Below are 56,708 nucleotides of genomic sequence, written 5' to 3' on the forward strand. Positions count from 1 at the left end.
TGCCACGGACATAGACATGCGGGCCGGTGCCTTCGTCGACCGGCGTCAGATAGAAGAAGAATTTCAGCATCCGCCAGTCATCGAGATCGAAATGATACTTGCCGAGCGAGGCACGGTTCTTGTCGGCGTCGGAAGCCTGGCTGGTCGGGAAGCTCCACCAGACGCGTGTGGTGATCAATTTCGCCTGAGCGCCCAGATAATGCGCGGCGATGTCGAGCAGCAGCGGATCGTTCTGGATGGCGACCGCTGCCTTGCAGCCGAGGATGTGTTCGAAAAAGTGGCCGCTGAGCAAGGGGCGGCCGAAACGCTTCTCGGCCTCGGCATGGTCCTCAGCCATGAATTCGAGACGGCGATCGAAATTGCCGAAACAAGGCGTGTAGCGGGCGAAGGCGGCGATCTCCTCATGGATGGAAGTCGGCAGGACGAGCCCGCAAAACAGCCCGTCCGACCGCAGCGCCTCGACAACGTCCTGGCGATCGACGCCGGCAAACATGGTGTCGTGGGCTTTTTGCGACACGCGAACCGGCTTAGCCCCACGCCAGTGCATCCGGCGGGCCGGCATGGTGCGGGCGAGCACGAACATCGGCAGCCATGCCGGGTTTTCGCGAATGTCCGACAGATAGGTCGGAATGCGCACGGCGATGCGGCGCAGCACGCCGCCGTTTCGCGCGATGGCCTCGAGACTGGTGGCGCCGGATTTGTCAGGGCTCGAAAGGGTCATGAAGGTCCTCAGCTATGAATGCAATATGATATCGACGAAGCATCTCTTTTCACTGCCTCGCCGCTGGTCCAAGCCCGATTCCCGCAACGGAAGGACGTGTAGGCGCGCGTCGGTTTTTGCGCAACGCACAATAGCCTTGCGCGTGGCAAATGCTGTTCGGATCGCCGTGCGCATCGGACAATATTCCAGCGGCAGGCAATCGGGGCGGCGGCACTCGAAAAGAGCCGCCGCCCGGCTTGGCAGCTATTGGCGGACGAGCAGCGGCTGGACACTGGCCCATTGATCGGCGGTGCGGAAGCCGCCGCGTTTCGTGTAGCTTTCGACCGGGAATTTCATCCAGCGCGGCAGCCAGCCGTCAACCTTCTGCCTGCCGTTCTCGCCCGCGAGGCAATCGCGGATGATCTTCTTTTGCGTCTTGACCTTCTCGGCGACATTGCCGTCGGCGACAGGCTTGCCGGCGAGGTCAGCCAACATTGCATTGGCGATCTCCTTGTCGCGCAGCAGGTCGAAGAAGGCGTCGTCCGCTTGCCACCACGCACCCATGTCGATGCCCAGATGGTTGCCGAGCGCCTCGACGACGGCGCTGCCGGCTTCGAGCGTCTCGGCCATGACAAGGCCGAGAACGCGCATGACATCGTCGTCGCAAAGTGCCAGCAAACGGGCGAAGACGGCGGCAAGCGCAAAGGCGTCGCCATTGCCGCCGGCTATCGCATCCTCCTCGTCGGCCTGCCCAAGCAGGGCAAGCACCGCGCGCCGTTTTTCGGCGAATGCGGCTTCGGCCCTGGACGCCGCAATACTTGCCGCCACCGCTTCATTGGCGGTGCGCTGCGGCTCGCGGCGAACCTGCCACAGGCCCGAACCTGCGATGGCATGCGCCACCATCAGGCGCAGCGCGACACAAGGATGGTCGAGCATGGCGGCACGCACGGCACCGTGGCGGTGCAGATCGACATAGTTCTGCATCGGCCCGGTGAGTTCCGGTCGCGACGGCCTGGCGGGGGTTTCGTCGTGCTCGCCGCCCTCGCCTTGCGCGCGGGCGCGGCGGGCCTCCTTGCGCGAAAGCCAGCCCTCGTGGCATTCGACCGCGCCGCGATGCGAGACTGATATGAAGACCTTGCCGCCCTTCTTCCTCGGCGTCTTCTCATAGTCCCAAGACTGGAAATGCTGGCCCGGTTCGAGCACGGCCACCTCGGGCCAGCCGGCTTCCAGATAGGCATCGCGTTTGGCGGCGATCGCCTCGTTCTGCTTTTGCCAGAACAGGTCGGCATCGGCGAAATAGCTCTCCTCGCCGAACAGGTCGCAGACGATCAGGCCCGGATAATCCTCGACGGCAAACAGCGCCATCTTGGTGGAAATCGACTGGCCGCCGAACAGCCATTGCTTCAACTGGTGGCCGCGTGGCGCGTATTGCTCGGGATCGGCATAAAGCGCCAGCCAATCCTTCTGCTGCGCCTTGGAGGCCATGGTCAGATGGCGCGCCGTCTCGGCGTCGATGTCCTCGCGGCGATAGGCATCGCGGATTTTGGGAAGAAGATCGCCGAGCGCCAGAATGCGTTTGACCAGAAGCTCGGTGATGCCGAAAGTTGCGGCGATATCTGGAATGGTGCGGCCTTCCCTGATCAGCCGCGAAAACGTCTCCCACTGCGACACTTCGTCGGGATCGAGCCGGGCGAAGTTTTCGATCAGCGAGGCCTCGAGCGCGTCTGCGTCGTCGCCGTCTTCCATGATGGCGCAGGGCAAGGCATTGCCCTGGCCGCGCTCGTCGGCGAGCGACTTCGCGGCGAAATAGCGGCGCCGGCCGGCGACGATCTCGAAGCTTTCCGGCGTGCCGTTGGGCCGCACCAGAAGCGGCACCAGGACGCCGCGCGCGCGAACCGACGGCAGGATGTCCGACACGTCGGGTGCGCGTTTGGAATGGCGCATGTTGAGCGCGGAAATGTTGAGCTTATCAAGCGGAATGTGGGCAAGTTGCATGGTTTGTCTCCTTCGTTTGAGGGGTGGAATTGCCCCGCCGCAGAGGCTGCAAGCCGGCGCGGCGGGACGGTTTTCGCGTCTAGCGGCGCGTCTGTTCCGCCGTGTCGAGCGGAAGCTTGGAATGGGCGTTGCCAAGGGCTTCTGCCGCCTGTCGCAGCAGCCGCTCGGCTTCGGTGATGTGGCCGGCGCTGCACGCTGCCTGCGCGTAAACGGAGAGCGGAAAGCGCGGCCTGAACCAGAGGTCGCGCTCGATGCCGAGGCCAAGCCGCCCCTTGACGCTTGCAAGCTCGGCAAGGCTGACGCTGCCGAGTTCGGGGAAGCCGAAGCCGAGGTCGCAAAGCCCGAATAGAGTGTCGCCGTCGGCGTCGAGTTCGGTGAGAAGCCAGGTCGCTGGCCCGGTCGGATCGAACAGTTTGACTACCGGAAAATGGTCGGTTTCGGTGTCGGTTGCGCCATTGGCTCGCAGCCGGGCGCAAAGGTCGTCGGTGATCAGGATCATGGGAAACTCCTCTCAAAACAGGTCGAGTTGATTTCTGGCGTCATCGAACAGCCCGATATCGAGCGGCTTTTGCGCCGCGCGGGCGCGTCGGCCAAAAGGGCGAGGCGGTCGCGCGTGGTGAGCGGTCGGACACCGGGAATGAGCGTCTGCTCGCCTTGCGGCGTTGGCTCGGTCCGCAGGGTGTTGGGATCGCGCGCGCTCATGCCGCGATCTCGTCTTGTTGCGCGCCTTCGGCCTCGGCGTTGAAGCCCAGAAGAAAATCGGCGGCCTTGGAGGCAAGGCTGGCGGCGCGGAAGATGGCGCGATTGTCCTCGCGCAGCACCTTCAGCCATGTGCCGATATAGTCGGCATGGCGCACGGTCGGCTCGATGCCGAGCGTCGAGCAGACAAAGGCTGCGGTGATTTCGGCGACCAATTCCTCGCGCGCATAGGTCTTGGAACCGAAGGCGCCGGAGAGGTCGCGCGCCAGCCGTGCCGGGTGGCCGGTCCAGTGGCCAAGTTCGTGGAAGCAGGTGCGGTAATAGTCGATCTGCTGAAAGAATGCCGGCTGCGGCGGCACCTGAATGGAGTCACTGCCCGGCATGTAGAAAGCGCGATCGCCGCCGATGCGGAAATCCGCGCCGCTTCCTCGAATAAGCGCCTCGGCCTGCGGGATGATCTCGCGTTCGGGCAGCGGTTCGGCGTTGCCATAAAGGTGCTCGGGCAGGCCGTCGCACTGCGCGACGTTGAAGACGGTGAAGCGCTTCAAGTACGGCACCGCCTGCGGTTCGTCGCCGTCGGCCTTGGCGCGCTCCTGCTCGCCCTTTGGGACAAAGCGGTCGGCATGCACGATTGTTGTGCCGCGCTCGCCCTTCCTGACATTGCCGCCAAGGGCAAGCGCCTGCCGGAAGGTCAGCCAGTTCTGGCCGGGATAGCTGCGCTCGATGACGGCGCCCCACAGGATGAGGATGTTGATGCCGGAATAGCGGCGCCCGGTGGCCGCGTTGCTGGGCAGGCCGAGGTCGGCCTTTGCGCTGCCCCATGGCTTGACCCATGGCACGGTGCCGCGCTCCAGTTCGGCAATGATGCGGTCCGTGATTTCCTGATAAAGGCTGGCGCCCGGGCGCCCGCCCCTGCCCGCGCCAGCCTCTCGGCTGCCGGAACGGTTGTGTTTTGCACGCATCGTCTGGTCCTCCGCTCTTCAATCCCGCGCCTTTCCCCGCAAGCGGGGTGGGCGGCGAGACGCGACCGGAAAGGCCCGCCGTCGGAGGCGGACCGCATCCGAAGGACCGGAACGAAGAGGAGGACCCGAAGCGAAGCGAAGGGTTGCGGGATGCCGCGGCGGGCCTAGAAGGGAGTGCCGCCCACCCCGCGCCGCCGGGAACGGCCAACGAACAAACCGCGCCGGCCGACAGGGCGGCGACCGTCAGCAGCCGACAGGCTGCCCGCGCCAGGGGGCGAAGCCGGATGGCCGAGACCGCCTGAGCCTGGCGAAGAAAAAGCGGGCTCGGTTCACGAGCACCCGGCACGCGCCGTCAGGCGCGCGGGCGCATCAGATTTCTGCGCCGTGCGGACATCGGTTTGGCGTTCCGGTCGAACTCGTTCAATCAGAACGAGGTCTTGATGCCGACCATCACCGTCGCCGCGGCAAAATCGCCGCCGATCCAGTCGTCTTCGCCGCCAGTCTCTGCGCCGGTCGCAATGTCATAGGTGTTGTAGTCGCCGCGAGCGGTGAAAACCTTTTCGTAGGAACCGGAGACGAAGAAGCTGGTCCGCTCGTTGTACTGGTAGCCGACGCTGCCGCCGACCATCAGAACCGGCGCCAATTCGAAATCATCCTCGAAGCGCAGGTCACGCATCCAGTGATGATCGGTAGCGCCGGCCGAGAAGGTCGTGCCGCCCTTCAGCGCAAAGCCGAAGTTCCAGCGATCCTGGACATAGGTCGCATCGATGCCGGCGAAGGCGACCGGCAATTTCTGCTGGTAGCTGATGGCCTTTGCGTCTCCTGGGAAGTCGCCAACCGAATCCCGGAAGCCGGCAACGCTGTAGACATAGGAGCCGCCATAAGCAGTCCACTTGACCGAGGTGTAGTTGAAACCACCGTTGACGTTGATCAACAGCTGGTCGCTGAACTGGAAATCGTGGCCGAGCGCGACGGTTGCCGAATAGAAGTAATCAAGATCGGTGTCGGAATGGCGCGAACGGTTGCTCCAGTCGTTCCAGCCATCATTGGTCGAGAATGGCGGGGTCCAGTCATAGTCTTCCATGTAGCTGTCGCCGCTGAAGGCGATCTGGCCGGAAAGCTTGGCGGTCCAGCCGGCCTCGCTGCGCGCCGTCATCTCGGCTGAAATGACCGCAGAGGTGCTTTCCCAGATAAGGTGGCTCAGCTTCGAGCCGCTGCCGGGAGCCTGATAGACCAGCTCGTTGGCCTCGATGTCGATGACGCCGACGCCGCCAACGAAAGAGAAATTGGGAATGTAGGGCGCCGTTTCGCTCGCCACCGCGTCGCTGGCCATCGCCGGCCAGGCAGCGAGCAACGCTGCCGCTCCACCAAAGACTTTCGCGTACAATTTCATAGGACTACCCTCATGGGAATGATCCGCCATTTGGTTATACGCAGCGTAACCGGGTGCACGTCACGTGCGGTCGTCTATGCAGCGCCCCTGTAGGTTGGCAAAATCGCCGCCCTCGGCTCTGTTCCTCAACACTCAAGGAAACGTCGTTAGCGTGACCCGATTGACGGCGGTTTTTGCCGATGCGTTCCGGGCAGCCGGCGTGACGGGAACCCCTGCATTATCCGAGGCACACATTTGCGATGACGATGCTGGTACGATTGCAGCGGCAGGCAGCGACCACGCCGGACCTCAATCCGCTGAGATCGTGCAGGTTGCTTTGAGCAGCCCATAGCAAACTCTCTAGTCTAGATAATCCGAAAGAGCCGAGGGCCGAGTTCCTCGAACCCGTTGCGCAGGTAGAAATCGAGCGTGCGCTTCCATTTTGGTTGCCTGGGCGCTGCAAGCTCAAGTCGCTTCCAACCACGCGCACGGCCTTCCCGCGAGGCGACCTCAAGCAGTTGAGGGGCAATCCCTTTGGAGCGCTTTTCGGGTCGAACATACAGCTCCGAAATATAGCCGAACTTACCGCCTGCATAGATCGCCGTGCATTCATTCAGCACCATGATGCCGACCGGCTCGTCATCTGCACTTGCGATCACTGCGACCACGCCAGCGTCGGCAAGCATTATCTGCGCGCTTTGTCTCACGTCGTCGGGCGCGGGCGCTTTCCCGCCAGTGAGTTCATCGAGTAGCGCGTGAATAAAACGGACGACCATCCCTGCGTCCGTTGCGTTGGCGCGGCGAGTAGATATGGAAGGCATATTTTCTCCTGCTAGTGGTCAAAATCCCGATTCATGCTGCTATCCGCGCAGATCCGACTCACTCTTTTAGGTAACTCTGACCAATGGACAGCATTTTTCATCAAAAATATGATAAAAGAATGCGAAATATATATTACAGGCATGCAGTGTTCCGGATGACTTTAGCTCAATTGCGCAGATAGAGGAGCTTCTTACAGAAAATCAACCGGTCACATCGCAACTGCACGGTGAAGCCCCTTGCCGAGGTAAGATGAATTTGCAGGTCTGAGCCTGGACAAACGATACAGCCTGAGATGCCCGTGCGGCCAGTACGCTAGGACAATGCAGTCGAGCAAAGAGGACATCCGTGACGGGCGGCGAGAGCGCTCGACGGTCGCCACACTCATTCGGCGCCAGCCGGAACAGCCGAGCCGACCGGTGCGCAGAGGCTGGTCGCCGCGCCGATCAAGTCGGACACGTCAGCCTCGGTCGTCGCGAAAGAGGTGACGAACCTCACGATCCCGGTCTGCCAGCGATCATGGTAGAAGCGGAATCCCATGTCGAGCAGCCCCCGGATCAGGGACATGGGAAGTCTGCAGAACAGGATGTTGGCCTCGGGACGCTGCTGGATTTTCACGCCTGGCACCAGGGCCAACCCCCGCGCGAGCGCCGATGCCATCGAATTGGCATGGGTCGCGTTGCGAAGCCAGACACCTTCCCTCAGATAACCGTCCATTTGCGCCGCCATGAAGCGCATCTTGGAACTCAACTGGCCGGCACGCTTTCGGCGAAAGGCTATCGTGCTCGCGAGATCTCCGCGGAACGAGACGACTGCATCGACCCCAAACGTTCCATTCTTGGTGGCGCCAAATGACACAAGGTCGACGCCGGCCTTCCACGTCATCTCGGCTGGCGAGCAGCGCAGAGTGACGAGGGCGTTGGCGAAGCGAGCACCGTCCATGTGGAGCGCCAGGTTCGCTGACCGGCAGATATGTCCGATCGCCTTGATCTCGTCGAGCGCGTAGACCGATCCCATCTCGGTCGCCTGCGTGATGCTGACGCTGGAGGGCTGGACCGAGTGGATATCGCCCACCATGCGCGTTGCATTGGCCGCCAAGGCGTCGATGTCGATTTTGCCAGCCTCGCCTGGAAGCTGCACCAACTTCGCACCGGCGGTGTAGAACTCCGGCGCGCCGCACTCGTCCCGGTTGATGTGTGCGTCGGCGTGCGAGAGGATGCTGCCCCATGGCGGCGTAATCGCCGCGAGCGCCAGCGCGTTTGCCGCCGACCCCGTCGAAACGAGGAACACGTCGACCGCATGCTCGAACACCTCGGCGAGTTGGCGCTCGACGGTATGCGTCAGCTCATCGTTGCCGTAGGGAAGCGCCTGACCCGACGCGCACGCGGTGATGGCTGCGATCACCTCGGGGGAGACGCCGGCGATGTTGTCGCTGGTGAAGCCGCGGGGGCGGGTCTGCTTGCTTTCGTTCATGGTCTTGACGCTCGTTTCATCCATTGAGCGTCAAAGCTAGACCGTTTCGCCGCGCGCTTTATTGAACGATATTCAAACCGAGAGGTAACGCGCCGGCGTCACCCCCAGCACCGCCTTGAAGTGCCGGGTCAGGTGGCTCTGGTCCGCGAACCCGACCGCGACGGCAACCTCGGCGACCTGCCGACCTCGCCTCAGCAGCCGTCGCGCCTCGTCGATGCGGACCTGGATCAGGTAGCGAGTGGGCGGCAACCCGAAATGCGCCTTGAAGCCATCGATCAGCGTCGCCTTGGAGCATCCGGCGAGGGCGGCGAGAGTGGCGAGCTGCAGGACTTCGTCAAAGTGGGCATGGATGAAGTCACATACGTCGCGGAACCTCGGTGGCACGAATTTTGGCTCAGCAACGCGCGATCCGCCGGCCTGTGCGAAGACGTGGGGCAGGAAACGGATCAGATACTCCTCGATCTCCAGTGCCGAGCTATGCCCATGTTCAAGCAGGCGCCAAAACGCGCTGAGGCCGTGTGCAACTGGGGCATTCTCCTGGAACGGGCTTTTGAAGTCGATCGTTCCGGGTTCGTTTTGGCCGCTGTCCTCAAGGACTTGCCGGATAAGGCCTTCGGGCATGTAGAAGATTTTCTGGCTCCAGCCAAGATCGTCACCAGCACCCCCGAAGTGCGGTTCGCCGGGCGCGAAGGTCGCGACGGTGCCGCTACCGGCGTGCCAAACCTCACCTCGGCACCAGACATCATGGACGCCTCGCTCGATCAGCCCGATCAGATACTCGTTGTGGACATGCTTCGAGAAGTCCTGCCGACGATAATCCGCCGCCAGGTAGTCAAGCCCGCCAAGGACAGCGGAGTGCTTCATCACCGCGCGATTGCGCGGCGGTCGGCCCGGGGGGTCAGAACGGCCACGCGCCTTTTCGTCGCATTCTACGGCGGTATCGGCCACTTGATGATCAATCCAGGTCGGTCATCACAACGATATCGTGCTCTCGTAGCGAATTTCAAACCGAAGCAGGATTAATTGCCGCGCTAACAGGAGCCTGCTGCAGTGCGGGCAGCGGATTGGCGGGATTAATCGTGATTGAAGCTTGGGATGTGAACCAGAGCGACGCGTGCCCGGATGGCCGATATCGAGAAGACTAAGCGCTATCCCCCTCCGATCTGACGGATGAGGAATGGTCGCGGATACAACCGTTCCTGCCGGGCGCGGCCAAGACCGGGCGGCACGTGATAACGGACCTGCGCGAGGTCTTGAACGCGATCCGCTACATGGCCCGATCGGTGGCGGCTGGCGCGTGCTGCCAAAGGATTTCCCGCCCATATCGGTCGCGGTCGAGACGCCTTACGGACACGCCCACGGACTGCGCCAACTGGCTGGAACGTTCCCCGGCCTGACGGCGAAGCAGCAGGCGACGATCAAGGCGCTAAACGCAGAATACGCCAAAACTCGAAGCCGAGGACGAGCGGGCCAACGAACTGCCGGCCGATGTTGACGAACGGCTACCCGGGGCGGCTACGGCTGCACTCATTGTCGGATCTTCGACGAAGTCGCACATGAGACACAGCGCTCTCGGAGTGACCGCATTGTTCTGCAACGATTTTCTCATTTGGCACGACACATGCGGGGGCTATCCCGCATGAGCGCTCCGTCAATCTCGATTGATGCGAGCAGGATTCAATCAAGGCGCAGTGCGTCGCTTCTGAAGATCAAGGAGAGAAAAGTATGGCGAGAGCGCGAATTGGCGTGGCGCGGGCAATGACAGCGGCTGTCGTCCTCATCGTTGCGGGACAGGCCGGCGCGGCAGATGTTGGGCAAGCCGCGAGCGTCCCGCAGGCAGAAGCCTGCGTCGCGGAAGCGCCAAGCCCCTGGCAGATCCGCCTGCGTGCGTTGGGGGTGATCACCGAGGATTCGGGCTATGTCAATGCGGTGCCCGGCTCCGGTCTTTCGTATTCGAACACCGTGACGCCGGAACTCGATATTTCGTATTTCTTCACGGACAACATCGCCGCCGAACTCATACTCGGCACCACCTATGCCAACATCGATGGCCAAGGTGCGATCGGCGGGCTTGGCAAGGTCGGCAAGGTTTGGCTGCTGCCGCCAACGGTGACATTGCAGTATCATTTTACCGATTTCGACGCCTTTAAACCCTATCTCGGCGCCGGCGTGAACTATACGATCTTCTATCATCAGCAAGCCGGCAGCGCCGATGATCTCAAGGTCAAGAACACATTCGGCGCCGCGCTGCAGGTCGGATTCGACTACATGGTGGACGAGCACTGGGGCGTCAACTTCGACGTGAAGAAGCTTTTCCTCAAGCCCGACTTCGACGTCACTGTCGCCGGCGCCAAGCTCACGGGCAAGGCCAAGCTCGATCCCTGGTTGATAGGCGCAGGTCTCACCTACCGCTTCTGAGGACGAAGCACACTGGGGGGGCACTTTTCGAAGTCCGCGCGCGGATCTTCCGTGCCGAGAAGTGGACCCGCGATGGTTCTTAAAGGAGTTGTTGGCACGCGCGTAGAAAACGATCATTGCGACGTGATCGGTGTGCCGGCCGCTCCCACGCAAGTTGATCGTCTTTCTCCTGCGATTCTGCGGCAGGGGGGGATGGCGCGAGTGTCGCTGCCAGGCGATGTGGTGACCTGGGCGGCAGCCCGTCACCAGACGCTCAGGCAGATGCTTTCCGACCAGCGTTTCAACAAGGACTGGCGACAGTGGCGGGCGCTGCAGGACGGCGAGATTCCCGAGGATCATCCGCTGATCGGGATATGCAAAGTAGACAACATGACCACGGCGCACGGCGCCGATCACCGGCGCTTGCGCGGCCTGCTGTCCAGCAGCTTCGCGCCCAGTCGTATCGCCTTGCTGGCGCCACGGGTCGAACAATGCGTCGATCGACTCCTGGCCGAGATGGCGCAGCGCGGCGGCAGTGCCGATCTGATGTGCGAGTTCGCCGCTCCGCTGCCCACCAACGTGACCGCCGAACTGTTCGGTTTGCCGGACGAACAGCGCGAAGAGATCGTCGCGCTCACCTACAGCCTGGCCAACACCTCCGCCACAGCCGAAGAGGTGCGACAGACGCGGCAGCGCATCCCGGAGTTCTTCCGTCGCCTGATCGCGCTCAAGCGGGGCCAGCTCGGCGATGATCTGGCTTCGGCCCTGATCGTCGCGCGTGACAATGGCGAGCTCGTTTCCGACACCGAGCTCATCGACATGCTGTTCATGGTGCTGTCTGCGGGCTTCGTGACCACCGCCGGCGTCATCGGCAATGGCATGGTGGCATTGCTGACGCATCCGCAGCAACTGCACCTGGTGCGCAGCGGCCAAGTTCCGTGGTCACAGGCGATCGAGGAGATCCTGCGCTGGGGCAGCTCAGCGGCCAATCTGCCGTTCCGCTATGCCACCCAGGACGTGGAGATCGACGGATGCATGGTCCGCCGCGGCGATGCCGTCCTGATGGCGTTCCATGCGGCGAACCGGGACGAAAAGGCCTTCGGTCCCGGCGCCGACAGGTTCGATGTCACCCGGCGGCACAACCCGCATTTGTCGTTCGGCGAGGGGCCGCATTCCTGCCTGGGCGCTGCGCTGGCGCGCCTGGAATTGTGCTGCGCCTTCCCTGCGCTGTTCGGGCGGCTGGAGGATCTGGCGCTGGCCATCGCCGCGGAGGACGTCGTCTACATGCCGTCTTACGTCATTCGCTGCCCGCAGCGCCTGCCGGTCACCTTCCGCCCTTCCGTCGCTTAGCGAGTGCGGCACGCACCCCAGATTCGGTGATTCTCGGTTCGCCGGGATGGCTGGTCTCGCACGAGGGGGGGGCGAGCATGCCCGGTTACGCACGATCGTGACGCCGGCCTTCAGCAACCGCAGGGTGAAGCTGCTCGCGCAGCAGGTCGAGGCGATCGCCACGCAGTTGTTCGAGACGCTGACGGCCCAGCCCCAACCCGCCGACCTGCAGCGCCACCTCTCCTTTCCGCTACCGGACGTGGTCATCAGCGCGCTGATGGGGAATGCGCAAGCACGCTGAGCAAAGCCGAGCGGGGTACAAATACCGGGATTCCCGGCGGACCGTGACGGCCTCGCCCCACTTTACGCCCTTGAGCCCGGCGACCTCGATCTGATCCGGCGTCGCCGATAGGGACAAGGACCTCTCCGAGCCTGCACTGATGAGAGGCGGCATCGTATGCGGCTTTGGGCGAAAGAGACCGATCAGCGCAAGGGCATTATTCGCATCATCACATAAACATCTCGTTATATGTATTGACAAGGAGCAAAGCGGCTGTGATTATGCGTATGTCATGGTTCTCCGCGCGGCACTGCTGTAGCGGAGCTAAGAGGGAAGCCGGTGCGATGCCGGCGCTGCCCCCGCAACTGTTAGCGGCGAGCCAAGCCCATTGGTGTCACTGAGGCGAACGGCCTCGGGAAGACGGGCAGAGGCTTTGACCCGCGAGCCAGGAGACCTGCCACGACGAACAACGTCCACGGGCGGGGTGTCTCGGTGGTCGCAGTAGCCCGGCTTCGTGCCGCCTGCTCGCGCGTTCCTTGTCCCCACGCCCCAACCATCGGGGTATGGCATGACTGTCTCTCAACAAATTCCTGTGACAACGCTCGGCGTGCCGCGTATCGGTCGACGGCGGGAACTCAAATTCGCGCTTGAAAGCTACTGGTCCGGAAAATCTCCCGCTGCCGACCTGCTCGCGACGGCGAAGGCGCTACGCGCCGCCAGCTGGAGGGAGCAGCACGATCGCGGCGTGTCGAAAATCCCGTCCAACGATTTCTCGCTTTATGACCATGTGCTCGACACCGTCGCCATGGTCGGCGCCGTGCCAGCACGATACACCTGGACTGACGGCGAGGTCCCACTCGATACCTATTTCGCCATGGCGCGCGGCAACCAAGGTCAGGCCGCTGATTGTGGACATGCCGGTGACGAGCATGCGGCCAACGGGCATGGCCTCGCCGCGATGGAAATGACCAAATGGTTCGACACCAACTATCACTACATTGTGCCGGAACTTACGGACGATCAGACCTTTGCCCTCTCGTCGGCGAAACCGGTCGATCATTTCCTCGAGGCCAAGGCGCTCGGCATCCACACGCGCCCGGTCCTGCTTGGACCGGTCACCTTTCTCAAGTTGGCGAAGTCACCGGAGGAGGGTTTCAACCCTGTCGCGCTCCTGCCACGGCTGCTGCCCGTCTACGACGAGCTCCTGCGGAGGCTGAAGCTCGCGGGAGCCGATTGGGTGCAGATCGATGAGCCGGCGCTCGTGCTCGATCTGATTCCCAACGAACGCGATGCATTCCAATTCGCCTACTGCCGGCTGTCGAAGGCAGCACCCGAGCTGAAGATCATGATCGCTACATATTTCGGATCGCTGGGAGGCAATCTCGAGACCGCAATTTCTCTGCCCGTGGCGGGACTGCACGTCGATCTCGTGCGCGCTCCAGAGCAGTTGGAGACCGTCGGCCGGCTCGCGCGGAAGGACCTTGTGCTCTCGCTCGGGCTGATTGACGGCCGCAACGTCTGGCGCGCGAACCTGCCTGCCATGCTTGACCGCATCAAGCCGATCGTCGCCGGTTGGCCGCTGGACCACGTGGAGATCGCCCCGTCCTGCTCGATGCTGCATGTGCCGATCGACCTGGACATGGAGACGGCACTCGATGCGGATGTGAAATCGTGGCTCGCCTTCGCGGCGCAAAAGACCGACGAGCTGGTCGTGCTCGCCCGTGCCCTGGCCGAAGGCCGGGACGCGGTCGCCGCCGAACTGGAGGCGTCGGCTGAGGCTGCCGCCGGTCGCGCGACATCCGCGAAGGTGCATGATCCGCTCGTCGAAGCACGGGGCGCCACCATCAAGGTCGCCATGACGCACCGGAAGAGCGCATTCGACGTGCGCTCCAAGCTTCAGGCCGACACGTTTGGCTTGCCATCCTTCCCCACCACGACGATCGGCTCCTTCCCGCAAACAGTCGAGGTTCGCAAGGCGCGGGCAGCCCATGCCAAGGGCGATTTGAGTTACGTCGACTATGAGGCCTTCCTGAAGAAAGAGATAGAAGCCGCCGTTCGCTGGCAAGAAGAGATCGGACTCGACGTGCTGGTCCACGGCGAATTCGAGCGCAACGATATGGTGCAGTATTTCGCTGAGCAGCTCCGCGGCTTCGCCTTCACGCAACACGGCTGGGTGCAGAGCTATGGCTCGCGCTTTGTGCGCCCCCCGATCATCATTGGCGATGTGTCGCGACAACAGCCGATGACGGTACACTGGTGGCGATATGCTCAGTCGCTGACGCCGAAGCCGGTGAAGGGCATGCTTACCGGCCCGGTGACGATCCTCAACTGGTCCTTCGTCCGAGACGACCTTCCGCGCTCAGCCGTCTGCCGCCAGGTCGCGCTCGCCATTGGCGATGAAGTGAGCGACCTCGAAAAGGCGGGCGCCAGGATGATCCAGATCGACGAAGCCGCACTGCGCGAGGGCTTGCCGCTGCGCGAGGCCGACTGGCAGGCCTATCTCGACTGGGCCGTCGAATGCTTCCGGCTGGCTTCAACCGCGGTCGGCGATGCGACCCAGATCCACACCCATATGTGCTACTCCGAGTTCGGCGATATCGTGGACGCGATTGCCGCAATGGATGCCGATGTGATCTCCATTGAAACCTCGCGCTGGCAGATGGAACTGCTCGATACGCTCCGAACCTTCAAGTATCCGAACGGGATCGGTCCTGGTGTCTATGACATTCACTCGCCGCGGGTCCCGGAAGTGGGGGAGATCTCCAACCTCATCATGCTTGCGCGCGATCGATTGCTGGATGGCCAACTGTGGGTGAATCCCGACTGCGGTCTCAAAACGCGCAGATGGGAGGAGGTCCGCCCTGCCCTGGTGAACATGGTGGCTGCGGCAGGCGCAGTTCGGGAAAAAGCGCAGACGGCGTAGGGCTCGGTGCCACTCGCCGGCGGTGAGCGGCAACGCCACACACCGGGCAATCTTGGGGGAGTCTATCCGGCGGACCCAGGGCAATCGAGCTGCCAGTGACAAAGCGCCTCGGCAACGTTGTCCTGGCTGAACGCTTGTTGAGGCGCGTCGAAGTCAGCTGTCCCAGAGGCCGGCGTTGGCGGGCGATCGAAGGAGGCCGGCCCTCGAATGAGCCGGCCAGAGACAAGACGGCTCACCGTCAGCCAGTTTCGGATCATTCCGTATTGGATAATCCATTCTCACTATCATCTCCGATCTTTGTCGCCGAAACCCCGCTCCCGATCGTCGGAAGAAGCATCGGCGATCACGCCGCCGGGCCGCGGAGCGCGTTCCAGGAGACCAGTTGCAGTGCTAAGCCGGGTAAGGTTCCAACGGTACTTCTGGAGATCATTGAGGCGGCATCGAACTCTGCCTTCTGCAGCGGGCCAATTCCCGCTCGATGGCTCTGTCTGCCTCTGGCTTCAATCACGATCACCGCGACGGCGAAGCCGAGCGGCCGCAGCTGGCAGGCGGACCCCTTGTGTTTTGATGGTCAAGATCCGGCGCCGGACCAGGAAAGCCGTCGCGGAAATTGCGGGGTTAGCTTGCTCCTGGCCGATGCCGGCAGGGGTGTTCGGACCGCGTTCAATAGCGATGTGCAGACGGCCGAAATTCACGAGCGGCGTCCCAAATCTCAATCACTGCGCAGAATGCGTGCTTCGAGTGCGGCTGCGACGAAAGCTCGTCGAGCGGCTGGGGGATGGGTCTTACCGCGTAAAACCTGCAGACAGGTGTCCATCGCTATTCTGCGTTTATCGGTCTCATGATGCAGATCCCGCAGCAAGATAGCGGCCGCGTCGTTGACGTCGAACACGATACGCTCCGAGCTGCGGCGGCTAAGCTGAACAACGACTGGCCTCTCAAATCTGATCAACCCGGTCATCCCCCTCCTCCACAGCCACTATGCGGCAAACAGCCCGGGTCCCATTTCTTTACTCAGCCGAACGGGACCGCTGCATCTGCGCCACTGAGCCTGGCCATTGGCGGGCAAGCCATCGCCATGAGCTGCGTCTGGCCATGGTCAGCTTGCGTGCGATCTGCGGTTTTGCAGTCGGTGGTGAGGAACGGCTTCTCATTCGCGTGGTCTAGTTGTGAAACCTGGACATAGTGCACTGTTTGACGCACCTCGCCAGTCTCAAACATGTCGTCGAAGTCTACACCTGCACTTTTCCACTGCCCGATCTGCAGGCGGCGATCCACTGCATCGCGGAGGTTGGATCTTCCAATATGGCGACCCGCTTCGCAAAGCCGAAAAAGGCATTGCGCGCCGTGCTTACCGGCTTGCGCCCATCGTATGCATCGTAGCATGCTCTCAGGGCGGCTTCGTGGATCAGGTCTCTGCGATCTTCCGGCCATTCATTGAGAAAATCGATTGCATCCGCAAGGCCGGCAATCTCTTGGATGATGTGCGTTGCGCGCTTCACGAAAAGGGGGCTGCTGAAAGCCTCAGCGTTCATTGGTTTCTCCCAACTTTCTAAATAGCCAATTTGCGGTGAAGAGGCGCCGCATCGACACGGCGACCATGGCACAATGTGTTGTCAGGGCGATGACGGTTCAAGAGGAAGATCCGCGCCTGCGGCCGGGTGTGTATCGATCCGCCAACACATCATGCAATGGCTTGGTTGCCATCAAAGGCGGTCGTCACTATTAAGCTATGAAGTGATTCTTCACCGCCTAGTCTAAGCCCGCAGGAGCGTTTTCATGACCGAAGAAACCGAGAGCAAAGCCGACAACCTCATCGAACTCACCGCCCATGTCGTCTCAGCCTATGTTTCGAACAATCCGGTTCCCGTCGGTGAACTGCCTGGGCTTATCGGCCAGATCCACATCGCATTGAAAAGCACTGCTGGTGGTGCCGCACCAGAAAAGCCGGAAGCTCTCAAGCCTGCCGTACCGATCAGAAAATCGGTTACACCCGATTACATTGTCAGCCTTGAGGACGGTAAGAAGTTCAAGTCGCTCAAGCGTCACCTGGCCACCCACTACGGCCTCACGCCCGACGAATATCGCGCGAAATGGGGGCTGCCGGCGGACTATCCCATGGTGGCGCCGAACTACGCTGCGGCGCGCTCGGCATTGGCCAAGACCATGGGTCTGGGCCGCAAGCCGAAGGAACCGGGAGCGCCGGCACCTGCCAAGCGTGCCCGCAAGAAAGCCGCAGCCTGACCGCGCTTTTCGGGACCGACGAAGCGGATCCGGCATCATTTCGCAAGCGCGAGATAGAATTTGTGCATTGCAATACCGCGGCGATCGATATGATCGTGGTGTCGGCCATCTACTCCTCCCAGATGTGATGCCGACGCTGAATGGGGCGCACCTCCTCCCGCGTCTCATTCTAAATCGAGCCCGCTGCCACCTCCTCCCGGTAGCGAGCTTTTTCTTTGTCTGAGGCGCGATTTCGGTCCAGGGCCAACGCATTTGGCTCTAAGCGAGGCGAATGCTCCGAACTTCCAGGCCTTTCTTGCCCTGCCCGCATTGGACAAACACCTTCTGACCCTCCATTAGCATGCTCAGTCCTGAGCTGGTCAGCGCGGTGGCATGAACGAAGATGTCCTTCTCACCGTTTTCAGGAGCAATGAAGCCGAAGCCCTTTTGGGGATTGTACCACTTGACCGTGCCCTCGCTCTCCAACTGGGCACTCGTCCCGGCGGTGGACTCTCCAGCGCAACGCGTATGTACCTGAGTTCGCGCGGTCTGATCGCCGACCTCCAGCACTTGCGCGACCTGATGACCTCTTGGACTTTCTTCCGTTGTGACCTTGAGACGCGTTCCCTCGGAAACACTGCGGCTCCCGGCCGCCCCCAGCACCCGGATGTGCAGATAGGCCTCGATGCCCTCCGGCAATTTGACAAAGCCAAAACCCTTGCTGGTGTTGAACCACACCACTTCGGCGTCGACAGGATCCGCGGTTACAGTGGACGAACGCTGAAAGTAGCTTGGCTCGGAAGGCCGTTCCGCAAAAGAAACCGGGTCATCGTCATGACGATGCCGGCGTGGCTCACGATGGTCTTTATATTTGCCCATGATCGTCTCGACTCGGCTGAACACCTCATTGCGCCTCCCGGCAGGATAATCTCAATCGGGCGATGCATTGATGTCAATTCACCAGTTGGCCGCTTCACCCGCTCTATCGCATCACGATCCCGGCCGACCTGTTGCCACACGAAGTCGACGATGGCGGATGAGCAATATGCGACAGGTCGACCTGCTGATCCGAACGCGTTCCCCATATCGCACGGCAAAAGGGTCGCGCTGAAGGGCGGCACCGCGATCAACCGTTTCGATCGTGACACGCCCCGGGCTGCCGCCTCACGCGGATGCGCATCCGACATTTCGATTTACGCGCAATTTACCCGCACAGCCTGCAGGAGGGAGACGAGCAGCTTGTCGTTGAGTCGTCCCGCTAGATCAACCCCGCCTGCTCGGCTTCGCGGCGTAAATTCTGCCTCGGCCTTGGGCCGATCTGCTGGATCACCAAGCCGGCCGCCAGCGAGCCAAGATTGCCGCAGGCCTTGAGGTCGCGGCCTTGCGTGTAGCCATGCAGGAAACCGGCGGCATAGAGGTCGCCGGCGCCTGTCGTGTCGACCAGTTCCTTGATCGCGGTTGCCTGGACGACCACGGTCTCGTCGCCGCGCACGATGACCGAGCCTTTTTCCGAGCGGGTCACGGCGGCAATCCGGCAATCTTTGCGGATCTGCGCCAGTGCCTCGTCAAACGACGATGTCTGGTAGAGCGACTTGATCTCGTGGCTGTTGGCAAAGACGATGTCGACCGTGCCCGAGCGCATCAGGTCGAGGAACTCGTCACGGTAGCGGTCGACGCAGAACGAATCCGACAAGGTCATCGACACTTCGCGCCCGGCGGCGTGCGCCAGCCTTGCCGTCTGCCGGATCGCTTCCTTGGCGCGCGGCGGGTCCCACAGATAGCCCTCGAAATAGGTGACCGCGGCGCCAGAGGCCTTGTCGGGCTCGACGTCCTCCGGCCCGAGTTCGATGCATGCGCCGAGATAGGTGTTCATCGAGCGCTCGCCGTCGGGCGTGACGAAGATCATCGAGCGCGCCGTCGGCGGCTCGCCCTCGAGCGGCCTGGTGTCGAAGGCGACGCCCTGGGCATGGATATCGTGGGCGTAGATTTCGCCGAGCGGGTCGTTCGACACCTTGCCGAAGAAGGCGGCGCGACCGCCGAAGCTGGCGACACCCGCCGCCGTGTTGCCGGCGCTGCCGCCGGAGGCTTCGATCGCCGGACCCATGCGACTGTAGAGCAGTTCGGCGCGTTGGGTGTCGATGAGGTTCATCGCGCCCTTGATGATGCCGTTGGTCTCGAGGAATTCCTCGTCGCACTGGGCGATGATGTCGACAATGGCATTGCCGATGCAAAGCACGTCATAATCCGGCATCAATGTCTCCGCCTACTACCCACCGGCTTTCTGCTATGCCGGCCGGGCGCGGGCCTAGCGAGTTGAAATGGGTTGCCGCATGCGCTTGACCCAGCGGGCCCTCACGCAGCTGCCGGTCCTGCTTCACGCAGCAAGTCGTCGGCTCTGTCCGTCTTCTCCCAGGTGAACTCAGGCTCTTCACGGCCGAAGTGTCCGTATGTCGCCGTCTTGCGGTATATCGGGCGTAAGAGATCAAGCATCTTGATGATGCCTTTCGGTCGGAGATCGAAAAGCTCAAGAACAAGGCGCTCGATCTTTTTTTCCTCGATCCTTGCGGTTCCGAAGGTATTGACCATGACAGAAACCGGACTGGCCACGCCGATCGCGTAAGCAAGTTGAACCTCGCAGACCTCCGCAAGGCCGCTGGCAACGATATTCTTCGCGACATACCGGGCGGCATAGGCCGCCGAGCGGTCAACCTTGGATGGGTCCTTGCCCGAAAAGGCACCGCCGCCGTGACGCCCCGTTCCACCGTAGGAATCGACGATGATCTTGCGTCCAGTGAGGCCGCAGTCGCCGGCAGGCCCACCGACCACGAACCGCCCTGTTGGGTTGACTAGAAATCTGATCCCCGAAGTATCCAAGTCAGGCGGCAAGAGCGGCTTAATGATCTCCTCAATGACGCCTTCGCGGACTGTATCTTGGGAGACCGCCGCGTCATGCTGCGTTGACAGGACTATGGTGTCCAGCGCCACCGGGCGGAGACCCTCGTAGCGTACGGACACTTGAGATTTTACGTCCGGACGCAACCAGCCAAGCTGTCCCGTTTTCCGGACCTCTGCCTGTCTTTTCGTCAAATGGTGAGCGAGTTGGATCGGCAAGGGCATCAATGTATCCGTCTCATTGCATGCGAATCCAAACATGAGGCCCTGATCGCCCGCCCCCTGCTCGAGATCCTGCCCTCGTCCTTCGTCAACGCCCTGGCTTATGTCGGGCGACTGCTCGGTGAGAGCCAGAACGACGGCGCAACGTCGACCATCAAAGCCGATTGCATCGTCGTCGTAGCCAATGTCGAGGATCGTATCGCGGGCAACTTGAGTGTAATCGATCTCCGCGTGGCTGGTGATCTCGCCAGCCAGAACGACCATCCCTGTCTTCACCAACGTTTCACAGGCGACGCGCGCCTTCGGGTCGGTGCGGAGGATCGCATCGAGGATGGCATCGGAGATGTTGTCTGCCATCTTATCGGGGTGTCCCGCGCCGACGGATTCGGAAGAGAACACGAACTGCCTGGTCATGGAATGTCCTCGCTTCAAGTGTTGGAAGGTGGGGAGTTTCTGGATTGGGGCGGCCTTACCGGTCGCTGATGCCGGGAACATCGAACGCAGTGCAGAAGTCGGCAACGTCTCTTCGCACGCTCGCATGAACTTCCTGGTCGTCGGGCTGGCGGCAGACCAAATCAATGAAAGCGGCGATCTGCACCATTTCCCCTTCACGCATGCCCATGGACGTCACTGCCGGCGACCCCAAGCGGATTCCGCTTGTGACCGTCGGGTCGCGCGGGTCGCCCGGCACCATATTAAAGTTCGTAATGATGCCTGCCCTTGCCAGGCGCTCGGCATAGGCTTTCCCTGACAGCGGCCGGTCCCGAAGATCAAGGATCAGCATGTGATTGTCAGTCCCGCCGGTGACCAGATCATAACCACGACCCAGAAGCGCCTGGGCTAGAGCCTTGGCGTTGTTGACGATCTGCTGGCCGTAGACACGAAAGGACGGGTTCGCTGCTTCCTGCAAAGCGACGGCAAGCGCGGCGATAGTATTCATATGCGGTCCGCCTTGCAGGAGAGGAAACACCGCGCGATCAATCCGTTTGGCGAGATTGTGTTTGCTCGTGGGATGATAGAGCGCCTGATAACGGTCTTCATTCCTTGACAAAATAAAGCCTCCACGGGGGCCGCGGATCGACTTGTGAGATGTGCTGGTGACGACGTCGCAATGAACCACGGGATTCGGATGCGCTCCAGCGACAATCAGGCCGCTGATGTGCGCAATGTCGGCCACGAGATAGGAGTTCGCCTCCGCAGCGATTTCGGCCATTGCCGCGTAGTCAAAAATACGCGGATAAGCAGTTCCGCCGACCCAAATTAGCTTCGGGCGTTCCCGCTTGGCGGTCTCGCGCAAGTGGTCATAGTCAATTTTCTGCGTCTTTTCGTGCAGCCCATAGGGGACGCGTTGATAATCAGTGCCGGAAAAGTTGACGGACCACCCATGAGTCAGATGGCCGCCTTCGGGCAAAGGCAAACCCATGACTTTGTCACCGGGGCTCAAAAGCGCGCGATAGACAGCCTGGTTGGCTGGTGAGCCCGAATAAGGCTGGACGTTGGCGTGCTCACTGCCAAATAGCGCTTTCAGGCGCTCGATCGCGAGGGTCTCAAGCTCATCGACGATCTCATTTCCCGCGTAGTAGCGCGCACCCGGGTAGCCCTCGGCATACTTGTTCGCGAAGATAGAGCCGGTCGCTTCCAGTACGGCTGAGGAGGCAAAGTTCTCAGATGCGATAAGTTTGAGCATCGTCCGCTCTTGCCGCCTCTGTCGTAGAAGCAGTTCATGAACGCGGCAATCGACGTGGACCAAGGAAGACCGTCCGTATGTGCCGGGCTCTGCCATGGCTACGTCAGCGGATTTGTTCATGGTAGTTTCGCACTCCCACTTAGGCAGATCTTTTCACGACAAGCAGCAGTCCCCTTCGACCACGCGTCTTGTACCGCCTCGAGCCGCTCCAGGTCGCGCTTATGATACTCATCGTCGTGGGGTAGGAGATCGACCAGGAATTGAACCAACCCTCCGTCCCGGCCCCCTGCATTGAGATGATATGAGGACCAAGGACGTTGTCCATTGCCGCAAAGAAAGTCGGCTTTGGCGAGCATCCGGACGTGTCGCGCAACGCGCTCCCGACGAAGATCGAGAATCGCAGCTAGTTCGCAGACAGTCAGGTCGGCATGCGCGCAAAGGCCCAGGATCCGTAGGCGATCAAGATGTGCTGCTGTCATTAGGCGATCGACAAGTATCATCATTGGTTAGCACGACGCCAAATAGAAGAACCGAACGCTCGTCCTGCTGGCTTTATCATTTCGCGCTCTTCGCAAATGCTGTTCGGCGGCGGAACACAAAACGACACCAGATTTCTGCAGCCACTGAACTCGAAAGTTGTGGTGAGCGTACCATTGACAGCGATTTGCGGTCGCAAAGTTTCCGTGAATTTCCTTGAAGGATCTGTTGCAAGGCCTAAACAAGAACGCAACGAGATTGGCGAGGTGCTGGTAAGACGGCAAGCTGGCGAACAGCTTGGCCAAGAGGGAGGCGATCGGCGCCACCTTTCCTCAGGCGACAGTTCTAACCCGCATGGTGCACCTGATCCGCCATTTACTTGATTTCGTGTCACGGAAGGATCGCAAAACCGTCGTGCCGACGCTCAGCGCCATCTGCCGGGGCGCGGACGCCAAGCCGGCATGAAGGGGCTCTGGAGGACTTCGAGGCCGGCGACTGGGCCGCGATACCCGGCGATCACCCAGAGCTGGCGGCGCGACTGGCAGTACGTCGTGCCGTTCTTCGCCTTTCCGTGTGTGCGCAGCATCAACTGTGCGACGGATGCGGTCGAAATGTCCGCGGCGCGTCGGCGCCATTTCCAAATAGCGCCTAATCCTGGTCAGTCAGGTCGCACCAGATCGATGTGGCTGACACTGAGGGCTTGTGCCAGTTCATAAAGCGTGACGATGGTGGGGTTCCTTTTGCCCTTCTCCAGCCCGCTGATGTACTGCTGGCTGAAGCCGGAGATCTCGGCAAGCTGCTCCTGCGTCAAGCCGGCCTTCTCCCTGATCCTGCGTGCATTTCGTCCGACCAGCTTGCGCATATCCATGCGCGGAGGTCAGCGGATCACGGGCCTTGAGTTTATCAACTATAATATGTAATCCACATTGTCATCGATTTGCCCGAACCATCTGCCGCGGGGGGCAGTAAATCCAGGGATGCGATTTTGATGACGTTGGTCGCTCAAGCCAAGCACAGCACGAGCTATCGGTCACGCAAGCGACGCACATGTGCGAGCACCTCGCAAGGGTCGATTTCGAGCGCTTCCGCTACGTCGAGGAATTCAATGACGTCCATGCGACGTTCACCGCCCTCATACCTGGCCACGAAAGACTGCGGGCGGCGAAGCGCTTCGGCAACTTTGGCCTGGGTTAAGCCCTTGTTCTTGCGCGCCGCTATCAGCTGTTCCAGCAGCCGGCGTTGGCGGGGCGATCGAAGGGAGTTCGGCATGAGACGGTGCTTAAGTCTATTCAGATCGCGGATCGAGCAGCGTTGCCGGCTCAACCTCCAGCACTGTAGCGAGCTTCTCGACCATGTCGATGGTAGCAGCATATACACTGCGCTCAAGAGCGCTGATGTAGGTTCGATCAACACCAGCTTCATGCGCCAGCGCCTCCTGCGACAGCTTCTTTTTCTCGCGAAGCCTACGCAGATTGCGGGCAAAGACCTCTCGGATTCCCATAGGCGAGAGGCCACCCTCTTGTTGAGGATTTCACCACGGAGTATACTCTACAAACTTAAGGAGCAACTCGCACGAGCATCGACTTTGCCCGAACTACCTGCTGTTAGGGATCGCGACTTCCCGGATGCGATCTGACGATGATTATCGCTCAAGGTCAGCGCTGTAGGTCACGCGAGCTGCGCCAGGGAGCGAAGCCGAATGGTCTAGACCCATGTCGAAGAAAGCGGGCTCAGTTCACTGGCAGCCGGTCGCGCGCCATCAAAATCGATTGCGCCAATCCGGGATGGGCCGGATCGCCTTTGTTACTGCGGCCTAATCAACTCACAAGGATCAACGTCAAGCGCTTTTGCCAGCTGGCCAAGCACACTGACGCTTGCGGAAACCCGAGCACGCTCGATCGAGCCCACATAGCGCATGCTCAGCTCTGCGCGGGCAGCCAATTCTTCCTGCGTCAGGTCCTGATCATGGCGCAAACGACGCATGTTGATCGCCATGACCTCCTTGAGGTCCATGGCAAGAAGGGACCAGAACCGGAACTATCGTTCTAGGAACGATCGTTCCTATTCGCTATGGTGAGCCAACCGAGGAGCAGCCGTGCCCGATCACAACAAACCCCAAACAGGCAAGAGGGTCGCGATGAAACGCAAAGTCCAAGACGAAGTCCCCTGGTCGGACAGCCTGACCGCTTACGACAATGAGCACTTCACGATCTATATGAGGCTCCTGGACGCGTCCGCCGACGATGCCAGCGAGGACGAGATGGCGCAGCTCGTCCTCGGCATCGATCCGATGCGAGAACCTGAGCGCGCCCGAATGGCGGTTCGCAGCCATCTCGATCGGGCCAACTGGATGGTTACGACTGGATACAAAGAACTGTTCGCGGGCTGACCGGCTCCAGATGAGCTATTGCAATCACCTTAGACGAGGAAATCCTGGTAGCCACGATCCATGAGCATGTGACCGCGCCGGACAGCACGGCGAATGCGATCGCGAAGGTGATTGCGCGGATCCGTCCAGTCGGCCTGGACGCGTTGCCGGCTCAACAGGGCGGTTGCGATTTGGCGGTGCGATGCACCGCCGAGCGAGCCGTCGAGCGCCTGGAGGACAAAGCGCATACGGCTGGCGCGCGCTTCGGGGGGAAACAGCCTGTCGGGAAGTTGTCCGGTCGCGTGAAGAGCATTGAGGCATTCGAGCGCATTCAGGTGCTGCCTTATCCGATCGGCGGGCCAGATCGCGTCGACGGAAAGCCGAACGGGGCGCAGAACGTCCGCGCCCTCCACAACCAGTTGTAAATCCCGGTGAGCATTTCGCAGCATGACGTGCTGGCGACCGTCCGCCGTGATCACGAGTGCCGCCCGACATGGTAATGCAGCGAGATCAAACGAAAGCGTTTCGGGCGACAATGCCTTTTCTGCAATGACCGGCAGGACATGCGGGCATTGGCGGGAGCACCAGAACACATTCGCATCAGGCCTCAACGAGCTTGCGAAACAGGAGCCCCCACCGCGTCAGATCGAGCGACGATCTCACCACTTCTATGTCGAAGCACCTTTCTGCAAATTCTGCGTGCTCAAGCGCGTGCCTCAAGTCACGCTGGAAGGCCGGATTGCGCCGCAGGAATTCCCAGGCCCAGCCGCGTCGGGTCAGGTAACGTGTATAGCGATAGGATTTTTCATCCTGCCAGTCAGGCCAGTCGACGTCGTTACCTATCATAGCCATGTCAGGCCGCCCTGCAGAGCACCGGCGCCCACAGCACGGGACCGCCAAGACCGCCATTGTGGCGGACCGCAGCAAGGCTCTCCTCTGAGACATCCAAAAAGCCGGCAACGGCGCGCGTGGTGCCGATTGTCTGGGGCTTACCTATCCGGACCAGCGGCCATCCGGCGCGACGCAGGATTCGCTCCATGCGCAAATCCGTAACCGTAACGATATGGGTGAGTTGCCGTGACAAACCGAACTCGATCATGCCGGCGAAGAGTTCATAGGTGGCAACAGCAATGCTCCCACTGCCCTTCGGTGCAGACGGTGGGAGATCAAGGGCGAAACAGCTGCTTTCCCAGACACTCGGTTCCTCGGGTGCCGTTCTCCCTTCCAACAGCCTCGAAAAGACATCTCGCAGCATCGTCGGCCCCGTCGAGGGCAGAAGGCGTACGCCTCCCCCGACGCGACCGGCGGAATCGCGCAACACAAGATAGTGCGGTTTCAGGGAATCGAATGAATCGATCTCGAAGCCGCCCGTCGTGCGCACGTCGAGCCGCTCCTTGAAGATGCGGTAGCGCAGGCGGTGCATTTCGTGAAGTTCGTCGGCAAAGGCGCCGTACCAGCCGGGCGCAATAAGCTCAATCATGATGGTCTCCTCGCAGGTATGACTCTGCCATTGGAGGCGAACCTTCATGCCGCGACTGCCTGTGCATTTGCACAGGTAGATCAGAGAGGGATTCTGTTCCTCAGAGGATTGATGATCGTGAGGAGGCCAGCAGCGTTACCGCCTGATTTTTGGTGCGCACGCCGAGCTTCTTCTTGGCATTGTCCAGATGGAAAGCGGCCGTGCGCTCCTTGATCCCCAAGATGCAGCCGATCTCCCAGGCGGACTTGCCCTTTGCCGTCCATTGCAGGCATTCGTACTCACGGGGCGTCAGCGAAACACCATCCACCGCCAGACCACCCGAAAGCTTGCGGCGAACGCTAATGTGAAAGCACATCGCCATAATCTCGAGCGCCTGTTCATATTGCTCGGCGATGCGCAGGAAGGTCGGATCGAGCCTGTCTGCCGCGAAGGTCATCGCAGCGACACCGCCGCGGCGATCGACAAGTGGAATCGTCAGTCCGCAGCAGATGCCGAATTCGGCAGCCTCATCGAAAAGCTGTTGCTGTCGCGTTGAAATGCCGGCATGGCCGAAACCCGGTCCCCACTGAAAGGGACATTCGCTGCACCTTGCCCATTCTATGACCGGGTCGATCCTGTCGTATTGGTGGCGCAAGTAGTGCGACGTCCAGCCGGAATGATAGTTCGATATCAGCCTGGGTTTTGTGACGCGATCAGACACCAGAGACAGATAGGCGAATGCGGGAATGTCGAAGGCGCCGGCGGCGCTGGCCAGTGCGTGATGGAAGTCGACTTCATCAACGCTCAAAGACAACTGTTCCAGCAAAGTTTCGAAGACGAGCTGCATTTTCTCCAGCGGCTGTTTTCAATTAAACATGGGACTTTCTGGCTTCTTGGCAGCTACGGCGAGAAGACTCGCCCCCCAAGATATTCGACGCTGGAGAAAATTCACCGCGGTGACTACTCCCCGGACCTTTGATCATATGAAAGGGGGGGCATGCGACCTCGACACCGGCTGCCGCAAGCCGCGGGTCCGAAGCTGCGATTGTGGGTGGTTTCCCTGGTGTCGTAGAAATATCGAAGCTCGATGTGCCATCCGGATATGCAGATGACCTCCTTCTCGAACTATCGATTGCGGACGCGCTACAATCACCCAGATCCAATGGGGCACCGAGATCCAGCGGGTCAAAAAAGGCGCCCTGCCGGCGGGGAGGGACACCGGCAGGGCGCGCCGCACAAACACCCTGATCGTTGGGCAACAGGACAGCGGCGGCAGAACTGATTTGGCTATCGCTTGAGATCGAAGTTATCCGAAGCATGCTTAGAATCTGACGGCTTCAAGTTTAGCAGTTTCGGTCGGCTCGGCGCGAAATGCGCTCTCAACCCGTCTTCACCAATGGGACGCCAATGGGCGACCAGTCCTAACGACGGCCTGACGTCAAAGCGTCTGGTCCGTGGGAAAGTTCACCCCAGGGAACACCACGTTGGGTCGTCGAACCTGGGGCTCGTTCGCGTGGGCTCTGTTCATATCGCACTCTCAGCCTTCAGCGCGCGATAGGTTGTCTCGACTGATTTCGCGGTTGCGTCGACGATTATGTCGATCTCCTTCCGGGTGATTATCAAAGGTGGGGCAAAGCCGAGGATATCGCCATGCGGCATTGCGCGGCCGATGACACCGTTCTCGAACAGAGCAGCGGCGGCGCGAACGCCGACCTGAAGATCGGATTCAAACGGTATTCTCTGCTTTGGATCTCGCATCAGCTCTACGGCGGCGAGGATTCCGACACCACGAACCTCTCCGACGATGGGGTGTCCCGCCAGTTCGGCATTCATGCGGGCATGCCAATACGGTCCGACATCGCGGACATGCTCCAGGATATTTCTTTCCTTTAGGAGTCGAATATTGGCGAGCGCGGCCGCAGCGCAAAGCGTGTGACCTGAATATGTCCAGCCGTGGCCGAGAGCGCCGTGCTTCTCTGTTCCTTGTTCCAAGACCGACCAGACGCGGTCGCCAATGATTGACCCGGAGATGGGCAGGTAGGCGGAACTCAAGCCCTTGGCGATGGTCACGAAGTCCGGCCGCATGCCATAGAGGTGGGAACCGAATTGCTCACCGGTTCGTCCAAACCCGCAGACCACCTCGTCGGCGATCAGCAGGATATCGTACTTGTCGAGCACGCCTTGGATCGCGGTCCAGTATCCTTTTGGGGGTGGAACGATACCGCCTGTCCCAAGCACCGGCTCGCCAATAAAAGCTGCGACGGTCTCCGGGCCTTCAGCGAGGATAAGGGCTTCAAGTTCATCCGCGCAGCGTGTCGAGAACGCTTGCTCACTTTCGCCGTCATGCGCCTGGCGATAGTGGTGCGGCGTCGTGGTATGGCGCACCAAATCGAGCGGCAGGTCGAAGAAATTGTGGAAGAAGGCAAGACCTGTTAGGCTCCCGGTAACCAGCCCAGACCCGTGATAACCGCGATGTCGCGAGATGATCTTCTTCTTTTCAGGGCGGCCTAGAATGTTGTTGTAGTACCAGACCAGCTTGATATTGGTTTCGTTGGCGTCGGAGCCGGAAAGGCCGAAAAACACCCTTCGCATGTTCTTACCAAAATATTCGACGACGGCCTCTGCCAAGAGGGCGACTGGCTCTGTTCCTTGACTTGCATAGACATGAGCGAACGGCAATTCGTGTGCTTGCCTGGCAATGGCGTCGGCAATTTCCGTGCATCCATATCCCATGTTGACGCAGTAGAGCCCTCCGAAACCGTCGAGGCTCCTTCGGCCTTCGGTATCCCAGATATAGACGCCCTCCGCACCCGCCATAATCCTATTTGGCGTCTCGCCTCGGCTGTGCTTGGCCAGATGCGTAGAAGGATGGAAGACGAAGCTTCTATCCTTCTCTCTGAGTTGCTCGGTTCCCAGATTGCTCAAGCGCATTGCCTTCTCCTCGCGATACAATGGCAGAGGCACTAGGCCGGCCAGCTCGTTAGCAGTATACCGGAAACATCTCTTGAGTTTCGCGGGAATGCACGTTTTTGGCTGATGAATTCGCGGAATCGGGATCAGATGCCGTGGAAATCAGGCCGGGGAGTGTACCTTTGCCAACGAGCCGACATCAGGCCGTCCTCCTGACACAAGGTAACCACAAAACCTGCTCGACATAGGTGAGGAATGCGTCGCCGTAATCACAACGAGACTTTCGCACCTACTGCCATGCGTAAGCGGTCAGTCGCCCAGAAGTCCGGGATCAATCCGCGTCGACCGCTCGGTCTATGCCGCTCCAACCAACTCGCCCAGTGTGATGTCTTTATGCTGCGCGCATTAACCAGCGATGATGGGAACCACATCGGCTGACGCGGCGTCCACATGCGGATATTCGCCCTGCGAACAACGGATGCGGCGCGTTCTCACGTGCTGCCCTTCCAACATGCCCTTCAGCCGGGGCCCACAAGACCGCCATCCAACATTCGCTCTTGCCATCATCCACCTGATCAAGTGGATTGCATCACCAGCAGCGGCGCTTGTTACATGCAAACGCGTCGTCGGCTCCAGTACGTGCTTTAGGTTTTTTTTTGCATATACGTCTGGTCGGGCTCGCCACGGCTCGACACCGGTATCTTCACACCAGTGGACTCTTCCGTCGTTAAGCCAGAAATGACTTAGGCATCCTTTGGTTCTCCAAACCGAGGGATGCAACGTTGGCCTGCCCTCCAGGCTCACCTCAACGCGCCACCTGGGGTTATGTGGCGGATGCGTTGGTAACGAAACCACATCCCCACACCCACAGGGGCACCTAAAGAGTGCCCAGTATGGTCGGCCTTTGTGCACGACGCTGATGAACTGTCCCGGCCGAACCGTGTCATTCGAAGGGGTCTTTTCAACCACATCATTGCGCGCGAAAAATACGTCCGCGGGGGGCGCCTCGGAAGGATTTCGGTCCTCGGATGTTTGTGGACTAGGTGGGCCGAGAATGATTTCCCCTACCCACCGCAAGAATCTTAACAGCCAAGACCACATGTGAATCAACACAGCTTGCCGAGTGACGGCATACTGAGCCGATAGCCAATCTCGGGTTCGAGCAATAAACCGTTTGGACCGCAGCAAAAACAATCAGCGTTGTCCTTTGGCATATTGCTGTGAATTACCATGTGCACGAAATCGTACCATATATTGTCGCGGCGAATGTCGCTCGGAGGCCGCCGATAGGGGCGCACCAGATCGAACAAGGTCGCTACGGCCATGTCGGCAGTCGCACTGGTGAAGGGCCCTACTCCGGGCGCCCTCTCCCCGCCCCCGACCAGATAGTACTCTTCCCGGAGCGTCTCTGGATCCAGCTCCACCAGATTGGGACGCGCCTTCAGTGCACTCTCGTACCTGAGCTTTTCCTCGGTGACGACGCCTTGGCATCTTAAGCACCCACCAGATTCGGGAAGAACTGTGCTAACCCGGCCTCTATGGTCACGTAGGTAAGGCTGACGCTCTTGGTCAAGACCAATCTTGCCGGTGAGCCCGCAGTCGATAAGCCCTTGGCAGTAATAGTACACTGCTTGATTGAGAACTTCTCTTCCAGCGACATCGTCAGTACAGCCGAACACCAGGTCGGCGCTGGAAATCGCATCGACCGCTTCTGAAGACTCGTGCACATACGCCTCAATGGCAACGACAGTCACCATCAGGCCTAGATTTCGTAAGTATCGGGCTAACGTGGCAGCTTTGCTCTCGCCTACATCGCAACGGCGATATCCGCGGACGCGGTTGAGATTGCTATCTTCGAGCAAATCGCCATCGATAATGATGAGTTCGCCAACACCCGCGCGGGCAATGAGTGTGGCCACTGAAGAACCGGTTCCGCCGCCTCCGACGATTGCTACGCGCAACGATCTGAGCTTTTCGTTGAATGGTTCGCCAAAGGCCGCTTCTTGGCGCCTTAGCACTTCCGATGGCGCAGCATCGCCTGTTTTGCTGATGTGAACTGCGAGCTCCGTCCCGAGCACACAGACATGCCGGACGTCAGTGACGCGGTGAGGGGCCGCACCCGGCCGAACTCTCGCACGCCAATGTCCGTCGGCCAAAATCAGCGCAACTAGTGACACCTCAGGGCCGTTGCAGCCAGCGTATCCCCTCAGAATGCTTTGTTCGTTCTGATCATCCTTGGTCGAGAAATCCAGAACGCCCCTTGGATGACTATGGGCGAACCCCAGTTCGAGCCGCTCCTGCTCGCAACGAAAGTAGATATCCTGGAACTTGCGCAGATTAATGCGCAAGTGCACCGGGGAACTGTCCAGCACCCAGTCGCCATCCATCTCAATCACGTCAACAGCCACGAAACGCGCTGACGGCGGCAGTCCCAGTACAGTTCTCTCCATTTTGCGGAAGAGAACCAGCGCGCCACGCTCGTCACCGTCAGGGTGCCCGGTCAACCAGCTCTGGAGCCTATTGTCGAGAGAACCGGCAATCGAAATCCGATGTCCGTTCATGAGCGCCTCGCGTCGGGGTACTTAAACGCCCACGAGATCCGGTCCATAATAGTCTGGACGTCGTCGACCTTTGGCTTCCAGGGATTTTTATGCCAGTGTCTGGACCACCGGCAAAACACTGTCCCTTTGTGAGTACGGGAATCCTCATTGGGACCAGGCCCACCAGTATTTGGTATTGGCTTGCCGTCAGCCCGATGGAGGCGTGGGTGAACCCAGAACATGTCGCCCCCGGAGGTATTGTAATTCTGCGGAATGACATACAAAACATCGACTGCGTCTGCGGGCTTTCCATCTGCCAAATAGATATCTTTGGGTAGCGGAAAATTTTTGAATATAAGAAAATGGGCGCCGTCTTCTTCTTCAAAATCGACGCCTGCTTTGTGGAGTATCTCGTAGTCAGAATCGAACAACAGGGGCATTATTGATTTCCGGCTTCGGAACTTGCATCCTGGGCGTAAAACTTTTCAATCCCCGGAGGCAGCAAATCGATTGAGTCATCACTCTCAACCGGCTGGCCAGGCTGGCCCGGCCTTTTCATATAGAGATCCATGCTATCTGGTATGCCGGGGCCTACGCCTCGCACCTCGGCGCCGGTTATGAACCGGTTGTCCCATTCGTAATTTTCGTTTTCGATTTTGAATTTGAACTTCTCTTTCGCAGCCATAAGCTTCGATCCTTCTCTCGCAGTCGCTTGGTTTCAAGATAGCTCAGGCGCATCTATCCCTCTTCTCCCGTTGATTGAGGGAACGCTCGACCAGTCGGCTCTTATACGGGAAGCGTTCCTTCGGGTTTCACGGGAATCCACGTGTTTCGCCACGGAATTCGCGGAATAGAGATCCAATCCCGTGGAAATCAGGGCTTGGGAGTTTACCGTTGCCTTAATGAAGATAGGGGGATCGGCGTATTGGATTTCACAGGTTTGGTCACCACAAGGCTGTAGTATTGATCGATCCCCAAGCCTGCCTGCAGCAATCCCTCCATGAAATCCTGATAGGCAGCCATGGAAAGAGATGCGACGCGCATCAGATAATCGATCCGCCCCCCGATGGCCCAGCAATCCAGGATTTCCGGGAATTCTTGGATCGCAATCTCAAAGTGTCTTTGGTCCTCGAGGCGATGACGCTCCAGCACGACCTCCACCATTACAAAGACCATGCCACCGATGAGGGACGGACTCAGCCGCGCGTAGAAACCCTCAATAATCCCTGCAACTTCGAGTGCACGGAGCCGATCCGAGCAGGCCGAGGCCGACAGATGAACGCGCTTTGCAAGCTCGCTTTTTGAAATCCTACCGTCTGACTGAATTGCTGATAGAATCCGGATATCCCAGTCGTCGAGGCGCACAGGATTGGGTTTTGCCTTCATGACGTTCTGCTCTAAAGCCGTTGTCGACAATGAACCGGTACCAACCGACCGAGTCTCGGCCAGGAAGGCTCAAACGCCGATGTTTCGCGCGATGCTGTCGGCCGCCATACGCTTACGCCATTCAAGAGGCCCGGAATCGTGAATGGAATTTCCTTCGACATCGACAGCCATGATGACGGGCATGTCCTGCACCTCGAATTCATAGACTGCTTCCATGCCCAGGTCTTCGAAGGCAATGAGCCGCGCTGACTTGATTGATTTTGATATCAGGTAGGCAGCCCCACCCACTGCGATGAGATACGGCGTTTTGTGTCTTACAATCGACTCGATGGCCGCCCGCCCTCTCTCCGCTTTGCCCACCATCGCGAAAAGCCGGGTTTCCGCGAGCACCTTGTCCGTAAAATCGTCCAAGCGGCTGGAGGTTGTTGGTCCAGCCGGTCCGACGACCTCATCTCTCACAGCGCGGACGGGTCCAACGTAGTAGATAACGCGTCCCTGCAGATCGAACGGAAGCGGCTTGCCAGCGTCGATCAACTCGACCATTCGCTTGTGGGCGGCGTCACGGCCTGTCAGCATCTTTCCGGACAGAAGGAGCGTTTCCCCGCAGCGCCACGATGCCGTCTCTTCCTTGGTCAACGCATTGAGGTTCACTCTTCGCACACCGGCTGGACTCAATTCATCGGTTCCAATGTCGGGCCATTCGCGCAAATCGGGCGGCTCCAGCCTGATTGGTCCCGAGCCGTCCAAGGAAAACTTCAGGTGCCGGTTGGCGGCGCATTGCGGAATGAGCGCCACGGGCTTGGACGCCGCATGGGTAGGATAGGTCGCAACCTTGACGTCGACGACTGTCGTCAGGCCACCAAGGCCCTGGGCGCCGATGCCTAGTGCGTTAATCCGTTCATAAAGCTCGATCCGCAGTGCCTCCTCCGCACTTGATGGCCCCCTGGCGATCAATTCCACCATGTCGATGGGCTGGTTCATGGCCTCCTTGGCTAGCAGCATCGCCTTTTCAGCGCTACCACCGATGCCAACGGAGATCAGGCCGGGCGGACACCACCCGCTGCCAAGCGTCGAGACTGTGTCAACCACCCAATCGGAAACGGACCCGCTGGGGTTCAAGGTGGTAAAGCGTGCCTTGTTCTCTGACCCGCCGCCTTTTGCGGCAATGGTGATCTCAATCTCGTTACCTTGCACAAGATCAACGTGGACGACCGCCGGCGTGTTGTCACGAGTATTGACCCGCGCGGCGAGCGGGTCGGCAACGATCGATGCCCGAAGGGGGTTGTCCGGGTCGAGATAGGCCTGACGGACGCCATCATTCACGAGGTCTGCGAAACTGGCCTTTGATTTGATGCGGGCGTCCATGCCGACCTTTGCGAAGACCACCACAAGGCCGGTGTCCTGGCAGATCGGCCGCTGCCCAAAGGCCGCCATGCGGGAGTTCAGCAGAATCTGTCCGATGGCGTTCTTCGCCGCTGGGCTCTGTTCGCGTCCGTACGCCTGCGAAAGAGAGCGGATATAATCTGGAGGATGGTAGTACGAGATGTACTGAAGAGCGTCTGCCACGCTCCTTGTGATGTCCTTGCCAGCGATAGTCCGTGTTCTATTTCCCACCGGATTTCATCCAAATGAGCTGAGGCCGTTGACCATTTTCAAGATTTGGAAGCTCCGCACCCCCTGCTCGCCTCCTTCATATCCATAGCCGCTCTGCTTGATGCCGCCATAAGGCGCATCCGCGGAAACCCCTTTCAGGTAATTCACACTTACAGCACCCGCCGAAAGACCGTTGATAAGCTTCTGTTGCGCATCGGCAGCGCCGGTGAAGAAGTAGGCGGCCAGGCCGTACTCGGTGGCGTTGGCTTCGTCGACGGCCTCTTCGATCGTATCGAACGAGGCCACGGTGAGGATCGGTCCGAACGGCTCTTCATGAAGTACTCTGGCATCCTTTGGCACCCCTGTCAGGATGGTTGGCGGCCAGTAAAAGCCCGGTCGGTCGAGGCGGGTTCCACCTGTCTCCACGCGGGCGCCGCGATCGACTGCATCCTCGGTCAGACGCTGCATAGCCTCAATTCGCCGCGCATTTGCCATGGGTCCCATCTCCGTTGCAGGGTCGTCCGGTGCGCCGATCCTGATCTTGCGGACAGCTTCCGTCATCCGGGACAGGAATTCCCCGTAGAGAGGCCGAGCGACGAGAATCCTGCTCGGCGCATTGCAGCTCTGGCCCGCGCACTCGAACTTGTATTCCGAAATAGCCGGTATGGCCTTTGCCAGGTCGGCATCCTCACACACAACGACGGGGGAATGGCCACCGAGTTCAAGGATGCAACGCTGCAAGTTATTCGCGGCGAGCGTGGCCAGCTGTTTTCCAACCGCGGTTGAGCCCGTGAAAGTCAAGACCTTCACGATTGGCGAACTGAGCAGATGCCGCGATATATGCACCGGCACGCCGAAGACCAGATTGACCACGCCATCCGGCATTCCTGCTTGGCGCAAAGATTCCACGATATGGACAGCCACGCTCGGGGTCTCTTCAGCCCCTTTGAGGATCACCGGGCAGCCTGCCGCCAGCGCGGGAGCGAGCTTTCGAGCGATGAGAACGGCCGGATAGTTCCAGGGCGTAAAGGCAGCAACGACACCGAGCGGCTCCGGGACGATCATCCGGTTCGGACCCAACGGAATCGGGGCCGACAGCTCTTCTGCATGCCTGCCGTTCCATTCCAGCGTTTCGACGGCGCGCGTGTACTCACCTGTCGCTTCGGCAATCGTCTTTCCCTGTTCGGCCGACAGGTCCCTGGCTGCTGCTTCAATCTTCGTTGCCAAGATGCATGCGGCTGCTACCAGGATTTCGCCACGATCTTTTGCAGGTTGTGAGGACCAAGCCTTGCGGCTGCGCTCTGCCGAAGCGAGGGCCTCATCCAGATCCGACACCGTCGCCGAGGCCACCGAGGCAAACACCTTCTCCGTCGCCGGATTGATCACCGACACAGTGGCTCCGTCACCACCGGCTCGCCACGTGCCGTTGATAAAGAGCTTGTAACTCGTGGCGTCCGGCATCGCGTGCTCCGCTTAAGTGAATTCTTGCCATACGAGCGTCGTTCAGAAGTCGAAACCGCTAAACTCGCTTGAGCCAGTTTCATCGCGATGGTCGCGGCGGGTCAAATATCGAATATTGCCGAACTCCATCTGGAATCCAGATCGATCTAATCCTGATCGCCACAACAGGTCATTGCATTCCCATAAAGGTTGAAGGGTTATCAGACTGAATTAGGAGCCGCGGCTGCCCAGCCCTGGCTCTCAATTAATTCCCTGGCGACCTTGGGGATGAGCTTGCGGACCGCGGAGACGGCCGCAGAACGCTCATCTTTCGGGTTTACGGCAAGCACGACGGAGCGGGTAATCACCGGATCGACGATCTTGACCGTCCGCACCAGCCCCTGAGAGGCTTCTTTCTGAACGGCCGAGGGGGTGAGAATAGAATGGGCTTTTCCCTCTATGACCATGTTGATGATCGTGGAGAGCGAGTCCACTTCAAACTTGACGTCCAGCGCGCAACCGTGTTGTGCGACGACGTCAGCCACCGAACGTCTGACATTGTTATTGCGCATGGGAACCGCCAGCGGGAACGCATGCAGGTCCGCCAAAGATATTACGTCTTCGAAGGGTGGCTCACCGGACGGTACCACCAGACAAAGGTCTTCGCGCGCCAGGACCGTCATTCGCCCCACACTATCCGCGGTGCGGTAGAGAACCGCCAGATTGAAACGTCCAGCAGCCATCCACTCCTCCAACGGTCCCGTCATACCCTCAATCATCTTGAGGGAGACCTTGGGCAGTTCGTTTCTCACTGATTCAAGCAGGGGGCCGCTTAGGACGCGAGCGGCTCCGGACGGAATGCCAATGGTCACCTCCCCGGCAGGGGAAGCGGCTGTATTGGTCAATTCCGCCTCAGTAAGCTGAATTTCCTTAAGGATGATGCGCGCGCGCTCAAGCAGCTTGTCTCCGGACGCGGTGACGCTGACACCGGTCCTATCGCGAACCAGCAGCTGAGTGCCGAAGCCTTCCTCCAGTTGACGCACATGCAGGCTTAGAGCGCTTTGAGCAACGTTGAGGGTCGCTGCTGCCTTTGTGAAACTGCCGGCTTCGACGACGCCGACGAAATATCTTAACTGCCTGACGTCCACGATGAACAAATCCAACCGGGGGATGATCCCCCAGTGCTTTCATATCTATCTCGAAACGAGATGGTAGGCAAGCCGCAAAACTGGGTTCATGGCTCAAAAACCAGCGCCTGTCCGGCCGCTGATTAAAGCCAAGATCAGCTATTGCTGGCGAGAGCCAGGATCTCATGGGCGCGCCGCACCACTGGCGGATCAATCATCTTACCATTCAACGAGAATGCAGATAGTCCACGCATAGCGGCATCGTTTTCCGCCGCGACGACGCGACGGGCCCACTCGACTTCCGGTGCGCTTGGCGAGAAAGCCTCATTGAATATGGCCACCTGTGTCGGATGGATCGCCAAAGCTCCGGCAAAGCCAAGCCGCCGCGCATGCCCCGCGGCTTCACGCAGTTTATCAGTGTCCGAGAATTCACCTATGCTTCCGATGAAACCCAGCGGGAGCAAGCCGGCCGCACGGGCGGCGAACAGAACAGAAAGGCTCGGCATCAACAGAAGGTCGAACTCCGGCGAGCCGCCGACAGCGGCGCTGAAGTCTTCAGGGCCGAGCGCCATTGCGACCATTCTTGGATGGGCCGACGCAATGGCCGTGAGCCTTTGCAAGGCGCCCGGGGTCTCGATCTGGGCAAGGAACCGGATGCGTCCCAGCGCAAGATTTCTTTCTCGTTCAAGTTCCGAAACCGCATTCGCGGTCTCTGATACCCACTCTGCCGAATCCGTCTTCGGAAGAACAAGTGCGTCAACACCCGCCACCACGGCTGCATCGAGATCGGCCGCCAAGGCGCGAAAACCACGGTTCACGCGGACCAAAACCGAAGCGCCCTTGCGGCCCACCTTTGCCACGGAATCACGAAGCTGCCGGCGTGCCTCGCCCTTATGATCCTGGGGAACAGAGTCCTCCAGGTCGAGAATGACGCCATCTGCACCCCGCTCCTGGGCCGCCTCAACAAAGCGCGGAACGTGAGCGGGAACGAAGAGCAGGGATCTCCAGCGGGGTACAGATATAGTGCTTTCAATGGCCGGAAAGGTGTCCTTGATCATAGAGTCGCCTCTGGCGATTTTAGCGAGGGCGGTAGCAGTGAACTCGCTGGGCAGCCGATGCGCTGAGATGATCCGAGGTACACACGCTCTCTGTAAATCGTGAGCGCACCCGCCTTATCGACAAGACGCACGCTCACGCTGACGCGGCTCTTTCGCGCAAAATCCCCAGAACCTCTTCTCGGACAGTCTCCGTATGAGCGCCAAGAGCCGGAACTGGGCGCAGCGAGGGGTGATCGGAGTTGAAAATCGCCGCCGGCGCTATCGTCTCGACAGTTCCTTCGGGTGTTCCAACCTGCACCCTGCGAATGTGTGGATGGTTTGAAACATCCGCCACTTCGTTTAGTCGGCCGTATGCCAAACCGGCGGCCTCGAGCTCCCGCATTGCTTCATGGCAGGACAGTTCAGAAAACCGCCTCTCAATGATCTCATCAAGTTGCGCACGGTGACCGAGACGCTCCATATTATCAGCAAAACCAGGTGCGCGTGTATGCTCTGGCTGCTTCAGGAATTTCTCGCAGAAATTTACCCATTCGCGGTCATTTTGAACCGAAAAGATGACCTCTTTGCCGTCAGCACAACGATAGGCGCCATAGGGCGCTAGCGACGGGTGTTTCACACCGGCGCGTAGCGTGTGATAGCCACTATAGTCGTTTTGCAGAACCGGAACATTCATCCAGTCGGCGACGGCATCGAACAGTGACACCTGGATGCTGGTGCCTACGCCGGTGACCTCGCGATGATAGAGGGCCTGAAGAATGGCGCTATGTGCTGTCATGCCCGCCGAGATGTCACAAACCGAGACCCCTACACGCGCGGGCCCTTGTTGGTTGCCGGTGATCGCGCATAGACCTGTTTCGGCCTGAACGATCAGATCGTACGCCTTTAGGTGGGAAAACGGCCCCCCATCCCCGAAACCGGAAATGTCACAGGTGATCAGCCGCGGAAAACGTCGACGGAGATCCGCAGACCCGAAACCCAGTTTTTCGATACTGCCCGGCTTCAGATTCTGGATAAAGACGTCAGCACCGGCAATGAGCGTGTCCAGGACGGCGAGGTCCACCTCCAACCTCAGGTCCAGACAGACGGACTCCTTGCCCCGGTTGAGCCAGACGAAGTAGGCGCTTTGGCCCCGCACCAACTTATCGTAGTTTCGGGCAAAGTCCCCATCGGGCCTTTCGACCTTGATGACCCGGGCACCGGCGTCCGCAAGGCGAGACGATGCATAGGGCGCGGCCACGGCCTGCTCCACGGCAACGACGGTGATCCCCTCAAGGCAGTTCTGCATCACGACACCGCGCTTTTTATCCAACGTTTTCGTGTTGAGTCCGACGACGGTTAAGCATCGCCAGCAACCGGTTTTGTTCGTTCCCAACAATTGAGAATGCCTCGTCGACGCCCATTCCGGGCTTTGCAAGCATCATGTCGGCCTGGGTTGCCACCGATACGTGAACAGAAGCTTGGGCGGAGAGATCTGTCTCGGTACAGCTGCCCCCGACATACGCTCCGACCTTGTTTTCCTTGCAGAGGAGAACGGCCCGCGCTGTGTCAGCAATTGAGCCGACATCGGGCGTCTTGATTTGAACGAGATGCGCGGCCTTCGCTTCGGCAAAGAGCCGAATATCCTCGAGCGTGTTGCACCTCTCGTCCACGACAATGCGAGCGCTGGAACCCCGCTCATCCAGGATCGATACAATTCGAGCGTAACCATCAATTTGGGCCCGCGTGGAACCAAAATCGGCCGGGCACTCGATGTTCAGTGTAAAACCCGGAACGGTGTCAGCAACCCTGCAGATGAAGTCGGCGATCCGTTGCGGCTCCAGGCTGATTTCCAGTCCAATCCAGCCATACACATCGAAATGCAGCACCGGATGATACCCCGGGCGGCCGATTTCGCGCGTGCGCGTTGCAACCCACTTCACGAACTCCATGAAAGTCTGGCCCTTGACCCCGAATTTCTGCTGTGAGTTGATCAGGCCATGGGGAAGCACATCGACTGCCTTCAGAATCATCTTGTCCACGTTGATTTCGCGAGCATCGCCGCTCTGACAGTAAATAGGGACCATACGCGTCGGCAACGGCAGACCAAATTCAGCACATATGACCTCTGCCATCGTCCTGCGGTGAAGATGGGCCACTGCTCGAAGCAGCGCTTGGCTGACGCCATACTCAAGCGCTAGGGGTAGCCGCTTACGTTCGTGAGGCTGGAAAACCTGGGCGCATGCCTCAAGGTAGCGAGAGGCATCGACTTCGAGAAGCCGCGGTGCAACGACGCGTGACGTGAAATCGGAAATTTGATTGACATCGAACAGCGGATCGCGTCCGCCAGCACCAGAGTATTGGACGCCCATCGTGTCGCCCCAGACAACGCTGTCGTCGGACAGAACAAGACCAATGCTGAGCGAAGATGCTGGAAGTCGAATGACATCGAAACCGGGCGTTGTCGGTTCGCCGATATAAATAAAGCCGTCCTGCATCGCGCCGGACCGAATGGCGGCCTGATCGTCGTAGAAAAATGCGCCATTGCCACGCGCGAGAAGGACTTCTTTGATCTGCACTTCGTTTCGCTCGATTTAATCCGACGGCCTTGCCGGCGGATACAGTTGGTCCGCTGCCCACTAGGTATGCTCCACTTGGCGTTGAGTTCGCCAATATAATCTTCCGGACGGCGCCATCGCGTTTTCAGATGGCTGGCGCATGGACGACATGCGCACGTCCGGCAGGGCCATATTTGGTCAGATCGTGCAAGGATCACGGGGGGAGGCGCGGGAATGATATCGGGGGCCTCTCTATCCGCCTGCGCTCCGCGTAAAATCAGACGGCAAATCTCTGTGGCGCACATCCATTCCGCAAGGTGGCCAGCTCAAGACGTTCGCGGTATGTTAGCCTTCACGCAGAAGCCAGAACGCGTCCGGCATGCGCGTCATTCCGATCCTTTCATAGAAGGCCGACAGAGTCGGGCCTGGAGATCAAAGCTCACATGAGGATTTCTGCGTCAAGTCCGATCACAGATGCATAGCACGGTTCCTTTGGTTGTTTGCTTCCGATCCATGGTCTGAGCCAGATTGCATGACGCGGCGCGTTTCCGTCGCCGGTTCAAACTCACATACCTTTGCCGTTTTTTCGGCAGAACCACTATCCCGCTTGCGTTGCGGCAAGGCTCAGGAGAACGGGACCTTTCTAAAGCGCGGCATCTGAAGCCAAACTTTGAGTCGGTTCGTTCACCTGGATCCGCCACGATTGATCAGTCCTGGAAGATTTCCGGATTTGGTTGACGGCCGCCGTCATGCGGTCTCATGACAACCCCCTCAATGACAACGCCCGCAGTGACATACTTCCAAAGCGCGATCAGCAGTTTGCGCGCGCGCCACGATTGCGGTCTTCTTCAACCGTCCGCCATTCGACTGGACCCGATCCGCAAACCAGCGGCTGAGTGCCGATCCGGCTGGTTGCGCAGCCACAGCCAGGACAGCTGGATCATTGTGGTGCGCAATCGCGGATTGCCTGCTTTCGAGACACCTTGTTCGTGATCGATCCTTCCGCTCTGCCAAGGGGTTGGCGCCAAACCTGCATAGGCAGCAATCTGTCGCCGATTGTCAAAATGCCGGCATAGCCCTTCGCCCCAAAGAACGGCGGCAAACTCAGCGCCAACACCCTTGAGGGCCAGCAGCATTGCTGCCGGGGCCGGCGTCTCAACCGCGGGGTCCTCGTGTGCGACCAGGAGGGAGTTGCGCTCGCTCTCCACCGCAGCGATCTGTTGAAGCAGCAACTCAAGTCGATCGAGTTCACGGGTTATTTGAGCCCTGATATGCGTCGGCAACCCGCGCCCATATCCGGTCTGGAGTTCCTCAGTCGTTTGCGCCGATCCTTGCGCAGTGGTTGGTAGCCGCTGACACCATGGGCGAAGAGCAAACCCTTGATACGGTTAACATGCCTCACCCGTTCCGCAATCAGCACTTTGCGCTCCCGGCAGATGCGTCGCCGATCTTCGTCCTCTGGGCTCGGCGCTTTGACCATCGCGCATACACGTGGCTCGCCGCGCTTGTACGCGAGCAGTGCCCGGACCAGTGCTTCACCATCAATCTTGTCGGTCTTCGCACGCCGACGCCGACGTGAAGTAGCGATCGAAGCCGCGTCAACAACGTGACTCTCGATCCCGTTCGCTTCCAGCACGCGATGGATCCAAAAGCCGTCCAATCCCGCCTCCTGGATCGTCACGACTGGAAACCATCTTCCCGTTCGGAGCCGCGCCTTCTCCTCGATCTGCGCAAACCGATAAGCAGATCGGCAACGTCGCCGCCGTCCACCACATGCTTCGACATCTTCTCGCCGTTGCCTGGCGACAACGAAGTGACCAGCCAGGTCGATCGGCTTAGTCCAAAGATACAAAAATTGCGCCAAGATCAGTGCGGACAGCAGTCGGCGTTTCTGAACGGGTGTGGTTCCCATAACCTACTCCTCCTGAGCGAGTGCTTTGATGCAGCCTCACTCTGCAAGAGCGCCGGCCGCTGTTCACTCCTCATGGGATCTAAAGCAACGGCAGGTCCGACCTGCCGGAGCGCTTCGTCAAGCAGTCCCTTGCCGATGCCGAGACCTTGCGCCGACTTCGAAACGGCAAGCTCACACAGATAGTGTTGAAAAAGTCCCGGTTGCAGCGGTCCTGAAGCACTTCTCTATTCGGCATGTTGAGGTCAAGCGCTTTCGGGCTTGCGACTTCTCCGGCGTTTGACGTCATTCGCGGGGCCTCGCTTCTCTACGGGATCGGCTCCTGGCCCTCCCAGCATGGGATCAGGAGAATGAGGTGGCACAATCTGATTCGCGACCTGATCGGGCTGCAGAGCGCGACCGGTCCGAGTGCTTCAACGAACTCGCCTCATCCATCGTCCCGCGAAGGACGTGCTTCCGCCGGTTGGCGGACCTTTGTCTCACTCCTTTGCGGCCTTGCCGGTCAGCCGGCGGCTGGCAAGGCCTCCTGCCGCGTCCAGCGGAATTCGGTGCCATCCACCCACATGCGGTGCATGATGACTGCCAGCCGGCGGGCGAGTGCGACGATCGCTTTTCGCAGACCGCACCGCTTGGCGACATTCATCGCCCACGCCTTCGGCCATGACCACTTCTTCACGCGCGTTAGCATCACTTGGGCGGCTTCATAAAGTAAGGTGCGCATCATCCCGTCGCCGCACAGCGAGACACGCCCGACGCGGTGGCTTTCACCCGATTGGTTGAGCGCCGGCGTCAGTCCCAGGATGGACCCGACCGTTTTGGAGTTTCTGAATCGCTGTGGAATGTCGATCGTGGCGGTATAAGCCAGCGCCACCACAGGACCGACGCCGGAGATCGTCATCAAGCGCCGACAGACCTCATCGTCCCGCACGATTCTCAGAAGTCTGCGATGTAGAACTGTAAACTGTTCTCGCAGCTTGCAGCGCGCCTCCAGCAGCGGCGTGACAATTTCGGCCAGTTCACAACGTCCTTCGACGAGCTCGCGAATCCGTTCCTCAAACTTGACGAGCCCGACGACTCCAACCTTGAGCCCAAAATTGCGCAACAGGCCGCGCAGGTCGTTCTCGATGGCGAGGGCCTTTTCCTGCAGCAGCTTGCGCGCCGTCAGCAGCGCGCGGCGCTTCTGGCTCGCCAACGTCTTCACATGCACCGGGCGGAACAGGTTGACGCGCATCATCTGCGCGATGCCGCGCGCATCGTTGCGATCCGTCTTGTTCGGCCGCGCCTTCAGGAACGCTTTCACATGACGCGTCTCGATGCAGATGACCGGCAACCCGGCGCACGCCAGCCCCTCGAAAAGCCATTGCGACATGGGCCCGGCCTCGAGGCCGATCCGCTCGATGTTCAAGGCAGGATCCTTCAGGACGGCGAGGAGATCGTCGGGGTGGCTGACGACCTTCACCTCGCGGCAAATCCTGCCGGATTCATCGACAATGCAAACGGCAGTCTCTTTCACCGCGACATCGAGGCCGATAAAGTACTTCATGCTGCGCTTCCTTTCCTGATGCTTGTGGCTGTTTGGACAGACCACGTTCTATCATCAGCTCGAAGCGCAGCACCTCCATCCATCGCCGCGAAGATGGGGCTCAAGCCGAATACCCCATCTGATTCAATCTTCGTTGTAAGAGGAGATTGAGTCGATGATGGGCGAGCAAAGTGTGATGCAGGAGGAGCTGTTCTATGGCTTCAGCCTGCAGCGGCATGTGCCGGCGGGCCACCTGCTCAGAGCGATCGACCGCTTCGTCGATCTGTCCGCCATCCGCCAGCATCTGGCGCCCTTCTACAGCCCGATCGGCCGTCCCTCGATCGACCCTGAACTGCTGATCCGGATGCTGATCGTCGGCTATTGCTTCGGCATCCGCTCGGAGCGCCGGCTGTGCGAGGAGGTACATCTGAACCTGGCCTATCGGTGGTTCTGCCGGCTTGGCCTCGAGGGTGATGTGCCGGACCACTCAACCTTCTCCAAGACCCGCCACGGACGCTTCCGCGATGCCGATCTGCTGCGCGAACTGTTCGAAACCGTCGTCCGACGCTGCATGGCAGAAGGCCTCGTCGGCGGCGAAGGCTTTGCGGTCGACGCCAGCATGATCGTCGCCGACGCGCAGCGTCAGCGCGGGATTGAAACAGCTGCGGAGCTCAATCCTGAGGCCAAGCGGGCCGTAGCCGAATACCTCGCCACCTTGGATGATGCCGCCTTCGGGGCCGCCACGCCGGTGGAGCCCAAGTTCGTCTCCCCTGTTGATCCCGCCGCGCGCTGGACCGCCGCTTGGGGTGGCCCAGCCGTCTATGCCTATTGCACGAACTATTTGATCGACGTGAAGCACGCCATCATCGTAGACGTGGAGCCCTCGACCGCGGTGCGCCAAGCCGAGGTGACGGCCGCCAAGACCATGATCGAACGGGCGCACGACGAGCTCGGCCTCTGGCCGGAGCGGCTGATTGCCGACACCGGCTACGGCTCGGCCGAAATGCTGAACTGGTTGGTGTATGAGCGCGGGATCGAGCCGCATATCCCGGTATTCGACAAGTCGAAGCGCAAGGATGGCACCTTCTCGCGCGACGACTTCACCTACGACCATAAGGCCGATACATACATCTGTCCTGGCGGGAAGACGCTCAGGCAGCGCCAGAAGACCTATCGGGTGCCACATCCTCTCGTCGACGAGAACGGCATGATGCGCTATCGCGCCAGCAAGCTGGATTGCGACGCCTGTGCCCTGAAGCCCAGCTGTTGCCCGAAGGAGCCGGCGCGCAAGGTGCTGCGCTCGATCCATGAGGGCGCGCGCGACATGGCCCGCGACATCGCAAAGACAGACGCCTACCAGACCTCACGCTATCAGCGGAAGAAGGTGGAGATGTTGTTCGCGCACCTCAAGCGCATCCTGAAGCTCGATCGATTGCGATTGCGCGGCCCCTGTGGTGCCCGCGATGAATTCCACCTTGCAGCCATCGCCCAGAACCTCAGAAAATTGGCCAAGATCTGCACCCTCGGAACACCCATCCGAGCCACTTAGGGCGAGGAGGTCGCGTCGACCTTAATCAAGACGCTTCGGTGCGAGTGGATCCACGGCTTCATCGCCGACTTCTTCAACACTATCCACATATAGCAGACTTTGGAGAAGTCGATGATGCCGCGGAGAACTCCGACCAGCTTCCGACCGGGCCGGTAGAGCCGCGCGGTCAGCACCACATCGGCTCTCGCCTTCAGCCGCAGCTCACCAGGGGCGCCCCGAGGCGTGATTCTGTCAACACGCGGCTGAACTCGTCATAGGGGGCGCGGGCGAGTAGCTCAGCCATTCGGCTTTCGCCCTCACAGATCCGGGCGGGCGGATTTCCCGCACCAAATGTGCTCGAACACATTTGGTTCGTAATGTGGCTTCGGTAGAGATGTGGCGTCGGCCGCCGCGGGCCAGAGGCAGCAGGCCGGTGAGGACGCGAGCGCCACATAACAAAGCGGGTTACAGGGACCGAAGGAAGTCCATCAGCGCCGGTTGATCACGCCATCGTTCTGGGATCTTGCCGAGACTCGGCGCCTCGCATTTTTCGAGCGCCTTAGCCTTGGTCTCGAAGTCGACTTCTGCATAGACGTTCGTGGTGTCCAGCGAGACGTGCCCGAGCCATCTGCGGACTGTGTTGATGTCGACGCCGGCGCGCAGGAGATGGGTCGCCGTGGTGTGGCGGATGGAGTGAGGGCTTACGGGCTTTCTCGCCAACGACGGCATTTTGGCGACGACCTTGAGGCCATAACGCTCGACGGCGGTATGGATCCCGAAGCGAGTGATGGGTTGGCCGCAGCGATTGAGGAAGACGGATCGGGGCTCCGTCAGCGACGAGTGCCCGTAACTCGACGACGGTGGCGGTCCACAATGGGCAGTATGGCTGCTTGCCGCCCTTGCCATGGATTTTGACGCTGGGGGCGTTCAGGTTTAGGTCCGCCACCTTGACGCCGACCGCCTCTGACGCTCTCGCACCTGTGTTGTAGAGGAACAGCAGCAGGGCGTAGTCGCGCCGACCCTGCTCCGTCCGCCGATCTGGAGTGGCGAGCAAGGCGTCGATCTCCGCCTTTTCGAGGTAAGGAACGACCGTCTGACCGGTCTTCTTGAACGGGATCGAACGAACCTGGCCCGACCATTCGATGTGCACGGGGCTATGCTCGCCGACAAAGCCAGCGAACGCCCGAACGGCGGCAAGACGTTGATTGCGGCTGGCGATCGAACATCCACGCGTCACTTCAATATCGGTCAAGAAAGCGCGGATTAGCTCGGCCGATAGATCGACGACATTCAGGCGATCAATAGACTTGCCGACCCGCTCCGCACGAGAGCAGGGGTTCAGCGTCCCCGATGAATGGGTGATCGAGGACGAAGGCTTCAGCGGCGCCAGCCTGCTGCGGCCCGGCTTGGAGCGGCTGCGCGACCTCGCGGCCGAGGGCCAAATCCAAGCGGTCTCATTCACGGGCCGGATCGGCTGAGCCGCAAGTATGCCTATCAGGTCCTTCTGACCGAAGAGTTCGCCCGCCATGGTGTCGAGACTATTTTCATCAAACCATGCCGGCACGCCGGAAGATCAGCTGATGCTGCAGTTCCATGGCATGATCACCGAGTACGAACGGCCCCAGATTCTGGACGCTACCGCCGCGGCAAGCGTCACCGCGCCAAAGCCGGCGAGGTCTCCGTGCTCGGTGGGGCGCCCTACGGCTATCGCGCCGTCAGGGTCTCGAACTCCGACCAGCCCATGCGCCGGCTTTTCTGGCTGCGCCGTCTCAGACACCGTAGCCATATCCGGCGCATTTGCCGATGGAATCCGCAGAGCGCTGGGTAGTTGTGCGGCCTGCCGTAGTAGCCGTAGTGTCCGCGCAGAACGGCGGCGAACCACATGTGCTGCGCAGCCATTGGCGCGTGCATGAGCCGCCAGGCATCCTGGCGCAGCGCCGTCAGCTTGCGCGTCAGGCGTTTCCCTTCCGTCTTGTGCTTCACGATGAACCGGCCATCCCCGGGTCCGCCCGCAGTAAGTGGTGAAGCCCAGAAGACGGAGGTCTCGGTTCGGACTGGCCCCTTCCCTCCACGCGTCTCGTTTCCTTCGACGCTTTCATTGCTATATGAACCAGTCCGACTCCCGACCTCAGCTCGGACGGCAACTCCGGCGGTGCCTTGCTGCTGTCCCCCGCTGAAGACCAATTCAGCAGACCCGGTCGGGCCTCTCACGTTCCGATGACTACCTTTCCACGCGTGATCCGGCAATCGACCCCGGCGGAGCGGCATCGTCTCGCGTAACGACGATGTGAAATGGGAACACTCGGTCTCCGCGAACATCCGCCTTTCGAGGCTCATTCCCGCCCCCGAATGGCTCCTGTCTACACTTCAGACCCGCGTTACCGCGACGCCCGCCAGACTCGACCCCGGCTTGCCCGCTACGGCTTGGGCCGGATGGGGACTTGCACCACAACTAATCATCAGTTTGGCATGACGTACTCCCATATCGTGGCGTGGAGCGGCAGCAAGCGGCTCTTGTGGAACTTGGTCTGTCGAATGATCAAGTCATCGAGTTGAGCGAGAGGGCTTCGGATGCGCATGCCATGGCGGCAATCAAGCCGAACAGCGTCTCGTCCATTAGCGATCGGATCGAACCTACCGGCTTGAGCAGGGCAGCCGCCTGCATCAGCGCGGCGATCTCGTCCGCGCTGCAGATATGCGGGGCTGCCGAGTGCCGCAGAAGATGGGTGCCTCGAGAGATATATGCGCCTGGGCGAGCTTTGATAAGTGAAGTCTTATGCTGCCATGACTGGTCGGGTTCTGGAACGTTCGCTTCACCGGCCACCTCCCTAGCCCGCTTCGGCGATAGCCGGCAAGCGGTGACAATCGGGCGGTTACCTTGCATCGCGTCTCACCCTGTCGCTGGTCTTCGAGGCGGTAGTCTCCATCGTCAGGGCAGCAGAAGCCGTCATCCGCTAATTACAAAGGATCAAGAATGACGTGCGCCGCCAAAAGCGAAAGCACGTCGACGAGGCCTGCAGGAGCATTTCGCGGATTCAGGCCTCCAAATACATCGCGCTGCATTGGCCGTCCGACACAGGGCAACGATAACCTACGTTATCTTATCCCCTGCCGCCGTACACAGCTATTGGATCGCCGAGGCTACCCGGTAGGGGTTCTTGACCTAGTCCGGGCCGACGCGAGGCTTCCACCAGTGCTCCGCCCCCCTGGACGTAGATGGGTGCATCCGTTAATGCGTCGGAGACGACGGTAAGCGGATCGTATGCAGAGTGGCGGAACTCCTTCGGGGTAGACTGCGCCAAATGGTAAATCGCTGCCTGTACTATCCCGCTTCCCCCTACGTCTTGAATGGTCATCGGCAATCCTGCCGTCACACACATATCCCGGGCGCGGCGTGCCTTTGTCAGACCACCCAGTCTCGAAATCTTGATATTGATCAAATCCGCTGCACTATCGGCGATAATCCGCATCACCACCTCAGGTGAGTCGATTATTTCGTCGAGTATCATTGGATGATCAGTCCGACGTCTCACCGCGAGGCAATCCTCGTACGAAGCACAAGGCTGCTCTATGTAGACGTCGAGATCGCGAATTTGTCGCATCACTCGCAGGGCCTGATCCCGTGTCCAACCGCGATTGCAGTCGGCGTAGTATTCCTCACCGGGTTCGGCCTGTTCGAGAATTGCCCGTATCCTTAACACATCTTCCGCGACATCTCCGCCCAACTTCACTGACAAACGCCGGTACCCTTTCTCACGCAAGGTCGCGGTCATTGCCAACATCTCTTCAATCGACCCTACCGTAGGGGCGCCCAAAAGATCTAATCCACCGTCGAACCTTCCGCCGAGAAGATCGCATAGCGGCATTCCCGTTGCTTTGCCGAGGATATCCCAACAAGCCATGTCGATTGCCGATTTTGCGTAGGGGTGACCAAGCAACAGATGGTCCATCAGATAGTTGATTCGATCGAGCTGGAGCGGATTTTCTCCAATGAGGTGAGGAGCTAATTCGTCAATGGCCGCTTTGGCCCCCTTTGCGAACGCCGGCAGATAATTCCCCCCCAGCGTTTGGAGTTCGCCCCATCCGATAATCGCGGCGTCACTCTCGATTGACACAATGGTGCTTTCGAAAGATGTCCATATCCGCCCACGCGACAGGCCGTAGCCTTGTGGATAAGGCGTCACAATCTCAAAAACTGATATGCGTTGTATCTTCATTGGGCATTTCCTCTTTGTTGGTGGCACAAAAAATCGATGCTGGCACGACATTTTTAGCGAAAAGGCACCGAGATCTCATGTTAGCTTGAATACGCCAGACCCATAGGAACTCACTGAAAAGGGCATGATTAGTTAGGGAACGGTTCGCCATCAATCTGCCCTTTCCTGGATGCTCGACGACCACATGCAGTGGCGATTCTGGACATGACAAAAATCAGTAGCAACGAAAGAACCAACGAAATTTCCGTCATACAAAATGTGCCTAACTTGCGCGGCAGCTCACCTGCACAGATGCACTTCGAAACTTCGACTATCGTCGCGTTGTTCTGCATGCCGATATCGCTCGGTCCATAGGAAGAACTCAGTTCTAGAGTTGTCGGTTGGGCGTCGATACTACCTCATCTGGTAGTTGACGCATCTGCTCATCCCCCCCCGAAAGCGCCTGCCTCAAAGCTTAGCGCCAACGGCTGGTAACCGGGGAAGATTTCCGGGCGGCGGGATTGATCGGGATAGGGGACGCCTCGCGGCGCAGCCCCTCCCCCAACACCGCGCATACGGATCACGTACCACGGCGGTTCGGCCGGATTAAGCTTAGGCAGAGACATAAAGACGGGGGAGACCGAGCGACTCGAAGGGGTGGTTGCGCAGGGCCTGTTGGACCGCCGGATGTCCTGACATGCGCCAGAATCCCGCCGGTGAACCGGCAGCAATCGCGGCCCGGAGCTTTGGCACGCCACGACGGCGCAGTTCCTTGTAGCGGTTGTGCCCGTTCCCCCATTGCCGCCAAAGATACATGCGTAATCTTCGGCGGGTCGGTGTCGAAGACCTGCACGGTTCGCTTCGACACCAACAAATACTCGGTCCTGTCGACGGCCGTCGGCCGCCCGGTCGAGATCCATGCCTATGCCGACAGGATCGTCATCCGCCAAGACGGCGTGGTCGTCGCCGGACATGCCCGCTCCTTCGGGCGCAACGAGACGGTCTACGATCCCTGGCATTACGTCCCTGTACTTGCCCGCAAGCCCGGCGCACTGCGCAACGGCGCGCTATTCCGGGGACTGGGCTCTGCCACCAGCGATGGAGCGTATACTGCGCAAATTGAAGGCGGCGCATGACGGCGATCGGCAGATGGTGTCGATCCTGGCCACGGTGTTGACCGACGGCATCGATGCCGTGGAGGCTGCCTGCCAGGAAACACTCGATCAGAATGTCTGCTCCGCCGCCGTCATCATCAACATCCTGGCGCGGCGGCGCGATCCGGCGCCGGCCGTGACCATCCTCACCCCGGACGCACTCCGCCTGCAGCACGAGCCGCAGGCCGACTGCGCCCGCTACGACATCGTCGGCACCGAAACCGGCAAGTCGCATCTGGCAATCGCCCTTGCCCGCGCCCTGATCCGCAACGGCTCACGTGGCCGCTTCTTCCAACATCGTCGATCTCGTCAACCGGCTCGAGACCGAGCACCGCGGCGGCAAGCAGGGCCGTATCGCCGATTACCTCACCCGTCTCGACCTCGTCGTGCTCGATGAACTCGGCTATCTCCCGTTCGCGCAGGCCGGCGGGCAATTGCTCTTCCACCTGATCAGCAGGCTCTACGAACGGACCTTGATCATCGTCACCACTAAGCTGGCGTTCGGCGAATGGCCCGCCGTCTTCCGTGACGCCAAGATGACGACAGCGCTCCTCGGCCGTCTCACCCATCATCGAGATCATCGAGACCGGAAACGAATCCTGGCGCTTCAAGAACCGCGCCTGATTACCCCATCAACTGCCAAGCGCTATCCGCGCTCGCCCGGACTGCGCAACCCTGACGAGCTCCGCCCGGGCGAACGCTGACCGTCGCGCCTTACATGGGGGTCAAAATTTGGACGCCGATTCGCCGGAATCTGGAGTGCGCCCCTGGGACCGGACAGGATCAAGCCGCAGTTTTGACCATCTGCCGGGCGTGTTGGTCCTCGAACTGTTGCGGGCTGAGATAGGCGAGCGCTGAGTGCAATCGGCGGGTGTTGTAAACCTTATCAATGAAGCGGGGAAGGTCCTCAGCGACGTCGGCGAAGGTTTCGTAGGCCATTCGGATAGACGGCTTCGACCTTCATCGTCTTCATGAAGCTTTCCGCTTTCGCATTATCGTAGGGATTGCCGCGCCGGCCCATTGATCCAATAAGATCGTGCTCGGCGAGAAGATTGGGGTAGAGGAGTGCGGCATATTGGGACCCTCGGTCCGAGTGATGGACGCAGCCCGGCGGTGGCTTTCGTCGTTCGATTGCCGCCTTCAATGCTGCAACGGTCATGGGCATCGATGATGAAGGCGACCCTGATGATATCTCCGTTCCAGCATCCGACCTCGAAGCCATCGGAACGCCAGCGCAGGTTCGAGCGCATGACGATGACCTTGCCGTCATGGACGCGGCCGGTCCTGCGGCCCCTGGCAAGCAGCATGCTGTTCTGGCGCATGATACGGAAGACGCGCTTGTGATTGACGGCCGGTTCGCCCGTCTTGGCGCGTTCCCTGTTCGTCAGGGCTGTGATGCGACGATAGCCATAGGTCGGGCGTTCGTCGATCAGGCGTCGAACCAGATCCAAGAGCCCATCGTCGTCGGGTTTGCGATAAGGCCCGCGCGGCTTCACCAGGCGATGCACCTTGTCATGGAGATGGGAACGCGCCACCCCGAGGGTCTCGGCAACGGCCTTCATCGGGAACCGTCCCTCGACTGCGACAAGAGCAGCAAGTTCGGTTTTTTTGACTTCGACCTGGCCAGCGCCTCCTTGAGGATCTCCACTTCCATGGTCTTGCGGCCGAGAGGCCGCTCGAGGTCGCGAACGCGCTCTTCAAGCCGCCGCACTTCCGAACTCCCGACCAGAGATTCGTCCGATCCCACCGCAGCCGCTCCGCCTTCCTTCAATAGACGACGCCAACAATACAAGAGATTTGGCGCTACGCCTCGTCGTCGGGCGACAGAGGACACGGTCTCGCCCGGAAGGAAACTCTCCTCGATAATCTGCAGCTTCTGTTCGGACGTCCAGGCGGCGCTGCGGCAGCGCGGCAATCGTCGTCAACCACAAGAAGGTCAGACGGTTGATGCGCGAGCATGATCCGCAGCCCAGGATCAGGGGGCGCTTCATCGCCACTACGGACAGCGATCACGAGTTGCCGATCTTCCCGAACCTGGCGAAGAACGTGAACACCCGACGGCCCGAACCAGCTCTGGGTGAGCGACATAACCTACGTGACGATTGCGGCGGGCTTCGTCTACGTCGCGGTCATGGATGCCTGGTCACGCAAGGTCGTTGGTTACGCCATCGGCCGGTCGATCGACGCGCGCTCGACCGCGAAATCATCGCATGGCATGCCGTCGTCGGATCGGGCATCAGCGGCAGCATGATCCGGGACATGATGCTGGAAGCTGTCGAGAGCAGGTTCGGCGCCCTCCAGTCGCCGGCGCCGCTCGAACGACCAAACTCTACCATGTCCCCGTCGTGAGCAGTGTTCGGGAGCTGCGTTGCGCGCCAACAAGAGGACTCAAGCGTGTCGCGATTTAAGGGATTCAGATTCCCCTTGATTTGAGTTCGTGATTCATTGCGGTTGAAAGGAGACCGCGATGGGCAAGCCGCTACCGCTTGAGTTGCGTCGGCGTGTTGTTGCGTATGTCGATGAGGGACATGGTCACCGCGATGCTGCACGCCATTTCCGCGTTTCGCCTCGCTTTGTGAACAATCTGATCAACCTGCGCCGGCAGACCGGTTCGCTTGAAGCGCGCCGGCAAGGCCATGTGGGAGGCGGGAAGCTTGAGCCGCATGCCGAGTTTGTCCGCTTGCGGTTGGTCGAGACTGGCGAACTGACACTGGATGAGCTTTGCATCGAGTTGGAGGGGCGTGGGGTGAGCGTGCACCGCTCCAATGTCGGGCGCCTGCTCCAACGCCTGGGGCTCAGTCATAAAAAAAACTCTACTGGCCAGCGAGCAGCAGAGGGCCGACGTGCGCCAGGCGCGTGAACTATGGATGGGGCGGAGAAAGCGCTTCTTCAACAAGGCTTTGCCGCGGCTGATCTTCATCGATGAGACGTCGACCAACACCAAGCTGACCAAACGCACCGGCTGGGCGCCGAGGGGCGAGCGCTTCAGGACGCATGCGCCATTCGGCAAATGGCAGACGCAGACCTTTATCGCCGGGTTGCGATGCCACGGTCGTGTCGCGCCATGGATCGTCAACGCGCCGATGAATGCCGCCATCTTCGAACGCTACGTCGAAACTCAGCTCGCTCCCGAACTGTCGCCCGGCGATGTCGTCATTCTCGACAATGTCGGCTTCCACAAGAACGAGCGCGCCGCGCAACTGGTTCGCCAAAAGGGTGCCTGGCTCCTGTTCCTGCCGCCGTACTCGCCCGATCTCAACCCGATCGAGATGGCCTACTCAAAACTCAAGGCGAGGCTGCGAAAGAAGGCGGCCAGAAGCTTCGATGCACTCTGCGAGGCTCTCGGCGATATCTGCCATCTGTTCGAGCCAACCGAATGCAGAAACTTCTTCAAAGCGGCCGGATATGAGGCCGATTAATCGCGACACGCTTTTCGTCGTGCAAGGCAGTCGTCCTTTTTGCTGATGCTCGGTCCGTATGCCGGGTACAGGGCCGTCTACGCGGTCGATGCAAAGCTGATCGCCGCAGGATGAGTTTCGGAGGTGAGATCTTCCTATGTTCGTTACGCAATCTGCTAAACGAGGCAGTTGCTCACGCTTCGCGGAATGATCTCAGCCACGTCCCGGCAGGGACGGTTCGTGCGTCCTGTAAGAATGCTATCAGTTGAATGGCCTGAAGAAATGGCGCAGGCGAACGTCTGCAGGATATCAGGCAGCGGCGGCGTTCCTCCGTGCGGATCGAACCGTCCGGAGCATCGCAATGTATGATCACCGCCAACTTGCGCGCCAGGGCTAGGGCCGCTCAGTCGAGCCGCCTTTTTGCTCCAACGCCTAGCGCGAGCAGCAGGCGAAAAATCGATGGCTTGCGTCTCCCTGCGGGAGCTCGATAATTCTGCTCTGTTGAGAGTCCGCATGAGGGGCAGTTTTGGCTCCATCGAACTGGCGCGTCCGGCTATCGGCCGTCCGAATCCCCTCAGAGCCTGTGCGGACTGTGGCGGGACCAGCGATCTGATGATGGGGTCGTCTAATCGCGATCGTTGAATCAAACCACCATTATTGTGACGGCGCAACGCTGGTCCGAGTTACTTCAGTGCGGGACATCGTGATCACACTTAGATGCCTTTCTCGTGTAATCGCCTTTATATCAATTACGGCGAACGGATTTCAACGATCTAGTGGTCGCGCAAGGAGTGCTAGCCATTCGTCGACTTCGACATAGCACCCGGATCTGATGCCGCATACGATGCAGGGGCCAGGCGACCGGATAGCCGTGGAATCGGCTGATGAAGAATCCATCGAATACAGAACGCCGATGAGATCTCCCCGCTTCACTTCATCCAACATCGAGCAGCGAGGTTCGAAGATGCCCGGTCCAGGCGATTTCAGTTCATCGGCCGGGCGCCGCGTTTGAAGTGTCTGGCTGGACTTCCGTTGACGGAAGGTTGGGTACTCAGCTTTTCCCTCGACCAGGCCGAGCGAGATCAGTGCGTTGCGTACTCCAGCTTCGTAGATCGCGAGAGCTTCGGAGCTGACATTGCCTCCGCCGAATTCAGCACAAACGAATACCTTGCCCTGGTTTTGAGCCAAGGTATCGAACATTCCAGCCGTACCTGGATGATCCCATACCAAAGTCAACGGTAATTGGAAGCCTTCCGCCATTCTCATCGTCCTGGCCATCAGATCGGGATCTGAAATGGGATGCGTCGTGGTCGATGGTGGAAAATCCCAGGCTGGCCCGAAGCTGTGCAGATCAAATACGGTGTCGGCCATCGGCAACAACAGGCGAGAGACGGCGTCTGCGATACGTTCAGTCACCGCCCCGTCGGAACGGCCAGGAAACACTCGGTTGAGGTTCAATCCATCGATCGGGGTATTGCGGCTGAATGCCTGCACGGCCGGCGGATTGAGCACTGGGACAACTATGATCCGTCCAGAGGCTTGCGCTTCGGGCAGCCACTCAAGAAGACGTCGCGCAACAAGCGGCCCTTCCAATTCATTGCCATGACAAGCGCCTGTGATAAGGAGCCGCGGTCCACCGCCTTTGTTCAGGCTGAATACCGGGAGCGAAAGAGCTTCGCAATCGGTTCCCTTGGGAACAACAAGATGCCCTTTGCTCACGCCAAGCTTTTCGAGATCAAACGTAAGATGCGGTGCTTCGCTCATGTTCAGCCATTATCAGGATCGGGGATACATTGCCCGAGTGAGGTTTCTGCGCTCTGCAAGTATGAGCCGAGCTATCTTGAATTTGCCAATATAATGTTTCGGACGGTACCATGTCAGATGGTCAGCGTCCGCTCCGCTGAACCCCCGCAGTTCCCAACACACTGGCCAGCCCTTTGAGATGTCGCACAGCTCTGATATACTGGGAGCCTAGAGGTCCCCATCGAGACTGGGCACCATGAATGCCTTATGCCGCTCTATCCTCGTGGTGGAGCCTGACGAGCACGGATCGCAGCCAGGCACGATCGCTTGGGCTGAGGAAGCCCGACACCTGATGCCGATGCTGCGGGCGTTCGACGGCTTCGTCCGACTACA

Annotated in this window: 52 protein-coding genes, 8 pseudogenes and 1 riboswitch (2 of these 61 only partly in view); of the genes and pseudogenes, 15 read left to right on the forward strand and 45 right to left on the reverse strand. The window is 59.9% G+C overall.

Annotated elements, in window-relative coordinates; genetic code table 11:
* The 9 genes from AC1D1L_RS25655 to AC1D1L_RS25695 form a co-directional block, all read right to left on the reverse strand.
* On the reverse strand, window positions 1-721 hold the 5' portion of the coding sequence (locus AC1D1L_RS25655) for a hypothetical protein (protein ID WP_477344149.1). 254 nt of this gene lie to the left of the window's left edge; only the first 721 of its 975 coding nucleotides appear in the window; its start codon is at window positions 719-721; its stop codon lies off the left edge, out of view.
* Window positions 722-964: 243 nt separating this feature from the next.
* A complete protein-coding gene (locus tag AC1D1L_RS25660; RefSeq protein ID WP_477344150.1) occupies window positions 965-2,695 on the reverse strand; it encodes a ParB/RepB/Spo0J family partition protein in 1,731 nt (576 codons plus the stop codon).
* A gap of 79 nt (window positions 2,696-2,774) precedes the next feature.
* Window positions 2,775-3,194, reverse strand: a complete 420-nt coding sequence (locus AC1D1L_RS25665) for a DUF2958 domain-containing protein (protein ID WP_477344151.1) — start codon at window positions 3,192-3,194, stop codon at window positions 2,775-2,777.
* Window positions 3,191-3,397, reverse strand: coding sequence for a hypothetical protein (locus AC1D1L_RS25670; RefSeq protein ID WP_477344152.1), 207 nt, complete (start codon window positions 3,395-3,397; stop codon window positions 3,191-3,193). The genes AC1D1L_RS25665 and AC1D1L_RS25670 overlap by 4 nt, the downstream gene beginning before the upstream one ends.
* Window positions 3,394-4,356, reverse strand: coding sequence for an ArdC family protein (locus AC1D1L_RS25675; protein ID WP_477344153.1), 963 nt, complete (start codon window positions 4,354-4,356; stop codon window positions 3,394-3,396). Before AC1D1L_RS25675 ends, AC1D1L_RS25670 begins: the two co-directional genes overlap by 4 nt.
* Before the next feature lie 424 nt (window positions 4,357-4,780).
* Window positions 4,781-5,749, reverse strand: a complete 969-nt coding sequence (locus tag AC1D1L_RS25680) for an omptin family outer membrane protease (RefSeq protein WP_477344154.1) — start codon at window positions 5,747-5,749, stop codon at window positions 4,781-4,783.
* Window positions 5,750-6,093: 344 nt separating this feature from the next.
* Window positions 6,094-6,549 (reverse strand): GNAT family N-acetyltransferase, encoded by a 456-nt coding sequence (locus tag AC1D1L_RS25685; protein ID WP_477344155.1) that lies wholly within the window; start codon window positions 6,547-6,549, stop codon window positions 6,094-6,096.
* A gap of 382 nt (window positions 6,550-6,931) precedes the next feature.
* Window positions 6,932-8,044 carry a threonine aldolase family protein gene (locus AC1D1L_RS25690; protein ID WP_477344156.1) on the reverse strand — a complete coding sequence of 371 codons (1,113 nt, stop codon included), beginning with the start codon at window positions 8,042-8,044 and terminating at the stop codon, window positions 6,932-6,934.
* Window positions 8,045-8,092: 48 nt separating this feature from the next.
* Window positions 8,093-8,968, reverse strand: coding sequence for an AraC family transcriptional regulator (locus AC1D1L_RS25695; protein ID WP_477344157.1), 876 nt, complete (start codon window positions 8,966-8,968; stop codon window positions 8,093-8,095).
* Window positions 8,969-9,219: 251 nt separating this feature from the next.
* On the opposite strand from AC1D1L_RS25695, the gene AC1D1L_RS25700 reads away from it, so the two are divergent.
* The 5 genes and pseudogenes from AC1D1L_RS25700 to metE all read left to right on the forward strand — a co-directional run bounded on the left by AC1D1L_RS25700 (window position 9,220) and on the right by metE (window position 14,949).
* Entirely contained in the window at window positions 9,220-9,417 is a 198-nt protein-coding gene (locus AC1D1L_RS25700; RefSeq protein ID WP_477344218.1) for a hypothetical protein, read from the forward strand.
* Window positions 9,418-9,745: 328 nt separating this feature from the next.
* Window positions 9,746-10,438, forward strand: coding sequence for an OmpW/AlkL family protein (locus AC1D1L_RS25705; protein WP_477344159.1), 693 nt, complete (start codon window positions 9,746-9,748; stop codon window positions 10,436-10,438).
* 72 nt (window positions 10,439-10,510) lie between these two features.
* On the forward strand, window positions 10,511-11,767 hold the full coding sequence (locus AC1D1L_RS25710; RefSeq protein ID WP_477344161.1) for a cytochrome P450 family protein: 1,257 nt from the start codon (window positions 10,511-10,513) through the stop codon (window positions 11,765-11,767).
* Window positions 11,734-12,029, forward strand: a pseudogene (locus AC1D1L_RS25715) (cytochrome P450); the annotation flags it as partial. The gene AC1D1L_RS25710 and the pseudogene AC1D1L_RS25715, both read left to right, overlap by 34 nt.
* A 273-nt stretch (window positions 12,030-12,302) precedes the next feature.
* A riboswitch (cobalamin riboswitch) is annotated at window positions 12,303-12,502 on the forward strand.
* A gap of 116 nt (window positions 12,503-12,618) precedes the next feature.
* Window positions 12,619-14,949: a 5-methyltetrahydropteroyltriglutamate--homocysteine S-methyltransferase gene (metE, locus tag AC1D1L_RS25720; protein WP_477344220.1), complete on the forward strand. Its 2,331-nt coding sequence runs from the start codon at window positions 12,619-12,621 to the stop codon at window positions 14,947-14,949.
* 712 nt (window positions 14,950-15,661) lie between these two features.
* Here metE and AC1D1L_RS25725 read toward each other — a convergent pair.
* Together AC1D1L_RS25725 and AC1D1L_RS25730 are read right to left on the reverse strand one after the other, a co-directional pair.
* On the reverse strand, window positions 15,662-15,910 hold the full coding sequence (locus AC1D1L_RS25725) for a DUF982 domain-containing protein (protein WP_044549107.1): 249 nt from the start codon (window positions 15,908-15,910) through the stop codon (window positions 15,662-15,664).
* Window positions 15,911-16,181: 271 nt separating this feature from the next.
* Window positions 16,182-16,484 carry a DUF982 domain-containing protein gene (locus AC1D1L_RS25730; protein ID WP_027056410.1) on the reverse strand — a complete coding sequence of 101 codons (303 nt, stop codon included), beginning with the start codon at window positions 16,482-16,484 and terminating at the stop codon, window positions 16,182-16,184.
* A gap of 244 nt (window positions 16,485-16,728) precedes the next feature.
* Here AC1D1L_RS25730 and AC1D1L_RS25735 point away from each other — a divergent pair, with 244 nt between their 5' ends.
* Window positions 16,729-17,193 carry a Ros/MucR family transcriptional regulator gene (locus AC1D1L_RS25735; protein ID WP_477344162.1) on the forward strand — a complete coding sequence of 155 codons (465 nt, stop codon included), beginning with the start codon at window positions 16,729-16,731 and terminating at the stop codon, window positions 17,191-17,193.
* 258 nt (window positions 17,194-17,451) lie between these two features.
* Here the strand turns inward: AC1D1L_RS25735 and AC1D1L_RS25740 are convergent, their stop codons facing one another.
* The 5 genes from AC1D1L_RS25740 to AC1D1L_RS25760 form a co-directional block, all read right to left on the reverse strand.
* Entirely contained in the window at window positions 17,452-18,051 is a 600-nt protein-coding gene (locus tag AC1D1L_RS25740) for a cold-shock protein (RefSeq protein ID WP_477344163.1), read from the reverse strand.
* Between the two features lie 379 nt (window positions 18,052-18,430).
* Entirely contained in the window at window positions 18,431-19,423 is a 993-nt protein-coding gene (locus tag AC1D1L_RS25745; RefSeq protein WP_477344164.1) for an adenosine kinase, read from the reverse strand.
* Window positions 19,424-19,524: 101 nt separating this feature from the next.
* The gene (gene metK / locus AC1D1L_RS25750) at window positions 19,525-20,700 is read right to left on the reverse strand and encodes a methionine adenosyltransferase (RefSeq protein WP_477344165.1); all 1,176 of its coding nucleotides are present in this window, start codon (window positions 20,698-20,700) and stop codon (window positions 19,525-19,527) included.
* Window positions 20,701-20,755: 55 nt separating this feature from the next.
* Window positions 20,756-22,093: a serine hydroxymethyltransferase gene (locus AC1D1L_RS25755; protein ID WP_477344166.1), complete on the reverse strand. Its 1,338-nt coding sequence runs from the start codon at window positions 22,091-22,093 to the stop codon at window positions 20,756-20,758.
* The gene (locus AC1D1L_RS25760; protein ID WP_477344167.1) at window positions 22,090-22,476 is read right to left on the reverse strand and encodes an ArsR/SmtB family transcription factor; all 387 of its coding nucleotides are present in this window, start codon (window positions 22,474-22,476) and stop codon (window positions 22,090-22,092) included. Before AC1D1L_RS25760 ends, AC1D1L_RS25755 begins: the two co-directional genes overlap by 4 nt.
* A gap of 271 nt (window positions 22,477-22,747) precedes the next feature.
* Here AC1D1L_RS25760 and AC1D1L_RS25765 point away from each other — a divergent pair, with 271 nt between their 5' ends.
* Window positions 22,748-22,915, forward strand: a complete 168-nt coding sequence (locus AC1D1L_RS25765; protein WP_477344168.1) for a transposase — start codon at window positions 22,748-22,750, stop codon at window positions 22,913-22,915.
* A gap of 193 nt (window positions 22,916-23,108) precedes the next feature.
* Here the strand turns inward: AC1D1L_RS25765 and AC1D1L_RS25770 are convergent, their stop codons facing one another.
* From AC1D1L_RS25770 to AC1D1L_RS25785, 4 genes are all read right to left on the reverse strand, one after another.
* A complete protein-coding gene (locus AC1D1L_RS25770) occupies window positions 23,109-23,318 on the reverse strand; it encodes a helix-turn-helix transcriptional regulator (RefSeq protein ID WP_477344169.1) in 210 nt (69 codons plus the stop codon).
* A 155-nt stretch (window positions 23,319-23,473) separates the two neighbouring features.
* The gene (locus tag AC1D1L_RS25775) at window positions 23,474-23,821 is read right to left on the reverse strand and encodes a helix-turn-helix domain-containing protein (RefSeq protein ID WP_477344170.1); all 348 of its coding nucleotides are present in this window, start codon (window positions 23,819-23,821) and stop codon (window positions 23,474-23,476) included.
* Window positions 23,736-23,951: a helix-turn-helix domain-containing protein gene (locus AC1D1L_RS25780; protein ID WP_006328748.1), complete on the reverse strand. Its 216-nt coding sequence runs from the start codon at window positions 23,949-23,951 to the stop codon at window positions 23,736-23,738. The genes AC1D1L_RS25775 and AC1D1L_RS25780 overlap by 86 nt, the downstream gene beginning before the upstream one ends.
* Before the next feature lie 302 nt (window positions 23,952-24,253).
* The gene (locus AC1D1L_RS25785) at window positions 24,254-24,463 is read right to left on the reverse strand and encodes a helix-turn-helix domain-containing protein (protein WP_010913773.1); all 210 of its coding nucleotides are present in this window, start codon (window positions 24,461-24,463) and stop codon (window positions 24,254-24,256) included.
* Between the two features lie 124 nt (window positions 24,464-24,587).
* Between AC1D1L_RS25785 and AC1D1L_RS25790 the strand changes: the two genes are divergently transcribed.
* On the forward strand, window positions 24,588-24,839 hold the full coding sequence (locus AC1D1L_RS25790) for a DNA -binding domain-containing protein (RefSeq protein ID WP_477344171.1): 252 nt from the start codon (window positions 24,588-24,590) through the stop codon (window positions 24,837-24,839).
* 29 nt (window positions 24,840-24,868) lie between these two features.
* Here AC1D1L_RS25790 and AC1D1L_RS25795 read toward each other — a convergent pair whose 3' ends face one another.
* From AC1D1L_RS25795 to AC1D1L_RS25880, 18 genes and pseudogenes are all read right to left on the reverse strand, one after another.
* Window positions 24,869-25,297, reverse strand: a complete 429-nt coding sequence (locus AC1D1L_RS25795) for a DNA -binding domain-containing protein (protein ID WP_477344172.1) — start codon at window positions 25,295-25,297, stop codon at window positions 24,869-24,871.
* Window positions 25,298-25,418: 121 nt separating this feature from the next.
* Complete coding sequence (locus AC1D1L_RS25800; protein WP_477344174.1) at window positions 25,419-25,664, reverse strand: transcriptional regulator domain-containing protein; 246 nt, start codon at window positions 25,662-25,664, stop codon at window positions 25,419-25,421.
* Between the two features lie 7 nt (window positions 25,665-25,671).
* Window positions 25,672-26,298: an acyl-homoserine-lactone synthase gene (locus AC1D1L_RS25805; protein ID WP_477344222.1), complete on the reverse strand. Its 627-nt coding sequence runs from the start codon at window positions 26,296-26,298 to the stop codon at window positions 25,672-25,674.
* A gap of 100 nt (window positions 26,299-26,398) precedes the next feature.
* On the reverse strand, window positions 26,399-27,124 hold the full coding sequence (locus tag AC1D1L_RS25810; protein WP_477344175.1) for a LuxR family transcriptional regulator: 726 nt from the start codon (window positions 27,122-27,124) through the stop codon (window positions 26,399-26,401).
* A 677-nt stretch (window positions 27,125-27,801) separates the two neighbouring features.
* Window positions 27,802-29,208, reverse strand: coding sequence for an aminotransferase (locus tag AC1D1L_RS25815; RefSeq protein WP_477344176.1), 1,407 nt, complete (start codon window positions 29,206-29,208; stop codon window positions 27,802-27,804).
* A 384-nt stretch (window positions 29,209-29,592) separates the two neighbouring features.
* Complete coding sequence (locus AC1D1L_RS25820; protein ID WP_477344224.1) at window positions 29,593-30,288, reverse strand: ubiquitination-like system serine protease family protein; 696 nt, start codon at window positions 30,286-30,288, stop codon at window positions 29,593-29,595.
* A 5-nt stretch (window positions 30,289-30,293) separates the two neighbouring features.
* Window positions 30,294-31,748, reverse strand: a complete 1,455-nt coding sequence (locus tag AC1D1L_RS25825; RefSeq protein WP_477344177.1) for a HesA/MoeB/ThiF family protein — start codon at window positions 31,746-31,748, stop codon at window positions 30,294-30,296.
* Entirely contained in the window at window positions 31,745-32,167 is a 423-nt protein-coding gene (locus tag AC1D1L_RS25830) for an E2/UBC family protein (protein ID WP_477344178.1), read from the reverse strand. Before AC1D1L_RS25830 ends, AC1D1L_RS25825 begins: the two co-directional genes overlap by 4 nt.
* Window positions 32,167-32,412: a multiubiquitin domain-containing protein gene (locus tag AC1D1L_RS25835; RefSeq protein ID WP_477344179.1), complete on the reverse strand. Its 246-nt coding sequence runs from the start codon at window positions 32,410-32,412 to the stop codon at window positions 32,167-32,169. Before AC1D1L_RS25835 ends, AC1D1L_RS25830 begins: the two co-directional genes overlap by 1 nt.
* Window positions 32,413-32,615: 203 nt before the next feature.
* On the reverse strand, window positions 32,616-33,113 hold the full coding sequence (locus tag AC1D1L_RS25840) for an Lrp/AsnC family transcriptional regulator (protein ID WP_477344180.1): 498 nt from the start codon (window positions 33,111-33,113) through the stop codon (window positions 32,616-32,618).
* Window positions 33,114-33,182: 69 nt separating this feature from the next.
* A complete protein-coding gene (locus tag AC1D1L_RS25845; RefSeq protein WP_477344181.1) occupies window positions 33,183-34,727 on the reverse strand; it encodes a fumarate hydratase in 1,545 nt (514 codons plus the stop codon).
* A 6-nt stretch (window positions 34,728-34,733) separates the two neighbouring features.
* Complete coding sequence (locus AC1D1L_RS25850) at window positions 34,734-36,167, reverse strand: NAD-dependent succinate-semialdehyde dehydrogenase (RefSeq protein ID WP_477344182.1); 1,434 nt, start codon at window positions 36,165-36,167, stop codon at window positions 34,734-34,736.
* Between the two features lie 200 nt (window positions 36,168-36,367).
* The gene (locus AC1D1L_RS25855; protein WP_477344226.1) at window positions 36,368-37,294 is read right to left on the reverse strand and encodes a LysR family transcriptional regulator; all 927 of its coding nucleotides are present in this window, start codon (window positions 37,292-37,294) and stop codon (window positions 36,368-36,370) included.
* 134 nt (window positions 37,295-37,428) lie between these two features.
* Window positions 37,429-38,331, reverse strand: a complete 903-nt coding sequence (locus AC1D1L_RS25860; RefSeq protein ID WP_477344183.1) for an HpcH/HpaI aldolase/citrate lyase family protein — start codon at window positions 38,329-38,331, stop codon at window positions 37,429-37,431.
* A 133-nt stretch (window positions 38,332-38,464) separates the two neighbouring features.
* On the reverse strand, window positions 38,465-39,616 hold the full coding sequence (locus tag AC1D1L_RS25865) for a CaiB/BaiF CoA transferase family protein (protein WP_477344228.1): 1,152 nt from the start codon (window positions 39,614-39,616) through the stop codon (window positions 38,465-38,467).
* Window positions 39,617-39,632: 16 nt separating this feature from the next.
* Window positions 39,633-40,886, reverse strand: coding sequence for a methylaspartate ammonia-lyase (locus AC1D1L_RS25870; RefSeq protein WP_477344184.1), 1,254 nt, complete (start codon window positions 40,884-40,886; stop codon window positions 39,633-39,635).
* A gap of 686 nt (window positions 40,887-41,572) precedes the next feature.
* Window positions 41,573-42,721 (reverse strand): annotated as a pseudogene (locus AC1D1L_RS25875) (IS110 family RNA-guided transposase).
* Between the two features lie 555 nt (window positions 42,722-43,276).
* Complete coding sequence (locus AC1D1L_RS25880; protein WP_477344185.1) at window positions 43,277-44,317, reverse strand: IS110 family RNA-guided transposase; 1,041 nt, start codon at window positions 44,315-44,317, stop codon at window positions 43,277-43,279.
* A 154-nt stretch (window positions 44,318-44,471) separates the two neighbouring features.
* Between AC1D1L_RS25880 and AC1D1L_RS25885 the strand changes: the two genes are divergently transcribed.
* On the forward strand, window positions 44,472-45,845 hold the full coding sequence (locus tag AC1D1L_RS25885; RefSeq protein ID WP_477344186.1) for a transposase: 1,374 nt from the start codon (window positions 44,472-44,474) through the stop codon (window positions 45,843-45,845).
* Window positions 45,846-46,289: 444 nt separating this feature from the next.
* Here AC1D1L_RS25885 and AC1D1L_RS25890 read toward each other — a convergent pair whose 3' ends face one another.
* From AC1D1L_RS25890 to AC1D1L_RS25910, 5 genes and pseudogenes are all read right to left on the reverse strand, one after another.
* The gene (locus AC1D1L_RS25890) at window positions 46,290-46,730 is read right to left on the reverse strand and encodes a tyrosine-type recombinase/integrase (RefSeq protein WP_477344230.1); all 441 of its coding nucleotides are present in this window, start codon (window positions 46,728-46,730) and stop codon (window positions 46,290-46,292) included.
* Window positions 46,684-47,352, reverse strand: a pseudogene (locus tag AC1D1L_RS25895) (tyrosine-type recombinase/integrase); the annotation flags it as partial. The pseudogene AC1D1L_RS25895 and the gene AC1D1L_RS25890, both read right to left, overlap by 47 nt.
* Window positions 47,353-47,528: 176 nt before the next feature.
* On the reverse strand, window positions 47,529-47,807 hold the full coding sequence (locus AC1D1L_RS25900) for a hypothetical protein (RefSeq protein WP_477344187.1): 279 nt from the start codon (window positions 47,805-47,807) through the stop codon (window positions 47,529-47,531).
* Between the two features lie 556 nt (window positions 47,808-48,363).
* The gene (locus AC1D1L_RS25905; protein WP_477344188.1) at window positions 48,364-48,648 is read right to left on the reverse strand and encodes a hypothetical protein; all 285 of its coding nucleotides are present in this window, start codon (window positions 48,646-48,648) and stop codon (window positions 48,364-48,366) included.
* A gap of 277 nt (window positions 48,649-48,925) precedes the next feature.
* Window positions 48,926-50,041 (reverse strand): mandelate racemase/muconate lactonizing enzyme family protein, encoded by a 1,116-nt coding sequence (locus AC1D1L_RS25910; protein ID WP_477344189.1) that lies wholly within the window; start codon window positions 50,039-50,041, stop codon window positions 48,926-48,928.
* A gap of 812 nt (window positions 50,042-50,853) precedes the next feature.
* Here AC1D1L_RS25910 and AC1D1L_RS25915 point away from each other — a divergent pair.
* A pseudogene (locus AC1D1L_RS25915) lies at window positions 50,854-51,379 on the forward strand (Mu transposase domain-containing protein); the annotation flags it as partial.
* 6 nt (window positions 51,380-51,385) lie between these two features.
* A pseudogene (locus tag AC1D1L_RS25920) lies at window positions 51,386-51,798 on the forward strand (ATP-binding protein); the annotation flags it as partial.
* 159 nt (window positions 51,799-51,957) lie between these two features.
* Here the strand turns inward: AC1D1L_RS25920 and AC1D1L_RS25925 are convergent.
* Window positions 51,958-53,089 (reverse strand): annotated as a pseudogene (locus AC1D1L_RS25925) (IS3 family transposase).
* 272 nt (window positions 53,090-53,361) lie between these two features.
* On the opposite strand from AC1D1L_RS25925, the pseudogene AC1D1L_RS25930 reads away from it, so the two are divergent.
* The 3 genes and pseudogenes from AC1D1L_RS25930 to AC1D1L_RS25940 form a co-directional block, all read left to right on the forward strand.
* Window positions 53,362-53,493, forward strand: a pseudogene (locus AC1D1L_RS25930) (IS3 family transposase); the annotation flags it as partial.
* A gap of 148 nt (window positions 53,494-53,641) precedes the next feature.
* Window positions 53,642-54,034, forward strand: coding sequence for a transposase (locus AC1D1L_RS25935; RefSeq protein WP_477344190.1), 393 nt, complete (start codon window positions 53,642-53,644; stop codon window positions 54,032-54,034).
* 7 nt (window positions 54,035-54,041) lie between these two features.
* Window positions 54,042-54,593 carry an IS630 family transposase gene (locus AC1D1L_RS25940; protein WP_477344191.1) on the forward strand — a complete coding sequence of 184 codons (552 nt, stop codon included), beginning with the start codon at window positions 54,042-54,044 and terminating at the stop codon, window positions 54,591-54,593.
* Window positions 54,594-55,337: 744 nt separating this feature from the next.
* On the opposite strand, the gene AC1D1L_RS25945 is transcribed toward AC1D1L_RS25940, so the two are convergent.
* A complete protein-coding gene (locus tag AC1D1L_RS25945; protein WP_477344192.1) occupies window positions 55,338-56,336 on the reverse strand; it encodes a succinylglutamate desuccinylase/aspartoacylase family protein in 999 nt (332 codons plus the stop codon).
* A gap of 280 nt (window positions 56,337-56,616) precedes the next feature.
* Here AC1D1L_RS25945 and AC1D1L_RS25950 point away from each other — a divergent pair.
* A pseudogene (locus tag AC1D1L_RS25950) lies at window positions 56,617-56,708 on the forward strand (IS21 family transposase) (its annotated part continues 98 nt past the right edge of the window); the annotation flags it as partial.

This window comes from Mesorhizobium sp. P2_D6, from assembly GCF_056404315.1.

Bases quoted from the DNA above. Each gene is read 5' to 3' on its own strand.
- AC1D1L_RS25840 (WP_477344180.1), bottom strand. From the start codon at position 33,113: ATGAAGGCAAAACCCAATCCTGTGCGCCTCGACGACTGGGATATCCGG.
- AC1D1L_RS25835 (WP_477344179.1), bottom strand. From the start codon at position 32,412: ATGGCTGCGAAAGAGAAGTTCAAATTCAAAATCGAAAACGAAAATTAC.
- AC1D1L_RS25865 (WP_477344228.1), bottom strand. From the start codon at position 39,616: ATGCAGAACTGCCTTGAGGGGATCACCGTCGTTGCCGTGGAGCAGGCC.
- AC1D1L_RS25880 (WP_477344185.1), bottom strand. From the start codon at position 44,317: ATGAAGTACTTTATCGGCCTCGATGTCGCGGTGAAAGAGACTGCCGTT.
- AC1D1L_RS25910 (WP_477344189.1), bottom strand. From the start codon at position 50,041: ATGAAGATACAACGCATATCAGTTTTTGAGATTGTGACGCCTTATCCA.
- AC1D1L_RS25935 (WP_477344190.1), top strand. From the start codon at position 53,642: ATGGGCAAGCCGCTACCGCTTGAGTTGCGTCGGCGTGTTGTTGCGTAT.
- AC1D1L_RS25685 (WP_477344155.1), bottom strand. From the start codon at position 6,549: ATGCCTTCCATATCTACTCGCCGCGCCAACGCAACGGACGCAGGGATG.
- AC1D1L_RS25745 (WP_477344164.1), bottom strand. From the start codon at position 19,423: ATGCCGGATTATGACGTGCTTTGCATCGGCAATGCCATTGTCGACATC.
- AC1D1L_RS25755 (WP_477344166.1), bottom strand. From the start codon at position 22,093: ATGAACAAATCCGCTGACGTAGCCATGGCAGAGCCCGGCACATACGGA.
- AC1D1L_RS25830 (WP_477344178.1), bottom strand. From the start codon at position 32,167: ATGCCCCTGTTGTTCGATTCTGACTACGAGATACTCCACAAAGCAGGC.
- AC1D1L_RS25800 (WP_477344174.1), bottom strand. From the start codon at position 25,664: ATGATAGGTAACGACGTCGACTGGCCTGACTGGCAGGATGAAAAATCC.
- AC1D1L_RS25705 (WP_477344159.1), top strand. From the start codon at position 9,746: ATGGCGAGAGCGCGAATTGGCGTGGCGCGGGCAATGACAGCGGCTGTC.
- AC1D1L_RS25825 (WP_477344177.1), bottom strand. From the start codon at position 31,748: ATGAACGGACATCGGATTTCGATTGCCGGTTCTCTCGACAATAGGCTC.
- AC1D1L_RS25725 (WP_044549107.1), bottom strand. From the start codon at position 15,910: ATGACCGGGTTGATCAGATTTGAGAGGCCAGTCGTTGTTCAGCTTAGC.
- AC1D1L_RS25775 (WP_477344170.1), bottom strand. From the start codon at position 23,821: ATGCTGCTACCATCGACATGGTCGAGAAGCTCGCTACAGTGCTGGAGG.
- AC1D1L_RS25690 (WP_477344156.1), bottom strand. From the start codon at position 8,044: ATGGATGAAACGAGCGTCAAGACCATGAACGAAAGCAAGCAGACCCGC.
- AC1D1L_RS25730 (WP_027056410.1), bottom strand. From the start codon at position 16,484: ATGAACGCTGAGGCTTTCAGCAGCCCCCTTTTCGTGAAGCGCGCAACG.
- AC1D1L_RS25660 (WP_477344150.1), bottom strand. From the start codon at position 2,695: ATGCAACTTGCCCACATTCCGCTTGATAAGCTCAACATTTCCGCGCTC.
- metK (WP_477344165.1), bottom strand. From the start codon at position 20,700: ATGACCAGGCAGTTCGTGTTCTCTTCCGAATCCGTCGGCGCGGGACAC.
- AC1D1L_RS25885 (WP_477344186.1), top strand. From the start codon at position 44,472: ATGATGGGCGAGCAAAGTGTGATGCAGGAGGAGCTGTTCTATGGCTTC.
- AC1D1L_RS25785 (WP_010913773.1), bottom strand. From the start codon at position 24,463: ATGGACCTCAAGGAGGTCATGGCGATCAACATGCGTCGTTTGCGCCAT.
- AC1D1L_RS25945 (WP_477344192.1), bottom strand. From the start codon at position 56,336: ATGAGCGAAGCACCGCATCTTACGTTTGATCTCGAAAAGCTTGGCGTG.
- AC1D1L_RS25735 (WP_477344162.1), top strand. From the start codon at position 16,729: ATGACCGAAGAAACCGAGAGCAAAGCCGACAACCTCATCGAACTCACC.
- AC1D1L_RS25940 (WP_477344191.1), top strand. From the start codon at position 54,042: ATGGGGCGGAGAAAGCGCTTCTTCAACAAGGCTTTGCCGCGGCTGATC.
- AC1D1L_RS25820 (WP_477344224.1), bottom strand. From the start codon at position 30,288: ATGTGGTCTTGGCTGTTAAGATTCTTGCGGTGGGTAGGGGAAATCATT.
- AC1D1L_RS25665 (WP_477344151.1), bottom strand. From the start codon at position 3,194: ATGATCCTGATCACCGACGACCTTTGCGCCCGGCTGCGAGCCAATGGC.
- AC1D1L_RS25850 (WP_477344182.1), bottom strand. From the start codon at position 36,167: ATGCCGGACGCCACGAGTTACAAGCTCTTTATCAACGGCACGTGGCGA.
- AC1D1L_RS25860 (WP_477344183.1), bottom strand. From the start codon at position 38,331: ATGATCAAGGACACCTTTCCGGCCATTGAAAGCACTATATCTGTACCC.
- AC1D1L_RS25770 (WP_477344169.1), bottom strand. From the start codon at position 23,318: ATGGATATGCGCAAGCTGGTCGGACGAAATGCACGCAGGATCAGGGAG.
- AC1D1L_RS25890 (WP_477344230.1), bottom strand. From the start codon at position 46,730: ATGGCAAGGGCGGCAAGCAGCCATACTGCCCATTGTGGACCGCCACCG.
- AC1D1L_RS25670 (WP_477344152.1), bottom strand. From the start codon at position 3,397: ATGAGCGCGCGCGATCCCAACACCCTGCGGACCGAGCCAACGCCGCAA.
- AC1D1L_RS25810 (WP_477344175.1), bottom strand. From the start codon at position 27,124: ATGCAGCTCGTCTTCGAAACTTTGCTGGAACAGTTGTCTTTGAGCGTT.
- AC1D1L_RS25780 (WP_006328748.1), bottom strand. From the start codon at position 23,951: ATGGGAATCCGAGAGGTCTTTGCCCGCAATCTGCGTAGGCTTCGCGAG.
- AC1D1L_RS25675 (WP_477344153.1), bottom strand. From the start codon at position 4,356: ATGCGTGCAAAACACAACCGTTCCGGCAGCCGAGAGGCTGGCGCGGGC.
- AC1D1L_RS25680 (WP_477344154.1), bottom strand. From the start codon at position 5,749: ATGAAATTGTACGCGAAAGTCTTTGGTGGAGCGGCAGCGTTGCTCGCT.
- AC1D1L_RS25805 (WP_477344222.1), bottom strand. From the start codon at position 26,298: ATGATTGAGCTTATTGCGCCCGGCTGGTACGGCGCCTTTGCCGACGAA.
- AC1D1L_RS25760 (WP_477344167.1), bottom strand. From the start codon at position 22,476: ATGATGATACTTGTCGATCGCCTAATGACAGCAGCACATCTTGATCGC.
- AC1D1L_RS25815 (WP_477344176.1), bottom strand. From the start codon at position 29,208: ATGCGCTTGAGCAATCTGGGAACCGAGCAACTCAGAGAGAAGGATAGA.
- AC1D1L_RS25740 (WP_477344163.1), bottom strand. From the start codon at position 18,051: ATGGGCAAATATAAAGACCATCGTGAGCCACGCCGGCATCGTCATGAC.
- AC1D1L_RS25790 (WP_477344171.1), top strand. From the start codon at position 24,588: ATGAAACGCAAAGTCCAAGACGAAGTCCCCTGGTCGGACAGCCTGACC.
- AC1D1L_RS25710 (WP_477344161.1), top strand. From the start codon at position 10,511: ATGGTTCTTAAAGGAGTTGTTGGCACGCGCGTAGAAAACGATCATTGC.